The following is a 56,533-nucleotide window of genomic DNA, read 5'->3' on the forward strand; positions in this document are numbered from 1 at the left end:
CGAAATGCAGATGATGGCCATGCAGGACCCCCTCACCGGCCTCGCCAACCGCTCGGCCCTCCTGACTGCGCTGAAGTCCGCCCAGGACCACGACGGCAATGCCCGCAGCCAGCCCGTGATCCTCCTGCTTGATCTTGACGCCTTCAAATCCATCAACGACACCCTCGGCCACACCGCCGGCGATCAGGTACTGATCACCGTGGCGCAACGCATCCGTAGCTCCGTCCGGACCGGCGACGTGGTTGCCCGGTTGGGCGGGGATGAGTTCGCCATCGTTATGCCGGCCACGGGCCCGGACCAGGCCGTCGTCGTAGGCCAGCGCATCCTGGCAGCCATCAAGGAACCCATCGACCTGCCGGACCGGACGGTCCGCTGCGGGGCGAGCGTAGGACTCAGCGTCGGGGCGGCGGGGCGGCGGGCCGAGGACCTGCTGATGGAGGCCGATGTGGCCATGTACGCCTCTAAAGCCGAGGGCCAGAACCGGCTGCACGTGTTCGAACCGGGGCTCCTGCTCATCCGCAGGCTCCGCAGCCAACTGCTGGAGGACCTCCGGACCGCCATCAAGGGCGAAGGCCTGGTGCTGCATTACCAGCCCGTGGTTGAACTGGGCACCGGGCGCATTGAAGGGGTGGAAGCCCTGATCCGCTGGGACCACCCCAGCCGCGGCCGCATCATGCCCGACGAATTCATCCCGCTGGCAGAAGCTGCCGGGCTGATCTCCGAACTGGGCCTGTGGGTGCTCGGCACGGCCGTCAGTCAGCTACGCCGCTGGATTGATGCAGACCTGGTGGACAGCCGGTTTTCCGTCCGGATCAACATCTCCGCCACTGATCTGCAGAGCCTGCAGTTCATCGAGGACGTCCGCGCCGTGCTCAAGCAAACAGGTGTCCGTCCCGAGCAGGTTGTCCTGGAGCTGACGGAAGCGGCCATCGTCAGGGGCAACGAGCTGGACCGGTATTCCCTGGCCGGGCTGCGCGGACTGGGCGTCGGAATCGAGATCGACGACTTCGGTACCGGCTATTCCTCCATCAGCTACCTGCGCCGGCTCCCGGTGGACCGGGTGAAAGTGGACCGGTCCCTGATCGAGGGCCTGGGCACGGACCCCAGCCAGCCGGCATTGGTGGCCGCAGTCCTGCAGCTGGTGCGCGCCTGCGGCCTCGAAGCCGTGTGGGAAGGCGTGGAAACAGCGGAGCAGGCCCAGCACCTCAGGAACCTTGGATGCCTGAGCGCACAGGGCTATTTCTTCAGCAAACCCGTCCCGCCTGAACAGATTCCTGCTCTGCTGGCCGGGACTCATCCGAAAGTAATAAGAGGTTGATCGATTAAGGGCTGCGCTTTTGGATCATCCCGATATACGATCAAGTTGCGGTATCCGATTCTTCGAGGCCAGGAAGATCGGCATTAATCAGAAGTAACGCATTCCGAAGGCAACTGGAAATTTGAAAATAAAGGGGCCAAGGAACCATTACTTCGTCAACTGGGGGCGTTGCTAATGACGGTTCGGGTACAAGCTTGGGGAGTTATTGCTGCGGTTTTGGCGGATTCCGATCCTGCCGGGGCGGCAATACGTCAGCGCCTTAGCGACCGCTTGGGGGAAAACCCCGGCATGCCGGAGCGGGCCCTGCTGGAGTATCTTCTGGAGCGCCGGCAGCAGGACGGTGCAGCCGCCGACACTCCAGATATTGCCCGCTTCCCACAGCCTCCCAGCGCCATGCCGCCACAGCTGGCCGAGCGGCTGGACTCCCTGCGCAGCCTGTCGCGGATCAGCGCGCTGCTGGAAAACCAGATGCTGATGACCGCGTTCCAGCCGATCTACGGCCTCGAATCCAAGGGCGTTGTGGGTGTGGAGGCGCTGTCACGCTTTGTCAGTGACGATGGCGCAAGTGCGGAACTTTGGTTCGCGGAGGCGGCCGCCGTTGGCTTGGGCGCCAACCTGGAATTCTCGGCCCTCGCATCCGCTGCCGCCGCTGCCGCGAAACTGCCCATGCATCTCTATGTCTCCCTCAACATCTCCCCCACGTCATGCCTGGATCCCCGGCTGCCCGAATTGTTTGACCACATCGAACTGCCAATAGACCGCATTGTGCTCGAATTGACGGACGAAATTCCAGACGAGGGATACTCGTATTTCATTTCCGCCATTACGCCGCTCCGAGAACGCGGACTGCGTATTGCAATCGACGATTCGCACCCCAGCGCTGGCGCCTTGAGCCGGATGCTCCACCTTCGGCCTGACTTCATCAAGCTGGGCAGGAATGTGATCAGCGGTGTGGACACGGATTCCTCCCAGCACGCCCTGGCCGCGTGCCTGGTGGACTTTGCGGAGCAGATCGGGAGTGTTTTGGTGGCCGAAGGGGTTGAAACCACCGAGGAACTGAGGGTCCTCACGGAGTTGGGTATCAGCGCCGGCCAGGGTTACTTGCTGGGCAGGCCCTCAGTGCGGCCGAAGGACTGGGCGGCGTGGAATACGCCGCTCGACCCCGAGGGGCTGCGTCACCTCGCTGCCGCCGCCGATCACGGCACCCATGGTCCGGGCGGCTCCGATCTGCACTGAACGGCGCCCCTTCCCTGATCGACTCCACGGTATGACGGCGGGCTATTCGCTGTGGCCCTGGTCGCCGCTCATCTGATCCTCGGCGGGCGGCGTTTCGCCTGGAGGTACGCCGCCGCCCGGCTCAAGTCCGGTGATGTTTCCTTCTGCGGGGTCAGGATTGGCTGACGCTGCGGAGTCTTTTCCTGACGTATGAGGTTCTTTCCGCGACCGATCCGGTTCAGCCTGATCGGATCCAGGCTGATCAGGGTTCGCGGGATCGTTTTCCGGATGGTAGCTGCTCATTGCGACTGTTCCTTTCCGTGAACATCCGGGAATCCACCCGGGTTATCAATCAATTGTAAGCATGCTGATAATTCCGCCAAGGAATTGTTCCGGCAGGCTCCGAGCCAGTCAGCCGGTTCGTTAATAAGTGGAAGCAGAATCCACAGGGGCAGCCGGCGCTTTGACTACGGCCGCACTTGAGCAGTCCAGGGAAACCGGGTCAGCTCCCGGGCCACTCGCCGCGTTCCTGCAGGACCTGCTTGAGCAGATCCGCGCGGTCGCTCACGATTCCATCCACGCCCAGGTCAAGCAAGCGGTGCATCTCGGCCGGGTGGTTGATGGTCCATACATGGACCATCAGTCCTAGGGCGTGCGCCCGCCGGACATAGGCCGGCGTCACCACGCGGATCGCCCCGTACCGGACCGGAACCTGCAGCGCCTGGACATCCCTTAACGGTCCCCGCAGCACAAAACGCAGCCACGTGGCCGGAAGCACCGGGCCCAGCAGGACAACCAGCGCGTTCGTCACCATCCCTGCCGAGGACGCCACCGGACGGCTTAGCAGCTTCAGGACCGCCCGGCGTCGGCGGTCTGAAAAACTGGCCACGAGGACCCGGTCATGCGCGCCGTGCCGTTCGATGCCGGCGGCCAGGCTTTGGACGGAGTTCCAGTCTTTGACGTCCAGGTTCAGCCGGGCAGCCGGGAAGGCCGCCAGCAGTTCATCGAACAGCGCCACGGGTTCGCGCCCGCCGATCCGCGCGGAGGAAACCTCGGCGGCGGTCAGCTCGGAAATCCGGCCGCGGCTGTCAGTGACCCGGTCCAGGGTTTCGTCGTGGAAGAGCAGCAGCACGCCGTCGGAGGTGGTGTGCACATCCGTCTCGAGGTACTCATAGCCAAGTTCGACGGCGGCCCGGAACGCGGCCATCGAATTCTCCAGCCCGTCCCGGGAGAATCCGCGGTGGGCCATGGCGATGGGACGCGAGGGACGGGCAGCGCCGCCGGAGGCATCAAAAAACGGCTGAGTCACGTTTGTGAGCGTACCGGAGCCGGCGGGCTACACCTCCTGCGGCACAATCTCCACGCCGTCACTGCAGTGCAGCAGCGTGCGGCCATGCCCGTTGTCGAGGTCCACCCACACGGCAGTGTGGTCCCGGGTGATGGCGTCCACGAACCCGCCGGTTTCGTACCCGGGGCTGAGACGGACGCGCACGCGGTCGCCCTCTTTCAATGCCTTCCAGTGCGCCGCCGGCTCTGCCGGGGGCAGCGGCGCTTCGGCCGCGCGTTGGTTGCCGTTCCTTGCCATGACTTCCCCTTTAGCCGCGGATGTGTATCCACAGCCCACGGTAGGCGGCAAACGTGAACGGAAGGTGAGCGGAAGCTGTGAATTCCGGCTACGGGGAGGGGGTCAGGACAGCTCTACCCCCAGCGCCGCGAGCCTGGCCTCGAGAATCTGGGCCACGCCGTCGTCGTCAAAGTGGGGCGCCTGCTGCCCGGCGGCGCTGATGGCGTCCGGATGGCCGCTGGCCATGGCGTATCCATGGCCCGCCCAGCGCAACATCTCGACGTCGTTGGGCATATCGCCGAACGCCACGACGTCGGCCGCGTCAATGGACAGGGCTTTTGCGTATTCGGCCAGGGTGACGGCTTTGTTGACGCCGGGGAGGGACAGCTCCAGCATCGCCACGGTCGGTGCGGAGTGCGTGGCGGAGGCGAGATGGGCGACGGCGGGCCGCACGGCGGCCAGGAAGTCGTCTGCGGTGCCATCCCTGACAATCGCCAGGAACTTCACAACGGCGTCGTCCGGGGCGAGCGTTTCGGCCAGCGGCGCGGGGGTAAATTCGGCCAGCAGTTCGCTGGAACCGTTCTCGATGAAACCGGGCTCAAGATGGAACCCGGTCAGCGTTTCCGCGGCGAAGAGCGCGGCCGGGCGCAGCTCTTTGATGATCCGCCGCAGTTCCAGCACCGCGTCAATGCCCAGCGTCCGGGCGGACACCAGCCGGTCCGCTTCGAGGTCCCACACCACGGCGCCGTTGGAACAGATGACGGTGCCGGTGTGGCCTAGTTGCTCCTCCAGCGGGTGGAGCCAGCGCGGCGGGCGGCCGGTGACAAAAACGAGCTCGATACCGGCATCCAGGCAGGCGTGGAAGGCCCGGACGGTGCGGTCGCTGATCTTTCCGTCGTGCCCAAGAATAGTTCCGTCAATATCACTTGCTACCAGCCGCATCCTGCCAGTCTACGTGGGCATGGGGCATCCCGGGCCGTGCCGCTTCGTCGCGGGCGGCTGGCCCGTTGGAGTCGCCCCGCGACGTTTTTTTACGCGGCGCTACGTCCTGTTGAGCCTTCGCGTCGTTGTGTGAACGTCCGTGTCCGGCGCCTTTGTGGGGGGTGGGGGCCGTCCGTAATCTCATCATCAACATCTCCGCATTCGCATCGCCAACATCCGCAAGCAAAGGAAACACCGTGACCACTCCCCCGGATAACACTCCGCAAAACCAACCGGCGGCCACCCGCATCGTGGCCGGCCAGACTTCCGCTCCGAAACGTCCGCTCGGCCTGAAGATCGGCATCGTGGCCGGCATTCTGGCCCTGGTGGGCGGCGGCGTGGCCGTGGCATCGGCGGTCTCCGGCAACAACGCTGCCACCTCCGCGGCGTCTTCCGCCGCTCCTGCCGGCAACCCGGCGGCAGAGCTCAAGCTCGGCTATTTCGGCAACGTGACGCACGCACCGGCCTTGGTGGGTGTCAGCCAGGGCTACATCGCCAAGGAGCTGGGCGATACGAAGCTCAGCACGCAGGTCTTCAACGCCGGGCCCGCCGCGATCGAGGCCCTGAACGCCGGCGCCATCGACGCCACCTACATCGGCCCGAACCCGGCCATCAATTCGTTCGTAAAGAGCGGCGGGGAGTCCATCAACATCATCGCCGGTGCGGCCGCAGGTGGCGCGCAGCTGGTGGTCAAGCCGGAAATCAACTCCGCCGCGGACCTCAAGGGCAAGACCCTCGCCTCGCCGCAGCTAGGTGGCACGCAGGACGTGGCGCTCCGCGCCTGGCTCGCCACCCAGGGCTACAAAACCAATGTGGACGGCAGCGGCGACGTCGCTATCAACCCCACGGAAAACGCCCAGACGCTGAAACTTTTCCAGGACGGAAAGCTCGACGGCGCATGGCTGCCTGAGCCCTGGGCCTCCCGCCTGGTGCTGACCGCCGGTGCCAAGGTCCTCGTCGACGAAAAGGACCTCTGGGACGGCTCACTCTCCGGCAAGGCCGGCGAGTTCCCCACCACCATCCTGATCGTGAACAAGAAGTTCGCCGCTGAGCACCCGGACACCGTGAAGGCGCTGCTCAAGGGCCACGCCAAGTCCGTAGACTGGCTGAACAGTGCTGCTGCAGGCGAGAAAGCCAGCGTCATCAACGCTGCCCTCAAGGAAGCGGCCGGTGCCGAACTCAAAGCCGACGTGATCGAGCGGTCCCTGAAGAACATCGTGTTCACCGTGGATCCGCTCGCCGGAACCTACCCCAAGCTGCTCAAGGACGGGGTGGAAGCCGGCACCACCAAGCAGGCGGACATCAACGGCATCTTTGACCTGACGGCCCTCAACGAGGTCACCGGGCAGAAGACGTCGGCCGCGGGGCTTGGTAAGGAGTAGTTCCTACGGTTCGCGCTGCACCGCCACGTAACCCGCTCGTCCCTCCGGAACTGTCCTCAGTTACGGACGGGTGGGCGGGTTTTCGCGTCCTTGCCCTTTATTTGGGCTACCGACGTTCGGATACGCACCGCATCCCGCCAAAATGGCCAGCGCAGAGAGACAATAACGGTATGAGCTCAGAAGAACCGCTGCCACCCACCGTCGTACCGCCCGCCGCTGTACCGCCCACACCAGAGGCCCAGCCCACGGTTCAGCGCACCGAACCTGCGCCACCGCCTGCGCGAGAGACTCCTCCCTCCCGCGTCACACGGACTGCAGTCATTTGGAGTGCCGTGGCGGTCAGCCTCGTGGTGCTAGTGCTGCTGATCATCTTCTTTATCCAGAATCAGGACATGGTTGCTGTTAAGTTCCTCGGCTGGGAGGGCCGGCTTGCCCAGGGTGTGGCCTTCTTCATCGCAGCCGTCGGTGGTGGCATTCTCGTGGCGATTGCCGGCGGCGCGCGCATCCTTCAGCTCCGCCGCACAGAAAGACGGCGCCGCAAGGCCACCAATTCCTAGCAGGCGACCGCGGCCACGACCCACGGAAGCTATCAGTCAGACGAATAGCTGATATCAAGAAGTTCGTCTTCCTCGAATACCTAACCTCCTTCAGAGTAGTTCCAAGACCTGCAGCGCCCAGAAGCAGCCAGAACTCAGAAGGAATTCAACGTGGAAACTCCCCTCTCCCATCTCGCGCACCTCGAGATCAGCACCCCCGACGTCGAAGCATCCGCCCGTTTTTACGAGAAAAAGTTCGGCATGCGCATCGTCGACCGGGTGGATGGAAACGTCTACCTGCGCTGCTGGGGCGACTACTACCGCTACAGCCTGGTCATCACCGAAGGGCCGGAAGCATCCCTGGGCCGGATGGCGTGGCGCACCAACTCCCAGGCGGCCCTCGAAGCAGCGGCCCAGCGCGTCGAAGCAACCGGCGTCCAGGGCAACTGGACCGCCGGTGGCCACGGCTATGGCAAGGCTTACGAGTTCACCGGACCCTACGGGCACCACATGCGGCTGTTCTTCGATGTGGAGAAGTTCGTCGCCGAACCCGGTTTCGAATCCACCTACCCGGACCGTCCTGAGCGCCGCAGCAGCCACGCAGCCGCGCCCCGTTTCCTGGACCACGTCACCGTGGCATCCTCCGATGTCCGCGGCTTCGCCAAGTGGCACAACGAGGCCCTTGGCTTCCGCGTCATGGCATTCGTGGACCTGGACGAAGCACCCATCACCGTGTTCTCCGTGCTGACCACCAACGAAAAGTCACACGACCTCGGCGTTGTCCTGGACACCTCCAGCCGTGCCGGCCGGGTCAACCACATCGCCTTCTGGGTGGACGCCACCGAAGACCTGCTCCGCACCGCGGACGTCATGATGGAAAACGGCACCGCCATGGAATACGGCCCCTCCATTCACGGCGTGGGCGAGCAGAACTTCCTGTACTTCCGCGACCCGTCGGGCCTGCGCGTCGAGCTGAACTCCGGCGGCTACCGAAACTACGTCCCGGATTGGGAGGCCAACACCTGGAAGCCGTCCGAAGGTTCCAACAACTTCTACAAAAACGGCGCCATGCCGCACTCCATGACGGAATCCTTCCCGCCGGCCGAAGGCTTCACCGCCACGGAAGAAGGCGCATCCCCGGAGATGAAGGAAGCCCTCCTGAACCCGTACGCCAAGCAGGGACGGGGCTAAGACACCATGGCCGAAGCTACGTATTCCCTCATCCGGTTCCAGGAGCCTGGCGACAGCAAGGCCCGCGCCGGCCTGCTCGTGGGCGAGCGCGTGCTGCCGCTGGACGGGGACATCAACTCCCTGATCGAGCATTGGGACGCCACCGAAGGACAGCTGGACACGCTCGCCGCCTCCGCCGGCGAGGACACCGGCCTGGCGCTGGCCGACGTCGAGGTCCTCGCCCCGGTGGAACCGGTCCAGGTCCTGCAGACCGGTGCAAACTACCGCAAGCACGTGATCGACCTCGCCGCCGCGCACCGCGAACCGGGCCAGGACGAAGACGAAGTACGCGCGAAGACCGCCGCAATGATGGACAAGCGGGCAGGTCAGGGAACGCCGTACTTCTTCATCGGGCTGCCGACCGCAATCGCTTCCGCGACGGAGGATCTCACCCTGCCCTCCTACTCCAAGTCCCACGACTGGGAGCTGGAGCTTGCCGCGGTGATCGGGAGGACGACGTTCCGGGTCACCCCGGAGGAGGCACTGGAATATGTGTTCGGCTACACCATGGTCAACGACATCACCACGCGTGAGTACGTTTTCCGCAAGGACATGCCTGCCATCGGCTCGGACTGGTACCGCGCCAAGAACGCCCCTGGCTTCCTGCCTACCGGCCCGCTGCTGGTGCCGGCCAAGTTCTTCGGTGACCCGCAGGACGTGCAGGTGACGCTGAAGCTCAACGGCAAGGCTATGCAGGACGAATCCACGCAGGACATGATCTTCGGTGTGGCCAAACTCGTCAGCGAAGCCTCCCAGATTATGCCGCTGCGCCCGGGCGACCTGGTCCTGACCGGCAGCCCCGCCGGCAACGGCGCCCATTGGGGCCGGCTGCTGCAGGACGGCGACGTGATGGAAGGCACCATCACCGGCCTGGGCACCCAGCGGATCAACTGCAGGGACGAAGTTCAACCTGAAGGCAGCCAGCCGTGACCACCCAGGACACCGCTGCTGTAAAAAACACCGGCACCGGGGAGTCAGCCACCAATGATTCCCCGGTGATCCGGCGTACGGACCCGCTGGGCAGCATCACGGCCGCGGCCTCCAAGTACAACAACTGGGGCCGTTGGGGCGACGATGACGTTCTGGGAACCCTGAACTTCATCAACGCGGCCAAGCGCATCGAGGCGGCGTCACTCGTGAAGACCGGTGAGGCGTTCTCCCTGTCCCAGCCGTTCGACACCAACGGCCCACAAAAAGGGTGGCGCCGCCGCACCAACCCCGTCCACACCATGACGGACACCGGCGTGGACGCCGAACGCGGCAACCAGGGCTTCCCGCACGGTTTTGGCGGCGCTGACGACGTGATCGCCATGCCGCTGCAGTGCTCCACCCAGTGGGACGGCCTGGGGCACATCTTCGACCGCGGCAAGGCCTGGAACGGGCGGGCGGCAGGCGATGTAGTTACCTCAGAAGGCGATCTGGTGACCGGGATCGAGACCGCTGCCGCGAAGATCGTCACCCGCGGCGTCCTGCTCGACGTCGGCCGTGCGCTGGGACCGGAACTTGGCCGGGACGACGGCGAGCTGCCGGACGGGTTCGCGATTACCTCGGACCACCTTGAGCGGACCATTGAACTGCAGGGACCCAGCTCACGGGTGGGTCGCGGCGACATCGTGGTGATCCGCACCGGACAGCACACCCGGGTCCGCCGCGACGGCTGGGGCGATTACGCCGGCGGGTCAGCTCCCGGGCTGTCCTTCAGCACCGCGTCGTGGCTGCACACCTCAGAGATCGCCGGCATCGCGACGGATACGTGGGGTTTCGAGGTGCGCCCTAACGAGTTCGACGGCGCCTTCCAGCCCCTGCACCAGATAGCCATCCCCAACCTCGGGCTGTTCCTGGGCGAGATGTGGGACCCGGACGGTCTGGCGGAAGCGTGCGCAGCGGACGGCAGGTACGACTTCCTGCTCACCGCCGCGCCGTTGCCCATTACCGGCGCCGTCGGATCGCCCGTCAACCCGATCGCCGTCCGGTAGCCGCCGTCCGGTAAGCGCAGCGGCACCACATATACAACAGCATCACAACCAGTAGCAGTAACGCCGTCAATACAAAGGAGTCAGCGATGGCAGCAGTACAGAACGTCGGAATCGTCGGGGCGGGAGCCGCGGGACTGACCGCAGCCATCCTGCTGGCCGACGCCGGAATCCAGGTGGAAGTCCTGGAGAAGGCCGATGCCCCGCAGACCCTCGGATCAGGGATTACCCTGCAAGGAAACGCCCTGCGGATCTTCCGTCAGCTCGGCGTCTGGGAGCAGATCGAGGCGAAGGGCTACGGGTTCAGCACCCTCGGCCTGCGCGCCCCGGACCCCGCCGGCACTGTCATCGCCGTCCTGGAGGACATCCGGACCGGTGGCGAGGACCTCCCGGCCACCTTGGGCATGTACCGCCCGGACCTCACCGCGATCCTCCGCGAAAGGGCCGAACGGGCCGGAGCGCGGATCACCTACGGCAAAACGGTCACCGGGGTAAGGGACGACGGCGGGTCAGTTACCGTAAGCACCGCCGACGGCGACAACGTCCGTTACGACCTCCTGATCGGCGCCGACGGGCTGCACTCCGCCGTCCGCAAGGCCATCGGCATCAACATCGAACCCGTATCCACGGGCATGGGCATTTGGCGCGCCTTCGTGGAACGCCCAGAGGACGTGGTCCGCACGGACCTTACCTACGGCGGACCCTGCTTCATCGCCGGCTACTGCCCCACCGGCCCGGACACCATCTACGCCTACCTCGTGGAAAAGGCCCAGGAGCGCAAGCACGAGGACGGCCCCCGCATCATGGCCGAACTCGCCGCAGCCTACGGCGGCCCCTGGAACGAGATCCGCGCCAACTTGGACCAGAGCGCCCGCATCAACTACACCCGGTTCACCACCCACCTTGTGGACGGCCCGTGGAACCGCGGCCGCACGGTGATTATTGGCGACGCCGCCCACAGCTGCCCTCCCACGGTTGCCCAGGGTGCAGCCATGGCGCTGGAAGACGCAGCCGTGCTCGCCGAACTGCTCATCAGCGCCGACGACATCACGGAGACACTCTGGAAAGAGTTCACCGACCGCCGGCTGGACCGGGCCAAGGCAGTGGTCAACGCCTCCGTCCAGCTGGGCCAGTGGATGCTGGACGGCGTCCGCGACGCCGATGTGCCGGGCCTCATGTACTCCCTGTCCACCCTGGTGAAAGAGCCCGCATGAGCACCTACGCTGCCGAAGAACAAGGCCCCACCGTAGACGTCCACGCCCACATCCTGCTTCCGGCTTTGCAGCAGCTCGTGGCCGAAGCCGATCCCGAAGGCTTAGGCGCCCAACAGGCCCTGGAAGTACGGCGCAACGGACCGGAATCCATGGCTGCTTCCGGCAAGATGATCAAAGAGCGGTGGCCGCAGCTGACGGACCTGGACCGCCGGCTCGCGGACATGGATTCCCAGGGCGTGGACGTGCAGCTGGTGTCACCGTCGCCGTCGCACTTCTATTACTTCGCCGGCGGAGACCTGGCCCTGAAGGTGGCAAAGTCCGCGAACCAGGCCGTGCGTGAGTTCGTGGACCGCGCCCCAGGACGCCTCAACGGCCTGGGCCTGGTCCCGTTGCAGCACCCCGCCTTGATGGTGGAAGCCCTGGAGCACGCTGTGCTGGAGTGCGGATTGCTCGGCGTGGAAATCGGTTCGTTCGCCGCCACTCCCGCCGACCCGGAACGCAGCAGCGTTGAGCTCTCGGACCCGCGCCTGGATCCGTTCTGGAGCCGGGCCGAGGAACTGGGTGCGCTGGTCTTTCTGCACCCGTTCGGCTGCTCACTGGACGAGCGACTGGACCGCTTCTACCTCGCCAACACCGTCTCCCAGCCGGCGGAAAACGCGGTGGCGCTGTCCCACCTGATCTTCAGCGGCGTCCTCGACCGGTACCCGGCCCTGAAGGTGCTCGCCGCCCACGGCGGCGGGTACCTTCCCACCAGCCTTGGCCGCTCCGACCACGCGTGGCGGGTCCGGCCGGAGGCACACGGCTGTGCCCAGCCGCCGTCGTCCTATCTGAAGAAACTGTACTTCGATTCGCTGGTCCACAGCGCTGCTGAACTGCGGGCCCTCGTGGCCGCCGCAGGGCCGGAGCAGGTGCTGCTGGGTTCGGACTACCCGTTCGACATGGGCTCCGACCTTCCTGTGGACGAGGTCCAGGCTGCCGGGCTCTCTGCCGACGATGCGGCCCAGGTTTTGGGTGGCAATGCCGCTGCCCTGGGCATCACGCCTGCTTCAGTCCTCACCGCCCGCCCCACCGCGTAAGGAACACCATGGTCAAGATTGCACGCTGGAATCACGACGGCGGGACGCGGTCCGGCTTCGTGGACGGTGGAAGCTGCTACGCCCTGCCTGCAGGCCAGACCGTCCAGAACCTCCTGGACGTTGGACTTGAAGACACGCTGGAGCAAGCCCGGCAGACCATCGGCGCCGGCGCCGGTGTTCCACTGGTGGACGTGCAATTGCTTGCCCCGCTGGTGCCCGCCACTATCCGGGATTTTGTGGCGTTCGAGGAACACGTGGAAGGCGTGCGGAAGAGCATTGACGGCGTGGCCGGCGTAGTGCCCGAGTGGTACGAGGCCCCCACCTTCTACTTCACCAATCCGCACACGGTGACCGGCACCGGCAAGGTGATCGGGATTCCGGCGGGCTGTACGGACCTGGACTTCGAAACCGAGGTGGCCGCCGTCGTCGGACGCGTTCCCGGAGGCGACGGCCGCAACCTGACCGCCGCGGAGGCACATCAGCACATCTTCGGCTACACGATCCTCAACGACTGGTCCGCAAGGGACCTGCAGCGCCGCGAAATGAAGGTCAGCCTGGGCCCGTGCAAGGGCAAGGACTTCGCTAATACGTTGGGGCCCTGGATTGTCACCGCGGATGAGTTCGAGGACCGGCACGACGGCGAAGGATTCCTCCCGATCTCCATGGCAGTTGAGGTCAACGGCGAAGCCATCGGCCAGGACCTGCTGTCCAACATGGGCTGGCCGTTCGCCGAGCTGGTGGCCTACGCCTCGCAGGATTCAGTGGTGCGGCCCGGTGACGTCCTGGGCTCCGGTACCTGCGGGAGCGGTTGCCTCGCAGAACTGTGGGGACGCAACGGCTCCAAGACTCCCCCGCCCCTGAAGACCGGCGACGTTGTCCGCATGACGGTGGAAGGAATCGGGACCATCGAGAACACTGTGGGTGCCCGGCGTGAGGCCGTGACCCGCGTGCCAGCGCGTCCCCGTCCGCGGAACCGGGTTGCCTCAGTGGTTGTTTCGGGCGTCTAGGTGCTCTCCCTTCAGCTCGACGGCCGGACTGTGGTGGTCACCGGCGCCGGCCAGGGCCAGGGTGCCGCCGAGGCGCGCATGCTGGTGGAGGCCGGGGCGCGGGTGATTGCCACTGATCTGTCGGCGGAGGTGCCTGGCGGGCTGGCCGGCCTGTCATCGTCTGAGGCCGGCGCACTGGTGTATCGGCAGCTGGACGTGTCCGACGCCGCGGGCTGGACCGGCCTCGCTCAGTGGATTCAGACCCAGGGGTGGACGGTGGACGGTCTGGTAAACAATGCGGGAATCACCCAGCGCAGCCGGTTGCTGGACGTCTCCGTGGCCGACCTGCAAAAGGTCTATGAGGTAAACGTTGCCGGATCCCTGTTGGGGATCCAGGCCCTCGCGCCCATGATGGCTAGCGGTGCGTCCATTGTTAATGTGGGCTCCGTGGCGGGCCTGACCGCGCACTATCCGGTGGCGTACACGGCCAGCAAGTGGGCGCTGCGCGGGTTGTCCCAGGTGGCGGCCATGGAGCTGGGCCCTCGCGGGATCCGCGGGAACACCGTCCATCCGGGCTTCATCGAAACGCCCATGACGGTGAGCGCCAAGCCGGAGTTTCGGACGGCCACGCTGGCTGAGACCCCGCTGGGCCGCACGGGACGCGTGGAGGAGGTGGCCGGCGTCGTGCTCTTCCTCCTCAGCCCGCTGTCTTCTTTCGTGACCGGTACGGAGATCCCGGTTGACGGCGGCCAGTCCGGCCACGGCGGAGCCAAGTCGGTCTCCGACGCCCTCCGCTGACGCCCCCAACTCCCGCGCCCCCGTTACAACCCCCAACCCCCAAGTAGGTCGCAGTAGATGTCGTTATGAGCGCTCATAACGACATCTACTGCGACCTACTTGGGGATGTGATGGGCACCGGATGTGATAGTCACCGGATGCGAGGTGACGGGGAAGAGCTCGTGCAGCCGGGCACAGGACCGCTGGACCACGGAGCGCAGCCAGACGCTGGCTGGGTCCTCTGTCTGGGACGGGTGCCAGTACATCGCCTCCACCAGGGACGCTTCGAGGCCGTCCGAGAACTCCAACACCACAATGTCCGCGCCGCGCTGGGCCCGTGCGCCCAGCATCCGCGGCACCAGCGCCACGAGGTCTGTTCCCTCTACCAGCAGCGGCAGTGACAGGAAGCCAGCTACCACCGCCGCCACGCGGCGCTGCAGGCCCCGCGACTCGAAGAGCTTGTCTGCCGGGGTGCTGATTCCCTCACCGAAATAGCCGACGGCGTGGGGCACGGTGGCCAGGTCCGCCAACGTGAGCCGGGGGTGCTGCAGCAGGGGGTTTCCGGTAGCGGCCACGGCCACGAAGCTGTCGCGGAACAGCTGCTTGCTGGTGCCCTGCATCTGGTAGCCCGTCGGCCCCACGAGCAGGTCGATTTTCGAATAGTCGGCCATTTGCCCCTGGATCCCGGAACCGGCGGTGGGGACGAAGTCCACTGACACATTGGGGGCCTCGTCCCGCAGGATGCCGCGAAGCGGACCCACGATCAGGGCAGCCGCGTAGTCCGAAGCAGCGATGATGAACTCCCGCTCGCTGGTAGCGGCATCAAAACCGGACCGGACGCGCGTGGCCCGCTGGACGTGAAGCATGGCTTCATCAACCAGCGGGACCAGGGACTGCGCAAAGGGCGTGAGGTCATACGTGCGGCCGTTCCGGACCAGGAGTTCGTCGTCGAAATGCCGCCGCAGCCTGGCCATGGCCGCGCTGGTGGCCGGCTGGCTGAGCTGGAGCCTCTCCGCCGCCCGGGAGACATTCTTCAACTCCAGCAGGACCTGCAGGTGGGGCAGCAGGTTGAGGTCCAGGTTCTTCATACCCACAGGTTATCCGGGCAGGACATCGGCCGTTCTAATGGCTGACCGGCACCATGCGCGGACCGCGGACCAGGACGGCGACAAATGCCACCGCACACGCCATTCCGAGTGCACCCAGGGCCAAGCCGAGGCTGCCCAGTCCCGCCGCAGCCGCCCCAAGGACGATGGGGGTAAGGAACTGGCCGATGAACAACGTGCCGGTCCAGATGCCTGTGCCCCGGCCGCGCTGCTGGAATTCAAGGCCGTTCACCGCCCATGTCAGCAGGGTGGGCAGCAGCACACCGGTTCCGGCGCTGGCAATTACTGCGCCCGCGATGGCCAGCGGAACGTTGCCCGCAACAGAGACCAGGAAGAGACCGACGGCGGCCAGCCCGAAGGCGATTGCCAGCAGGTTCCGCGTGCCCAGCTTCGCCAGGAAGCGAAAGGAGATGGCACCTGCCGCGGTGGCGAGGGACGCGATGGCCGCAGCAAGTCCGATAAGCGCTGCGTCCCCAACGCCCAGCCCGGTGATGACGTAAGGCAGGTGGACGATGAGCGCATAGAAAACGATCCCGCCGAACAGCGTCACCGCGGCGGGGGCACCGATCTGCCGCCATGGCACCGGGGTTCGGACCGCCGTCGTGCGCTGGCTCTTTGCCGGCTCCCAAAGCTTGAAGATCATGGGAATAACGATCACCGCGCTGACCGCATAGAGCCAGAACGGCGTCCGCCAACTGATGCCGCCCAATGCACCGCCGAGGGCAAAGAACGCGGTGGCTGCGAGCGCACTGACCATGGTCTGAAGTCCCAGATACTTGTTGCGCCGCTCGCCGGCGTAATAGTCGGTGATGAGGGTGGTGCAGCAGGTCATGATGGCCGCTTCCGCTATTCCCACGCCCACCCGGGACAAAGCGATGGACTCAAGAGTGTTCAGCCACAGCGGCGCGGTCCCGAACGCGGCGTACACCAGCATGGCGAAGACCAGCAGCTGCTTGCGGCCCACCCTGTCGGCCACATAGCCCGCCAGCGGTGAGAAAAGTGCCACAAACAGCGCCGGCAGCGTGAGCGTAAGCGGCACCAGGATGGCAACGCCGGGCGTGTCCGCGAACGCCTGGTTCAGGGTGGGCAGAACGGGTGCCAAAAGCACAGCCCCCAGTACCGGCATGCAGCTACCGGCAACCAGGAGTGCTGCCTGCAGCCGTCCTGGTTGCCGCGTCCCCGCAGAGCCCGGTGCCTCTTCTGTGGCCTGAGTGCCCCTGAGCTGAATATTCTCCATTGAATTCCTTAGCCTCGTGATGGTCACGGAGGGATCAGCGCGGTTCAGGCGCCGAAAGTGACTTCTCCTCACTGTGACGACGGTTCGACCATCGGGGAATCATGGATTTGGAATAGCTGGTATCCACGGAACCGATGGCAGCAGACTGAGGCGGGCGGCTCCTGTCAGGATGCCCCGGCAGGTCAGGAGCCGAGCTCCTCCGCAACCTTCCGAGCGCCTCGGACCGCGATAGCCACGCTCATCAGCGTGGGATTCATGGCCGTCGCCGTCGGGATGAGCGCATTTCCGCCCACCACAAGGTTGTCGTATCCCCATACGCGCGACCACGGATCCGCCACCGAGGCGCCGTCATCGGCCTCCCCCAGGCGCATGGTGCCCTGGTAGTGCAGGCTGGAGCCGTTTGGCATCAGGCGGGGCTCGGCGACGAAGACGCCGAGGGCCTTCCCGGCACGACGGAGCCGCTCCGTGGCCTGGGCGATCTCCACGTCTTCCTTCTCGGTGAGCGCGTACTCAATGGTCATGTTCGGGAATCCCCGGTAGTCCGTCTCGTTGTCGTCAAAGGTGACGGCATCCTCGTAGCGGGGGTGCTTGCGCATCCCGTAGCCCATGTTGACGTAGCCCCAACGGTTCTCGGAGTAAGGACTTCCCTGCTCCATCGGGAACGGCGTGGTTTCCGTGTACATCACCTGGACGGAGAAAGGGTGCTCCGGCTCGGAGAACGGGATGCGGTTCACGGCAGCGACGGGGTCGGCCGGGTTCTGTGCACGCCGGGCCAGTTCGGCCTTGAGGTCCTCTTCGGTGGCGTACCGCCCCATTTTCTCCCCATCGAGGGCCACTGTGGAGATGACCACGGGATGCTCCGTCAGGTAGTGACCGAGGGCCTTGGGCCTAACGCCGGAGGCCCAGAGGAGCTGCGGCGAGCGGAAAGCATCGGCAGCCACCACCACAATGTCCGCTGCCACAAATGACGTCTCCCCGGTGCGGAGGTCCTCGACGGTGACGCCGGTAACCCGGCGCCCGTCCAGTTCCACGCGCCGGACCAGGGTGAGGTCCCGGAGTTCGAACCGCTTCGAGAGCGGGCTGTCCTTGTCGATCAGCGGGCCGAGGACGACGTCGGCACCCGCCCACCGGACGGAACCGTCAGGCTGCGGATCGCCGGCGACCGGAAGGGTACCAACCCCATAGCCGTCCGGGAGTTCAGCGCCGAACTCTTCATCGAGCAGGGACCTGACGGCTCCACCGACGGCGGAATCGGCGAACGCGGCGCTGTGGACGTGGAGCAGCTCCTTTGCGCTCTCAATGAGTCCAGCCCACTCGTTGTCCGCGATGAAGGGAAGTTTCTCGCTGAAGGCGGGCGACGGCGTCGCGCACGTCCAGTGCGCACCCTGGCCACCGACGTTGGTGGCGGCAGCCGCTGCGGGGAAGGTTGGGGCGTGGGCGGAGCCTGCTCCGCCGAAGTCGAGCAGGTGCGTGCCCTGGCGTGCAGTGAACATGCCCTCCGTGATTGTCCCGGCGGGAATTCCCAGGGATTCACGGTAGGCGCCAGCCTGCGGTCCTTGCGACATTTCCCGCGCGCGGGCTTTCTGGTCAGGGTCGGGAATGTTCCGGACGCTTTCGCCGGGAATCTCCGTCAGTTGGGGTCCTGCTTCGAACATCACCACCCGGGCTGAAGGGACTCGCTCCAGGAGCACTCGCGCATAAGTGGAACCGATGGGACCGCTGCCGACAATGGCAATGGTGGGGTTGGACATAATGTCTCCTTCGAAAAAGTCAGGCCGGGAGGGTTTCGGAAGTTGTTTGCGGAGCGGGAACCGGTTCGTCGGAGAGCCGGCCGTGCGGAAGCAAGACCGCCGCGACAATTCCCACGGCATAGGTGACCGCGAGGGCGATGAAGATCGGTGTGAAGACTGCGCCATAGATGTGAGCGACTGTGGCCTGGAGAGCGGGGGCGGCCGCGTGGACCAGTTGCGGGGTCAGTGTGGAGGCGTCAATGCCCGACGGCAACAGCGCTGCGACGCCGAAGCCGATCACCCCGCCGATGATTGCCGTCGCCACTGTTGATCCAACTTGCCGCACCAGGTTGATGGTTGCCGTCATAGTGCCGGTCTGGCTGGCCGGGACAGCGCCCTGGACCACTGCGACGATCAGGCTCATGAACGCCCCGGTGCCCATGCCAACCACGCCCATCACAATCATGGGCACCCACAGCGGCAGCCCGAGGGGCAGCACGGCCATGACAAATAGCCCTGCCGCTCCTAGCGAGGTTCCCAGGATCGGGAAGATGCGGTAGCGCCCTGTTCGGCTGGCCAGCCATCCTGTGAGCAGGTTGCTGATCAGCATGCCGAAAACTGTGGCGATGGGGACAAACCCGGACACGGTGGCGGAGGTTTGGTAGGCCATTTGAAAGTATGTGGGAAGGTACGCAGTAATGGAGAAGAGCCCGACGCCGATGATCGCCGACAGCGCGGTACCTGCGGCAATGGTGCGGTTGGCAAAGAAGTGGAGCGGCACGATGGGCTCGAGAGCGCGGCGCTCGACAAAAAAGAAGACAACAAAGCCCACCATGCTGACCCCGAGCACCGCAGCGGTGACAAGGCCGGCGCTGCGTTCGGCAGCCCACGTCACGGCGAGTACGAGGGCCACCAGTGCGGTGGTGAAAACAGCCGCCCCGGCAACATCAAAGTGACGAGGCCTGGGGCCTGGCTCCAGGTGGGGAACAGCGACCAACGCGAGGCCCAGGGCTACTGCGCCCACCGGGATGTTGATCCAGAAGACCCATTGCCAGCCCCAATAGTCTGTAATGGCGCCACCAAGCACGGGGCCAACGAGGATCGCGATGGGGAAGGCCGCGCCAATAAGGGCCATGTAGCCGGGCCGTTCCCGCTGGGTGGTGACCCGGGCAATAATGGTCTGGGACATCAGCTGCAGGCCTGCGGAGCTCATCCCCTGCAGGACGCGTGCGGCGATGAGCCAGGCCATGTCCTGGGCGAAACCGCAGGCCAAGGAAGCGGCCAGGAACACAACCAGTGAACTGAGGAAGATCCGGCGCGCTCCCAGCACATCACCCAGTTTGCCGAGCACGGGCAACAGGACCGTGCTGGCCAGGGTGTAGCCCACAACAACCCAGCTCATCAATGTCAGCGCATCCAGCTCACCGGCGATGGTGGCCAGCGATGTGGACACCACCGTGTGGTCCAGGGCCCCGAGGAAGGAGACCGAGAGCAGGGAAATAACAAGGAGACGGAGTCTCAAAGGTGAAAGTGGCATAGTGATCTACCCGAACGATCGGGCCGTCGACGCGACGTGTTGTGCCTCCGCCGCACCATCACGACGGAGAACGGGTCCGAAAGAAACCCCGGCGCCACTTCCCATCATAACCCACTTTAGTCTAAAAGCAACAAAAGAATGCCTGGATTGGACATTCCGTCCGGCAGTGCCGCCTATGCGCGGAACAGGTCCCGAGTGAGGACCAGGTCCTCGAGCAGCTCCTCCAGGTCGGCAACAGGCTCGCCCGAGGCACAGGCCTCGAGCGCCCGGCGCAGCGCGAGGCGGGACGATGATTCATAGCGCTCCGGAGCCCTCAACGTTCCGTCCTCGGTGGATGTCTCCAGACGCATCAGTCCGGCAGGTTGGTCCACCGTTACTTCCGTCCTCACCTCGCCGAGGGCGATCACCTGGAGCAGGCCACCGGCGCGTAGGCCCGCGGCCGTCGTCGTCGTCGCCGCAAGGGTGGTGGGGATCGACCCGCCGGCAGAGCCCCCCGAGTCCAGGAGTGCGATCCTGCTGTGCGCCGTGGCAGTGCCGGACCGAAGCGTCAACGGCCCCTGAACCAGGGACCGCGCCCAGCCGAGGCCGTCACAGATGGCGGCGGCAAGGGCCTCTGCGGGGGCAGAGCACTCCACCGTGATTATCCGGGCCGGACTGCTCCGCCTTGCGCGGACCGCATCAGCGACAACATCGGGGCGGAGGCGGGGGCGGTCAACAATGACAGGGATGCCACTTTGCCACGGGTCGGATTCACGCGCCTCCGGCGGGAGCACGCACGGGTCCGCGATCACGACCGCCAAAGCTCCCCCGGCCCGGGCCGCCAGCATGCCCTGCCACCAATCACCGGACCCAGGCACCACCACCACCGCGCCGCTAAGGTCCTCGGTCAGTGCGGCACTGAGAGGCAGCTCGGCAACAGCAGCCACGTAGGAAGGCAGCGCAGTGAAGACGCCGCACCCAAGATCAACCGCGCTCACTGCAGCGCTCCTTCACGTACTTTCTCAGCGGCAGCATCGGCGAGGTCAATGGCATACTGCGAGTCCGCAAGCAGTTCGTCATACTCCACCGGCCCGGCACCCTCAAGGAGCGACGCCAGCAGGCGCCATTCCGCCACATAGCCGTCTTCCGGATCCCGCGCATACTCGGTCCACTGCCCATCCGCGCGTCGAACGCGGGTGCCGGCGCTTCCGGCGTGGACAAAGGCGGGAGGGAAGTTCACCTCGATGCGGTCGTGGGCTGTGACAATGCTCATCCGCCACAGGGCATCGGGCCCTTCCGGAAGCATAGTGAGCGCCAACTGGACCAGGACGCCGCTCGACCGGTAGCCCACCAGGTAGCCGATGGGCGGAGCGACCCGCGCATAAACCACTTCGTCAATGCCCGGCGCTATGTCCCTAACGGCGGGAAGATCATGAATTGCGAGGCCCGTCAGCAGCTGCCGCAGAACCTCGGCCTCCACTGCGCGATCATCCAAGTCAGGACGTCCCCGGCGCGCTGCCTGGAATGGACCGCCCTCTGCGACCAGCCGGTGGTACCTGTCATTTGGCGGGAGGGCCAGCGTCACGGAGATTGTCTGCACCCGGCCCTCAAGGGCAACAAGATGATGCTTGGCGCGCCCCCATGCCGCGTCGAACAAGTGATTTGTGCCCACCAGGAGCAGGGTACCTGCGGCCCGGCACGCAGCAATGACATCTTCAGCTTCTTCCTTGCTGGCGGCCAGCGGCTTCTCGCAGAAGATGGCCCGCTTGCCCGCGGCCACTGCTGCCAGGATTTGGCGGCCATGTTCAGCGGGCGGACTGCAAATTGCCACCACGTCCACGTCCGCGTCTGCGAGCATCTCCGCCTCCCCCTCCGACCAGCGGGCACCAAGTTGCCCGGCCAGAACCCGGGCACGCCCGCTTCCGGCATCGGCAATGTGCACCACGCTGAACAGCTCCGCCAGCCGCCCCAGCACCGGAAGATGAAGAGCCGCGACCCCCGGCCCGGCTCCAAGAACCCCTACGTTCCAAGGCATCGTTACCCTCCTTCTTATGTCTCTATTATTCATAAGTGAGGTCGGTTCTGGCTATAGTCGCGCCCTGCAGCACTTTAGTCTGCCCCAATGTGTGAGAATTGTGAGCATGACGACAGACTCCACACTCCGCTTTGGAGCCCAAACGGATGAAGTGACGAGCCTTTTGCGGATCGTCAACCTGGTGCGAACGGGCGAAGCAACAACCCGCCCGGAAATCGGCAAGGTCACCGGCTTGGGCAGGGGCGTGGTCAGTCAACGCGTGGATCAGGCCATTCAGATTGGCTTCCTCGGGGACGGCGAATTCGGCGCCTCTTCCGGCGGCCGCGCGCCACGGACCCTGCGCTTCCGGGCGGAGCAGGGACGGATCGTGATATGTGCCCTCGGAGCGGCTCACATGAGGGTCGGCATAACTGCGCTCGACGGCGACATCCTGGAACACACGCACCGCCCCTGGGATATCGCGCAGGGTCCGGAGAAGACCATCGATGCGGTCATGTCCCTGATCGATGCTCTGCTGAAGAAGGACTCCAAAATACCCGTGTGGGGTGTAGTAGTGGGGCTTCCCGGCCCGGTGGACTTCGCTACGGGGCAGCCCGTGGCGCCACCGATCATGCCGGGGTGGAACGGTTACGACGTCCGCACCCCCTTTGAAGAACGCTTCAATGCACCGGTATGGGTGGACAACGATTCCAACCTCCTTGCCCTCGGGGAACGTGCCCGGCGGCGCGACTCACTGGCGGACCTCATCTACTGCAAAATCGGCTCGGGCATCGGAGCCGGCCTGCTGTCCAAGGGCAGGATCCACCGGGGTGCAAACGGGGCCGCCGGCGACATCGGCCATGTCCGCGTCTCCGACTCGGATGAACAGTGCCGTTGCGGCAAGATTGGCTGCCTGGAAGCGGTTGCCGGCGGCTGGGCACTGGTCCGGGACGCAGAAGAGGCTATCAAGGAAGGGGTCAATACCTCCCTTGCCCCGCTGGCGAAGAAGGGGGCGCTAACCCTTGAGGAGATCACCCTCGCAGCCCAGGCCGGGGACTCCCTGGCCATCACTCTCGTCCAAAAGTCGGCCCGCGTGGCCGGCGAAACTATTTCAGCCCTCGTGAACATGTTCAACCCCGGAGTCATTGTCATTGGCGGCGCCATGGGCTCTGCCGGCGAGGTGTTCCTGGCCGAGGTGCGCCAACGCGTCTACGAATTGTCGCTGCCGCTCGCTACCCGGGACCTCACCATCACACTTTCCGTTAACGATGAGCGTGAACCCTTGCGCGGCGGCGCCGAACTGGCCCGCGAACAGCTGTTCGACGTCACCTTCCCCCGCTGGTTCGCGGAGGGCCGGCCGTCACCGGAACGGGCAACTGTTCCGGCATAGGGTCACCGCGGGCGCAGGCGCTACCTGCGCCCGCTCAGACCGCATCGCATCCGTCAGGCCACGTCTCGGGACACGCTGGGCAGCGGCACCCGGTCTGGATCCAGCCTGGCCTCCAAGTGGAACGGCAGTACCAGCGGCGAGCCGGGGCCCGCCTGCAGGTAGGGCACCAGCAACTGGAAGTCGACAGCGACGGTGTGCACACCGGCGCCAAGTGTGCGCCGGCCGGCCAGGACCAGCCTGTCCTGCACGAACCACCAGCCGGCCTCCTTCCCAAGTGAATCTGCCGGCACCTCGCGGTTCCCCAGCACCGCTGCGAACTCCCCTGGTTCCAGCGGGACCCCGTCCACCTCAACTGCCAGGCCAGCCAGGCTGGACAGGGGCATCGAGCGGATCCAGGGAAGGCCCACGCGAAGCTCAAACCCCCACGGCGTGGCCGACAGCGCATCTTCGCGCAAAGCTGTTTCCAACATGGCTTCCATCCTTTATCCTAAAAGTGACATAAGTTTGTCATTAACACGCATAAATGGGAAGGCGCCAAATGGCCCCCGAAATTCCTGACAGCTGGACCCTTTGCGCCAGCTCGTTCAACTGGACTCCAGAGATCACCTCTGCCCGCCGAACTGCCCACGACATTGTCACCGGCATAGCGGACTCCGTCACGAAAACAATCGAGCTGGAACCCGGGCTGCTATGGCGGTCCTTCCCCGCTCCGCAGGACACCGAGGTGGACGCCCTGCGCGACGAGCTGGCAGCCAAAGGCGGACGAGTCAGCATCGTGGGCGCAAGCCTCGACGACTTCACGTCCCCAACCGGCCGGCGTTCGCTGCAGGAACGCCTGGACTTCCTGGTCCCCCAACTCCATGCCGCGCAACGCGTGGGAGCCAGCGGCGTCCGTTTGCCAATCGGCCAGGCGGGCACGGAACTGCTCGCACTGCTGCAGCCGCTGCTGCACGAACTCGACTTAGTGCTGTTTGAAGAGATCCAGGGGCAGCAGAATCCGCGCAACCCTGCCGTGACACCGGCCCTGGATGCGATAGCAGGGCTTGCGGATGATCACGTGCGCGTGCTCGTGGACATCAGCATGCTGATGCCAGCCCTTCCTGTCAGCTACCTCGAAGAGCTGCGGCGGGGAGGCATTTCCGCCGACCTTCTGGAGCGCCTGGAGAATGACTGGCGGGACCCCGCCACCCACGACGCCGTCACCGCCCTGCTCCGGGCAAGGAATGTTCCGCCGCGCATCCACACCCTCTTTATGAACCTGGTCATCCGCTTCGGCCGCAGCGACGCCACAGACCTGCAGGGCATCCTCCCCCTTGTGGGCGCTTTCCACCTGAAGTTCTGGGACCTGGACGACGACGGCCGCCGGGTTTCCCAGCCTCTGCATGACCTTGGCAGCCTGCTCGGCAGGAACGGCTTCACCGGCACGCTGACCAGCGAGTGGGGAGGCCACGAATGGCTGCAGGACGACCCCACCGATATAACGCGGCGGCATCTGGCGCTGGCGGAGTCCGCCCTGGCGGCCCAAGGGGTCGGTGGTTGAGCCCGTCGATACCAAGCAGTCGGTGGTTGAGCCCGTCCAAACCCGGCGTCGACAAGCTCAATCACCGACTGAAGGAACACGAAAGGCCGGCCCCGCGGGCCGGCCTTTCTGTTACTTGCTGCTCCGGGCGGTACTACTTCGTGCTGAAAGCAGCGTCGAAGGCCGCCGCGGAGGGTTCATAGCTGGAGAGCCGGCGCACGAACGCAAGCGCCTCGGGCGCGCCATCCAGCCGGTCCATGCCCGCGTCCTCCCACTCCACGGACAGCGGACCGCGGTAATCGATCGCATTGAGCATGCGGAATGCATCCTCCCAAGGCACGTCGCCATGCCCGGTGGAGATGAAGTCCCAGCCGCGCCGCGGATCCGCCCAGGGCAGATGGGACGACAGGCGGCCGTTCCGGCCGTTGACGAGGCGCTTCTTCGTGTCCTTGCAGTGCACGTGGTAGATGCGGTCCTTGAAGTCCCACAGGAACCCCACCGGATCGATGTCCTGCCACACCATGTGGCTCGGGTCCCAGTTCAGCCCAAAGGCCTCCCGGTGCCCGATCGCCTCGAGGGTGCGCTGCGTTGTCCAGTAGTCATAGGCGATCTCGGACGGATGCACCTCATGGGCGAACCGGACCCCGACCTCGTCAAAGACGTCCAGGATGGGGTTCCACCGGTCCGCAAAGTCCTGGTAGCCGGCGTCGATCATCTTCTCGGTGGCCGGCGGGAACATCGCTACGTACTTCCAGATGGACGATCCCGTAAATCCGGTGACCGTCTTCACGCCGAGCCTGGCGGCGAGCCGCGCGGTGTTCTTCAACTCCTCTGCTGCGCGACGGCGGACCCCTTCAGGATCGCCGTCGCCCCACACGACGTCCGGCAGGATGCCGCGGTGCCGTTCGTCGATGGGGTCGTCACAGACGGCCTGGCCTTTGAGATGGTTGGCGATGGTCCATACCTTGAGGCCATGGTGTTCAAGAATGTCCAGCTTGCCCTGCACATAGGCGTCGTCATCCCACCGCCAGGGGTCCAGGTGGTCACCCCAGCAGGCGATCTCCAGCCCGTCGTAGCCCCACTCGCCGGCGAGCCGGGCCACCTCCTCAAACGGCAGGTCGGCCCATTGGCCGGTAAACAAGGTAATTGGTCGTGCCACGTACTTCCCCTCTCTACAAGGCCCGCACAGGAACGTCGACGGCGACGCGTGTCCAGGCGGAATCATTCTCGGAGCTGCGCTCGACGGCGTCGAGCACCCGCTGCACCCTTAGCCCGTCAGCGAACGTGGGATGCGGATCAGTGCCGGCCACGATGCCTTCCACGAGGTCTTTGACCTGGTGGGAGAAGCCGTGCTCATACCCGAGCATGTGGCCCGCCGGCCACCACGCCGAAACGTAGGGATGCTCCGCTTCGGTGACCAGGATCTTCCGAAAGCCCTGGCGGTCCGCGGGTACCGTGCGGTCGTAGAACTGGATGCTGTTAAGGTCCTCAAGATCGAAGGCCAGCGCGCCCTTGTCGCCGGAGACCTCGATCTCCAGCGCGTTCTTCCGGCCTGTGGCGAAGCGGGAGGCCTCGAACGACGCCAACGCCCCGGACTCGAAGCGGCCGGTGAAGATGGCGATGTCGTCCACCGTCACCTGGCCTTTGCCAACACCGGCAGTGCCGGACAGCCCCGTCTTGGAAAGTCCGGAACCGGAGTCGAGCAGCGGCCGCTCCTTCACGATAGTTTCAATGACGCCTGATACCTTCTCCAGGTTCAGCCCGGTCACGAACTGGGCCAGGTCAATGGCATGGGCACCGATGTCCCCCAGCGCACCGGAACCGGCGTGCTCCTTCTGCAGCCGCCAGGCCAGCGGCATCTCCGGGTCAACCAGCCAGTCCTGCCGGTAGGTAGCGCGCACGTGATGGATCCTGCCCACGGCCCCCTCGGCGATGAGGTTGCGGAGGAATGTGACGGCGGGAACGCGGCGGTACGTGAATCCCACCATCGCCCGGATGCCCCGGGCCGCCGCGCGCTCGGCCGCCGCGGCCATCGCTTCGGCCTCCGCCGCCGTGTTGGCCAGCGGCTTTTCGCACAAAACGTGCTTCCCGGCCTCAAGTGCGGCGATCGCAATCTCCGTGTGGGAGTCACCGGGGGTGACGATGTCGACGACGTCGATATCGTCCCGGGCGATCACCTCGCGCCAGTCTGTGGCTGATTCCGCCCAGCCCCACTTCTTCGCCGCCGCTGCGGTGGCGGACGCGTCGCGGCCCACAACAACTGCCATTTCCGGCTCGGCCGGCAGGTCGAACACCCGGGGGGCCGTCCGCCAACCCTGGGAGTGGGCGGCACCCATAAACCCGTGGCCGATCATGGCCACGCGCAGGGTTGTCATGCGAGCACTACCTTGCGCTCCACCGCCACGCGGTTGCCCACGTAACGCTGGGGCGCGATCTGCATGTAGAGCAGGCGGAGCGTGAGGATAACCTCGACGTCGATCTCTTCACCGGCGTCGGGGACGCGGTCCAGGGGGATGATGATCTCCGGCTTATCAGCCACGAACCACAGGGTTTCCCACTGCTCGGGAAGTTCGGCAATGGAGTAGGACTTTCCCTGCAGTTCAAAACGGAGGGACTCCTTGGGGACCTCATCTCCGTTGACGGATGCAACGACGTCGTCAACAGCAGACAGCCAGAGGCTGCGGTACCAGGGCAGTTGCACTGACACGGCGATGCCCTCGGGGTGCCTGCGGACGTCGGCGTCCTGGAACAGGGAATTGTGAGTTGCCATGGCTTTTCCTTACTTAACAGTCTCGACCAGGGTCGGGTGGGGAACGTTTGTTTCTGAATCGACGGCGTCTTCGATGGCCCGCCGCATGAGCGTGTGCTGCTTCTTGACGAGGTCGATCGGATCGGATTCGCCGAGGTCGGCGAAGGCGTGTCCCTCCCATTCGCTGGAAAGGTAGCCCTGGTAGCCGCCCTTGACGAACTGCCGCACAATGCGGGGAATGTCCATCGCCGGCTCGTTGCCGTTTTCGTCGATGTCGTAGAACTTTGCGTGGACGTGGAAGATCTGGGGCATGATGTCCAGCCATTCCTCCGGCGGAACCAGCCCGTGCATGTTGAAGGCCAGCCGGGTGAACGGGCCCAGGCGCGCGGGGTCGAAGTTGTTCGCGTTGAGGTAGTCCTCGAATTCCTGGTTGCGTTCCTGCATCGGCAGCGGCTTGCGCCAGATGTCCTGCATAACGGCAAAGTGCTCTTCAGGCAGCCCCATCTGCGTCAGCGTGCGGAACAGCGTCGGGGAAAGGCTGTGCATGGTGGAGCTGAAGTCTGCCGTGAAACCGAGCCGCTCGCTGCCCAGTTCCGCGTACATTTCGCGGATCTGCAGGATCTTGGGATCGTTCGGGCCCTGCGGTGCATGGATCTCGTAGCCGAGCTTCTGGTCATACTTCTCGGCCAGGGGAAGCAGCCGGCGGAGCAGTTCCTTACCTGCGGAGCGGATCACCACGCGGTGGAAACCGAGCTTATTGGCGGTGCGCAGCTGCGCGGCGAAGAAGTCGTACTCCTCATCCGGCGTCATGTCCCGGTCCTTGCGGCGGCCCATGTCCAGGTTGGTGCCCACTGCGCTGGGGGTGAGTCCGTAACGGTCCATGCTGTCGCGCCACAGGCGGATGAAATCGTCGTCAACGTCGGGGTAGGTTCGCAGCATTTGGGCGATGTTGAACTCGACGCCGGGACCGAGGCCTTCATCGGCAACGGCCTTGATCAGGGTCTCCGGGGTGTAGATTCCGGCGGCGAACTCGGAAGTGAGCGAATAGAGGGTGATGCCGAGCTCGATGCCCGAGCCTGCGATGCCTTCTGACATGTCTTGTTCCTTACTATTTCAGCCGCGGACGGGCTGGGCGAGGTGACTGTTGAGGATGCGGCGCGCTTCGGCGGCGTCAGTGATCATAACCGAACGTGCGTTGGTTGCAGCGGAACGCTGGACGGCCTGCTCACCGCGGATGATGTCGAACGGGTCCTGCCAGTTGTTCCAGTGCCAGCCTTCGTATTCGCTGGAGATGGCACCGGAGTAGCCGTTCTCCACGAGTTGCCGGACCAGGTCCCGGACCGGCACTGAGGGCTCTTCGCCGTTCTCATCGATGCCGAAGAACTTGCCGTGTACGTGGCGCACCCAGGGCATGATCTCCAGCCAGGTGTCTATGGGAGCAGGCCCGAAAAGCCCGGTCCCGTTGATGCCGAAGTCAATGCCCAGGTCCGGCCTGCCGTTGCGGGCAGCCAGGCCAATGAAGGCACCGAAGCGCTCACCGTGGACCTTTTGCGTGTTCGGCGGCCCTTCGGCGTAGAAACCGTTCCACAGGTCAACCACCCGGCGGAGCAGTTCCTCCGAAGCGCCGCGCCGGCGGTAGGCCTCCAGCAGGGAGGGTGCGAAGCCGGTGACGGTGGCACCCCAGTCTGCGGTGAAGCCAAGCAGGGGAGAATCCAGTTTCTCGTAGCGGTCACGCAGCGCGAGGACACGCTCGTGCGCGCCGTGCTGGTCGGCGTGGACTTCGAGGGCCAGGGTCACACCGTACTTCTCAGCCACGGGCAGCAGGCTTTCCATGGCGTCCGGAGTCAGCGAAATCTGCACCCGGGCGATGGGGAAGCCGAGCCTGGCAGCTACCTCGATCTGCTTGCGCATGTATTCCACCAGCTCGTCATGGTTCATGAGCCGGTCACGGCGGATCCCCGTGTCAACGTTGACTGCCAGCGACGTGGGAACCAGGTCAACCTCGGCCACCAGATCGTGGAACTGCCCCACGAAGGTGTCATCGATCCGGTCCGGAAAGCCCCGCAGGCTGGAGAACCCGATAAGTTCAAGCCCCGGGCCGAAGCCTTCGGCCGCCACTTTGCGGATCAGGCCTTCGAGGTCGTACTGCCGGGCGTGGGAGACCCGGGTGAAGCTGTAAAGGGTGACGCCCTGGATCGGCGTGCCGAGGCTGGTCATCGCTGTGCCACCTTCATGGTCTTGGTGTCGTGCTCTTCGATATGCAGCACGCCGTGGTCGGTGATGATGTACGGAATGTAGAGCTTCAGGTCCACCCGGACCTCGTGTTCGGCATGGGGGTCCGGAACGGGAAGTTCGCCCGAAAGGACTGCTGAGTCCAGCGGGAACCACCATTCGCCGGTTTCGTCGACGAGTTCCTCAAAGTTGAATGTGCGGTTGTTCATGGTCCAGCGCAGTGAGCCCTCCGGGGCGGCAACGCCGTCCACTGTCAGCGCGGCTCCTGCAATGCACGAGCCCGGCAGGGCCCGGTACCAGGGGATGCGGACTTCGACGGCGGTGCGGCCGTCCTGGGTGGTAAGTGTTCCGTGCTCGATTATGCGGTCGGCGATCATCGAGACCTCCTTGTCTGCGGCATGCCTTGCCTGTTATTGAGCAAATGCCTGTGCCTGGGTGAAAGGGCGGGCAATTGCCGCTTCTTCATTATTTAGACAGTCTATTGTCTGATTCGGACATAAGTAAAGAGCTGGTGAGTTCTTCCGCAATCCTGTGTGCCCCGCGCACTGCGAGCGCCACCGCCGTCAGCGTGGGGTTGCAGGCGGTGGCGGTGGGGATGACGCCGTTGCCGGCCACGAAGAGGCCGGGGACCTCCCAGACCTGGCTGTCCGGAGAACAGACACTCTCGCCGTCGTCCGTCGCGCCCATGCGCGTTGTGCCCTGGTAGTGGAGCGAGGATCCCGGCGGGAGAACAAAGGGGTGCTCGTCGAGCGGTTCACCCACAGCCTTGCCCAGCCGGACAATCTCCTGCTTGGCGCGCTCCAACACGTCATGGTCCCGCTGCGTGAGGCGGTAGTGGATGCGCATGGCGGGCATCCCGTACGAGTCACGGGCAGCGTCGTCGAACGCCACCCGGTCCTCCCGCTGGAGATCCTTCGCGCAGAACAGGCCCAGCCCCACGATCGACCCCGGAACAATGGGGTCATCCTCGGCCAGCGGAACCGGTGACGCATCCAGCTGCATGATCTGGCCATGGAACGGCGCGTCGTCAGTGTAGGGAACCCACGCCACGCCGCTTTGCTCGCTGAGCGCGCCCTCCCCGGCCCGCGGCGCATGCTCGGCCTTGACGTCGCGCAGCCTGCTCGCGAAGACCACCTGGGCCTGGTCGTTGAGGTAACGGCCCAGGGCGGCGGGCCTGATGCCGGAGGCCCACAGCAGCTGCGGAGTGCGCAGGGCGTCGGCGCCCACCACGACGTAACGGGCTGCCACCCTATGGATCTCACCGCCGCGCCGGTCCTGGACTTCGATGCCGGCGGCAGTACCGTCCTCCACCAGCACGCGGGTCACCAGCGACTCATCAAAGAGTTCAAACTTCGGGTTCTCCCGGGTCAGGTCCCCCATCACGACGTCGGAACCCGACCACACGAGGCTGCCGTCCTCCCGCCGGTGTACAGCAAGCGGCATGGGCTGGACACGCAAGCCAGGTTCGCGTCCCTCATCCACCGCCGCCGCAAGGCGTCCGCGGACGAGTTCAGAAAACGGGGCACCGTCAAAGGCGTGAGTAGTGACGCCCAGGAGGCGGTCGGCGTCTTCGAGCAGCTGCTCCAGGTCGGGCAGGAACTCGATGCGTTCCTTGCCGCCCGGGCGCGGGCAGGCCGCGGTCCAGTGGGCGGCCATGCCGCCCACGTTGCTGGACATGGCTGCTACGGGCATCCCGTCCTCGCCGGGGAACGCCGAGCCGTCCGGCAACAGGTACGTTCCGGGCCTGGCCCTTCGCTCTCCGCTCTTGACGGCGCCGGGTGAGTTAACCGTCTCGGCGCCTGCCCCCGGTCCTTCCGATGCGCGCTGGGCAAGGCTCCGGCGCTCGGGATCCTCGATGTTCTTGACGTGGGCACCGGGAGGATTGCTGACCGTGGGCCCTACCTCGAACATGGCGATGGTGGCACCAGGCGCTTCCTCGCTGAGGATCCGCGCGTACGCCGAGGCCGTGGGTCCGCTGCCAACGATGACGACGTCGACGTCGACGGGGTACCTGTTTGGGCTCATCGCGCCACCAGTTCCTGGATCCACTGGACAGACTTGGCCGAGTCGATGGTGGGGTAATACTCGAGGCCGATCGGGCCGGCGTAGCCGCTGTTCTGCAGGTCTGCGAGCCGCGCGTGCCAGTCAATGGATCCCGAGCCGGGTTCACCGCGTCCCGGCGCATCAGCGATCTGAACGTACTTGATGAGGTCGCCGGCGTTGGCGAGCTCGGCGGCCACGTCCTCGCCCTCGACGGTGGAGTGGTAAAGGTCGTAGAGGACGCCGAAGTTGGGCGAGTTGACGCCTTTGGCCACGTAAACGGCCTCTGACGTCCGGTCGAGGAGCGCCCCGGGGTGGTCCACCCTGATATTCACCGGCTCCAGGACCAGCGTGATGCCGGAACCCTCAATGTGTGCGACGCCGCGGGTGAAGATCTCGATCAGTTCGTCCAGCTGGTCCTGGCGTTTGCGGCCGCCGAATCCGGTGCCGCTGCCCACGACGAGCCGGGGGCAGCCGAGCTGCTGCGCTACCTCGACGCCGGCGTCGAGTCCCGTGTAGAAGGGCGCGTGGTCCTTCGGCGGGATCATGAACTGCATGCGCGGTTCCGCAAGCTGGGACGTGAGCTGGACTCCGGTTTCCTCGAGTGCGTCCTTGAGAGCGGGGATGTCCTTGCCGGTGGGGCCCCACATTTCGACGGCGTCGAAGCCGGCCGCTGCTGCAGCACGAACGCGGTCCGCGGCACTTTCGCCGGCTTCGGCGAAGAGAAGGTCAATGTTGGGTGAAAGCTGGAACATGAGTGTCTCCTGGAAGGTAGAGGGGGGGGAAAACATCGGGTGGAAGGCTTTGCGCGCCCGTTTTTGGGTGTGCGGGACCGCCACACAGCACTTGGGTGCTGCGTGCTGGTCAACCGTTGCGGGTCAGCCCTTTAGGCCGCCGGAGAAGCCCTGGATGAAGCGCTTCTGCGCGAACAGGAACAGCGCCAGGATGGGAATCATGGACACGATCACGATCGCAAAGATCGAATTCCACTCCGAAACCAGTGAACCGATGTAGTAGTACATGGCCACCGGCAGCGTCTGGTTGGCCGAGCCGCCCAGGAAGATCAGCGAGGTGAAGAAGTCGTTCCACACGATTAGTCCGGCGAAGATGGTGACCGTTCCGGTGGCGGGAGCCATCATGGGCAGCACCACCTTGGCAAAAATCTGGGACCGGCTGGCCCCGTCAATGGTTGCGGCTTCCTCGTAATCTGTGCCGAGTCCCCGGAAAAAATTGGCGTAGAGGAAGATCGACAGCGGCAGGAGCATGCCGGTGTAGAGGACGATCAGGCCCCACGCGGACCCTGTGAGTCCCATGGCCCGCGCACCCATATAGAGGGGCACGGCGCCGAGCTGGCCGGGGAGGATGATGGCAATCAGGAAGAGGTAATACGCACCCTTGCTCCAGCGGCGGGTGCTGCGGGAGATGACATATCCAGTGATTGAACCGAGCGCGATCAGTCCGACGATGCTTCCCGCGGTAATGATGATGCTGTTCACAAGGCCCAGGACAACATTGGAGTTGCCTGTGGCCGTCAGGACAGCCACGAAGTTGCTGAAGTCCGGGCTCTTCGGCGGCGCCAGGGGCGACGTCGTGTACATCTCGCTGTCCGGCTTCAGGGCTGTGGTCACCAGAAAGTAGAACGGCGTCAGGAAGATCAGCGCCAGGGCCCAGAGGCCAACTTCGCGGAGCAGGGTGAGTTTTGTGTAGCGGAACATGGTTAGTCCTCTGGGTTCGATCGCGTCAGTCGCTGCTGGATTACGGCGAAGAACAGGATGATGGCGGCAAGTACCAGGGCCAGGGCGGCACCGCCGCCAAAGTTTCCGAGCGCAAATGCCTGTTTGTAGACCTGGGTGGCCAGCGTTTCGGTTGCGCCGGCGGGTCCCCCGTTGGTCAGGGCCATGATGGGATCGAAGACCCGGAGCCCCTGGACTATTCCCAGGGTGGTGGCAATGGCGATGGCGGGGCGGATGGCCGGCAACGTGACGTGCCGGAAGCGCTGCCACAGGTTCGCACCGTCGATGGCGGCCGCCTCCTCGACTTCCACCGGGACACCGGCGAGTCCCGCCATGAAGATCACCATGGCAAAGCCGGTGGACCCCCAGACAAGGACTACCAGGACTGTCCAGACGGCCCACTGGGGATCGGCGAGCCATGGTTTGGCCAGATCGCCGGCGCCTATTGAAGTGAGGAAGACGTTGATGGGGCCGTCGAAGTCGAAGATGTACTTCCAGACGTAGGCCGTGGCCAGCGGACTGAGCACTACGGGCATAAAGAAGAGGGTCCGGAGGACGTATCGCGTCTTCAGCATCCGGTTGAGGCCGAGGGCGATGATGAGCCCGCCGACGTTGCCGAGCAAGACCGAACCAAAGGCCAGGAACAGTGTGTTTGTCAGGGCGCCGAGCTTGGTGGGGTCCTTGAAGATGGCTTCGAAGTTCTGCCAGCCCACAATCTTGAACGAGCCGATGCCTGTCCAGTTGGTGAAGGCGAAGAAGCCGCCGATACCGGTTGCCACGTAGTGGATGGCGATGACCAGGACAATCCCGGGCAGCGCCCACCACCAATGTCCCAACTGCAGGCCTGCGCTCCGGGGACGGGGGGTTCCGCCCGTCCCCGGAGCACGCCCGCCACGCAGGGGTGCTTTTGCTGCTTCGCTTTTCGGTTGCATCGTCGCAGTCATGGTAATCCTTGCTTGTCCCTTTGAGTCGTTGGAACTGTGGTGGTCTGAAGCTGTTACTGTCCCCAGGCCGTATCCATGGCCTGGAGTACCTGATCGGCAGTCTTCTGTCCGGTGATCAGGCCCTGGACGCCGGTGGCGAGGGCGTCGTACACGGCGGAGTTGGGCCACTGGCTGTTCGGCAGCGGGCCGTACTTGCCGTCCTTGATGAGATCGCCGACGTTCTTGTAGGCACTTGCGTTGAAGTCGTAGCTGTCAAGGCCTGTGACCGGCAGGGCGCCATCGATTTCTGCGAAGGCCTTGGTCTGCTCAGGCTCGGCCGCCCAGTCGAGGAACGCCTTGGCGGCATCCTTGTTCTTGGATGCTGCGTTGATGGAGAATGCATAGTTCGCACTGGCGTAGACGAAACCTTCGGAGCTCTTCTCTGCCGGGAGCGCCCGCACATTGAAGTCCGAGTCGGCGGCTGCAGTCTTCAGCTGCTTCCAGCTGGGGCCGGGGATAAAGCCGGCAACCGAGGTTCCGCCGGCAAGGCCCTTGGTGATGGCGTCGAACCCGGCACCTGCAGCGCCCTTCTGGAAGCAGCCCGCGTCATTGAGCTTGGTGACTGCCTCCAGCGAGGCTTTCCAGCCGTCCGAGCCAGCGAATGTGGTCTCCTTGGCGGCACGCTTTTCGTTCCACTTCGGGTCTTCCGCGTAGACGCGGGACGCTGCCAGGGACATCGCCATCAGCCCGGTATTCGGAGCCGCGGAGCCGGCCAGGGCGATGAACGATTTGCCGGATGACGCGAGCGTCTTGCACTGGTCTTCAAGGGCAGCAAAATCTGACGGGAAAGCAGAAATTCCGGCTGCTTTGGCAGCTGTTTCATTTGCAACCAGACCAACTACGGTGATTTCCGGCGCCTGGCCGTAGACCTTTCCGTCTGTTCCGAAGAGAGCCTCGCTGCCCTGGGGAACCAGTTTCTTGGCGGCGTCATCCAGTGGCTCAAGGAAGCCGGCCTGAACGAGCGGCAGGATGCTGCGTCCCTGGCCCGAACCAGGCGTGGTAACCACGACGTCGGAGGCGTTACCGGCCTGCAACTGCGTCCGCAGGGTCTGGTCATAGGAGTCATTAGGCTGCGGGTTGAACGTGATCTTCACGTTCGACTTCGCCGCCATGTACTTCTCGGCCAATACCTGGAAGGGGCTCTCAATGGTGTTGGAGGTAGCGAACGACAGGGAAAATTCCTGGGCGCCTCCTGCGGGCGAGCTGCTGCTGGCGGGGGCCGAGCAGCCGGTGAGGACGAGGGCTGCGATGGTGGGGACGGCGAGGGTGCCGACCTTTAGAGCCGAATAGCGACGGTGCTGTGTCATGTCCAGCCTTTCTGACTTCATTGTCGAAGAATTCCGGGAGCCGTGACCCCGGTCACTCATCAGTATGCAGGAGATGTGCAGAAAAAGCACATAAGTCTTGCCGATGATAGACATAAGTTTCACGGGGGTCGCAGTGACCTGCTTGCATAGAAGAGCATGATATGAATCATCGAAAGTATCGATGCCACTGATACACTGAGGTGACTTAGCTCACCGTCGAAAGAATGCCCGCCGTGACGAACCACGTCCTGCTCTCCCGGCTTGACCTGAACCTGCTGATCTCCCTTGATGCCCTCATCACGGAGCGGAGCGTCACCAGGGCGGCAGAGCGGCTTCATCTGAGCCAGCCGGCGCTCAGCGCCTCGCTTGCGCGGCTCCGGTCCCACTTCGGGGACCCCATCCTCGCCCGCCGCGGAAATGCGTACGAACTGACGCCCTTCGCCCTGCGGCTGGCAGAGCACACCACCACTGCACTTGAGGCCGCGCGGCGCGTCTTTGAGAGCCAGGCAACGTGGGAGCCCGCCGAGTCCGAACGGGAATTCTCCATCTACGGCTCCGATTACGGCTTCACCACTATTGGCCGGGTTGCCTCCGAGCTTGCGGCCGAGCGCGCGCCGGGAGTCCGGTTTCGCTTTATGCTCCACAATCCGATGGTGGTGGAGGACGCCGCCAACCGCCTTCGTTCCGTGGACGGCATGGTCATTCCGCATGGCTTCCTTAGCGGGCTCCCCTACCTGGACCTGTGGAGGGACGGATGGGTGGCCGTGGTCTCCTCGTCCAATGACGCCGTCGGCGAGCGCATCACCATGGAGAACATCGCCGAACTTCCCTGGGTGATGACGTATCAGACGCGCTCAGCCTCAACGTCGGCGGAACGCCAGATTATGCAACTGGGCGTAGAACCGCGGGTGGATGTGGTGGTTGAAAGTTTCCAGTCTCTGCCGCACTTTGTGGTGGGGACCAACCGGATCGCGCTCATCCAGGCGGCGCTGGTCCCGTTCGCGCTGCGGGTCGACGGTGTGCGGATCCTGCCGCTGCCCTTCGATGCCACACCGCTGGTTAATGCCCTGTGGTGGCACCCCGTGCATAACCGGGACTCCGAGCACGAGTGGATGCGGGGCCTTTTCAAGGAGGCAGGGGACATCGTGGCAGCCGCCACGGCGCAGGAAACCACTTAAATGCCTCGATGCCCGCCCATAACCGGACAGGCATCGAGGGAAATCCGCTTTGTAGGGTCAGGCCGAGGTCAACGCCGTCCGCATGCTCGTGCGGATGAGGTCGTGCTGCTTCCGGACCAGCAGCAGCGGGTCCACCTCGCCGAGTTCGGCGAAGGCATGCCCCTCCCACTCGCTGGACCAGTAGCCACGGTAGCCGCCTTCGACGAAAACGCGGACCAGCTCCGGATAGTCAATGGCGGGCTCGTTTCCCTGCTCGTCGATGTCGTAGAACTTCGCGTGCACATGCATGATCTGGGGCATGATGTCAGCCCATTCCTTCGGACTGACATGTCCGTGCATGTTGAAGGCCAGGTGTGCGAAGGACCCCAGGCGGGCTGGATCAAAGTCCCGTCCGCGGAGATAGCCGATGAACTCCTCCTGCCGCTCCCGCATCGGGGCATCGGTGGCCCAGGTGGCCTGCAGCGTCTGGACGGCTTCGTCGTCCAGCCCGGCACGGCGGACCGCGCGCAGGAGCGTTGGGGACATGCTGTGCATGGTTGAGGAGAAGTCAGCCACGAACCCCAGCAACGGTGAATCAAGCTCCGCGTAAACGTCGCGGACCTTCATGATCTCCGGGGAGTTGGGCCCCAGCGGCGCATGGATCTCATAGGCCAGCTTGAGCTCCAGGTTCTCGGCCAGGGGCAGGAGCCGGCGCAGCAGTTCGGGTTTGGCGCTCTGGATACGGACCAGCGGGAACCCGAGCTTCTTGGCGCCGTGAAACAGCGTCTCGGTGAACTCGTACTCCTCGTCAGAAGTCATGTCGCGGTCCCGGCGCCGGCCCATGTCAAGGTTCGCGCCAAACGAGCTTGCGGTGAAACCGTGCTTGTCGAAGGCCGCGTGCCATGAGCGCGCGAAGTCGTCTGTCACGGTCGGATAGGTGGGCAGGACCTGGGAGGCCACGATTTCAATGCCGGGACCGATGCCCAGTTCGGCGACGCGGTTCAGCAGGCCATCGAAGTCGTACCAGCCTGCCCGGAACTCGGCACTCGCTGAATAAAGGGTGAGCCCGAGCGAGAAGGGATCCTCTTCCGCTTTCGGCGGGGCCGGCGTGACCGCCGTCGTCAGCTCCGGTGCCGCCGCTGCCCTGCCTGTGGCGGTCAAGTCCAGTGTCTGGTTCACGAAATTCGGGACATACATGCCGGGACCGCCGTCCTGGCCGGGGGCAATCTGCATGTAGGGCAGGCGCAGCTCCCCGATCAGCTGGATCCGGAGCTTGTCACCCTGGGAGACAGGGTTGTGTCGCCTGGCAATGAGCAGCGGGTGTTCCTGGAGGTACCAGAGGGTTTCGCTTTGCGCGGGCAGGTCAGCGAGCGCATAGCGGACGCCCCCCAGTTCCAGCGACAAGTCCTCGGCGGGGATGTCCTGGCCGTCGACGGTGAGTCGCAGGCTGGAAACCGAGGAGAGCCAAAGGCTCCGGTACCACGGAAGAGTCAGGGCAAGCGCGAGGCCCTCGGGGTGGGGGCGCAGGCTTGCATCGTCAAGAAGTCCGTTGGGCATTGTTGTTCTCTTCGCTAGGGGTGGGATGGGTCAGGAAAGTTCGCCGGTGATCCGACGGATGAGTGCGTGCTGGCGCCGCACCTGCTCGAGGGCCCGCCAGGGAGTGCGTTCGCCTTCATATTCGCTGGACAGGTAGCCGGTGTAGCCGGACTCCTTGAATGCCTTAAGCACGGGCAACCAGGGAATTTGCTGGTCTTCCAGTTGCTCGTTGATGTCATGGAATTTCGCCTGGATGAACACAACGTACTGGGCAATGTCCGCGAAGTCGGCCGGGTGGACGCCGATGCCGTCCAGGAAGGCGGGCCGGGTCTCACGGGTCTCCCCTTCGCGCAGCGGGATGGGCCGGTCTTGGAAGATTCCGGTGTCGATGAGGAGGCCAAAGTTCTTGGTCCCGGTCCGCTCGATCAGGCCGATGTAGTCCTCGACAACGGGGTGCTTGATGGGCGTAGGCGAGTGTATCTCCGGGCAGATGATGATGCCCAGCTCATGCGCCAGGTCAAGGGAGCGTTCCGCCGATTCGGTCCAGATCGGGTCGGGGACCAGGTCGCTGGACACAACGCCGATCTTGGGGCGAACGAACCCAAAGCCGAGCCGGTGCGCAAGTTTCAGGTCCCGCTGCAGTGCCTCCGTGCCTTCGGCAACCGTCATGGTCCGTCCCGGGTGCAGCCGGGTGTCGATCCAGGAACCGTAGTTGGTGGGCTCGAGCGAGTACTTCTCCAGCAGCCCAAACCAGTTGTCGATCCACGCCAAAGAGGGATCCGGATAGCCAGGGATGTGCCCCTCGCCAAGTATCTCGACGCCGGTAGCACCCACGTCTGCGACGGCGGCCAGCGCCGACTCCAGGTCCATGACCGTGCCGTAGTCACCCATGAAGCTGTACAGGGAAACGCCGTAGCGGAAGGAGCCTTCGCCGCCTTCGGGCCCGAGCGTCACTGCACGGCTGGTGCGGTGCACGGTGGGCTGGTGCTCCACCGGAATATAGGACATCCGCAGGCGCAGTTCGATGGAGAGCTCATGCACGCCCTGCGGCAGTCCGCCCTCGAGCGGAACGGTAACCACCGCCGCTTCCTCCAAAGGCCACCGGACGCCGCTGCTGTCCCACAGCTGCTGCAGCGTATAGACCTGCCCGCCGAAGGTCCACAACGGAACGCCCGGTCCGACGTTGACGATGTTGCCGACACGGACGGCAATACCGTCGATGAGGGACGCGGCCATGCCCCGGTATGAAGGCATCCGGACGCGGAACTGGAAGCCGGTTACCCGCCCGCCTTCTGTGACATTGCGGAATCCGACTGACTGGATCAGGTCTCTTTCGAGAAGCATCATCGCTCACTCTCTATAGGCGCGAAATCAAGCCTAACAGCATTATGTCGATTTCATACTTAAGTTTGTTATGATTCTGCCTAACTTTCTCCTGCAACCTCGGTCAGTTCCGCCCTCAAAACGGCGCCAACGTAGCCGTAGATGAGGCAGCACCCGACTACTCCGCCGGAGATCGGGATTCCTTTTCGGCCCGGCCAACCGGGTCGATAATGACCATATGGTTCGCTTCACCGCCACTGTTCAGCTGCGCGGTTCCAATCCATTCGTGGACGTCCCGACGACAGCGGTGGCTGAGCTGCTGCCGCTTGCGGAGCATGGCCGGATCCGGGTGACTGGCACGCTCAGAGGTACGGAGTTCAACGCCACGGTGATGCCGGCCAGGTCCGGACGGCACGTCCTGTACCTTTCCGGGGGCCTCCGGACAGCAACGCGCGTGCGCATCGGAGAAACGGTCACAGTGGATGTCCATGCGCTCCACACCAACGAGGTCATCCCGCCCGGAGATTTATCGGCCGCCCTTGACGCGGCCGTGGGAGCGTCGGACAACTGGGGGCGGCTGCCCGTTTCGCAGCGGCGGGAGCTCATTCGCTTCCTCGAGGACGCCCGGACGCTGTCGACGCGGGCGCGCCGCATGGAGCAGATTTTGGCCCAGGTGCTGGGCGGGACCATAACGCCGCCGGGCCTGCGGACCGGCCGCGCCTTGTGGACATGCCCCTCCTGCGGGCGGCAGTTTGTCACACGGAACATGAACCATTCCTGCTCACAGCACACCCTCGACGAGCCGTTCCGCGACAGGCCGGAAAGCATCCACCGGCTGTTCGAGCTGGTTCGCCGTACCGTGGAGGCGATCGGCCCGGTAACGCTGGTCCCCTACCGGGACCGCGTCGCCTTTATGGTTCGGGTCAGGTTCGCTGCCGGCAAACCTGCGAACAAGTGGCTCGATGTGGAGTTCTGGCTTACGCGCCGGGTTGAGTCGCCCAGATTCCGGCGGGTCGAAACACTGTCTCCGTACACGCATCTCTACACGGTACGGGTGACCAAGCCCTCCGACGTCGACGGCGAACTGGCCGCCTGGCTCCGCGAGGCCTACGCGGTGGGCCGCCAGGAGCATCTGCGCTCATCGATTGCTCCGTAGACGCCCTTTGGGCCCCTCAAAACGGCGCTTACAGGGCAATCGATGAGGGAAACCCGCTTACTCCGCCGGAACCTCGTTCAGTTCGGCACGGGTGGGCGGGTTGGCGCCCGGGCGGGAAACAGTGACCGCCGCCGCGCGGGCTGCGTGGGCCAGGAGTTCGGCCAGGCCCTCGGCCGGAAGCCCGCGCAGGTCCTTCCGGTTCTGCGCACCGTCCAGGCCCCGGTCCACGATCCCGGAGAGCAGTGCGGCCATAAAAGAATCACCGGCGCCCACAGTGTCAGCCACCTCCACGCGAGGCGCGTCAATCGCAGTTTCACCGGCGGCCGTGATGCCCCACGGCCCGGCCGCGCCGCGCGTGACCACCACCATGGCCGGCCCCTCGGAGCCGCCCAACGACAGCCAGCGGCGCGCCGATTCAAGCACGTCCACACCCGGGTACAGCCACTCCAGGTCCTCATCCGAGGCCTTGACCACGTCCGCGAGGGTGACAAACTTCTCCGCCTGCGTCCGCGCATAATCCACGTCGGTGATGATGCTGGGCCGGCAGTTGGGATCGAAGCTGATCGTGGCGGCGGGGTGGGCATGTTCGACGGCGGCGAGCACCGCTGCGGCGCCCGGCGCCAGCATGGTGGCGATGGAGCCGGTGTGCAGCAGGGTGGTTCCCTGCAGCATAAAGGAGAGACGGTCCGCCAAGCCGGGAAGCTCCCAGGCGAGGTCGAACGCGTAGGTGGCGGCGCCGTCGTCGTCAATCACCGCGGTGGCCACGCTGGTAGGCAGCTCGTCCGGGCCCAGCGGCAGCATCACGGAGCTGGAGCGCAGGTGTGCCGCCACCGAATCGCCGTAGGCGTCGCGGCCGTAGCGGCCGATGAACTGCACGGCATGGTCCAGGCGGGCCAAGCCCACCGCGACGTTAAGTGGGCTGCCGCCCACGTGGGCTTCGATTCCGGAGGCGCGCTGGACAACGTCAACAAGGCCCTCGCCTATTACTGTGAGCATGGTCATACTCTGCCAGAGATGCGGGCCGCCCACGCAGTGCATTACGCGTCGCCTACCATGGAGATATGACATCCCACGTCTTCCAGCCAATGGCGGCTGCCACGCCCGACGTCGAACACGTGCTTGCGGTCCGGGGCGCCGGCGGCTACCGGCAATACAGGATCCCCGCCCTCGCCGTCTCGCGGGACGGCACACTGTTGGCCGCCTATGACGGCCGCCCCAACCTCGATGACCTGCCCAACCCGATCGACCTCCTGCTCCGGCGCAGCACGGACAACGGCCGGACCTGGGGCGGGCAACAGGTAGTAAGGACGGGCGGCGGCCTCCATGGCTACGGCGATCCGAGCCTGCTGGTGGACGTTGAGACCGGCCGGATCTTGATGTTCCACGCCGCGGGAACGCACGCCGGATTCTTCGAAGCGGCGGCAGGGCTCGAGCCCGACGACGATGTGCAGCACTGCGATCTCAGCTACTCGGACGACGACGGCCTGACCTGGCAGCACCGCAGGATCACCGCCCAGCTCAAGCTCCGCCCGCCTGTCCGCCCCGACGAGCCGGACATCACCGGAATCTTCGCCGCGGCGGGGCAGGGCATTCAGATCCACAGCGGCGCGCACCGCGGCCGGCTGGTACAGCAGTTTGTGGTCCTGGCCGGCGGCGAGATCATGGCCGCCTCCGCGTACAGCGACGATCACGGCAGCACCTGGACGCTCGGGGAACTCGTCGGCGCCCGGACGCACGGCCACGCCCCCAACGAAAACAAGGTCGTAGCCCTCCACGACGGCCGGCTCCTGCTGCACAGCCGCGGCACACCGCGCCGCCTAGCCGCAATATCGGACGACGGCGGGGCCACCTGGAGTGCCCTGCGCCCCGTCGAGGACCTCCCGGACCCGGGCGACAACGGCTCGCTGGTCCGCTTCGACGGCCTGCCGTCCCTGACTTCTTTCGCCGACGAGGCCACGGAAAGGTGGTTCCTGGCCACCAACAACCAGGACACGGCATTGCGGCGGAACACGGTGATCAGCCTGTCCACCGATAACGGGCGCAGCTGGCCCGCGAAGCTGGTCCTATGCCCGGGCAGCTCGGCCTATTCGACGGCAACCCGGCTCCCCGACGGCAATATCGGCGTTCTCTACGAGCGCCAGGGTTACCGGGAAATCGTGTTCGCCTCGGTGCCTGCGGAACAGCTTCTTGATCGGCTGTCCACGGAGGGCGAGGCGCCTCCAGCCTCCGCCGACGACGCCGGGCCGGGGCCCTATGGCGATGCCGGACTGGTCTTCGGCATGGAACTGCGATCCATCACGCCCGGCCGCCCGCCAGTCTGGCAGAACGCCGGCGAGTTCCATGTGTTGCAGTCCGGCGGTGAGGACTGGGGCGTGCACACCTGGAAGGAAATCGGCCAGGGCTACTCCGCAGAAGCGGCGCAGGTCATCGGCACCCGGGAGGCACAGGACCTGAACTACGGCCCGATCATTCCCGGCTACAAGGCCGGGGACATCCTGGCCTTCACGGGCCGGGCGCGCAATGACGGCTCCCTGCCAGTAACCGCGGTCCGGTTGTCCGGCCCCGGCTCGGATGCCTTCCCGGCCGCAGACCTCGGCCCCGGGCAGGAAGCCCTGTATTTCACCCCGACTTACACAGTCACGGAGGCCGATGTGGCGCGCGGCTATGCCGAGGTGGCCTACGAGGTTGCCTTCGAAGCGACCGGCGAGCGCGGCGCCACTGCCGGGCGTCGTCGTCGTGCGTTCAGGTTTGACACCGCCTCCGGTGACGTCAGCGAGCCTGAGTGAGAGGGCGTTCACCGAAAACGCGCAGGATCTGAGAGAGCGTCCGGCCTAGACGCGCCAAAAGTGAGAGAGCGTTACAGGACTGGCGCTTGACGTGACCCTGTGATGACGCTTACAGTCGACATACGAGCTCGGACGTCCTACATCCGATAAACCTTCTGGAATGGCGAGGCCCTCATGAACAACATCACCAAGAACCTGCCGCTGGTCAATGACGCCAGCCGCCGGAACTTCCTCAAGCTGACCGGGGCCATGGGCGCCGCTGCAGCATTCACCGCCTCCGTTGCCGCGTGCGGCAGCCCGGCAGCTACCACCACCGGCGGCTCGGCAAGCGCCGCGGCAGTCAACAAGGACCTCACCATCGAAGCGGGCATCTCCTACGCCCTCTCCACCGGCTTCGATCCGCTGAGCTCCTCAGGCGCCACGCCGATGGCCGCCAACCTCCACATCTTCGAAGGCCTCATCGAGCTGCACCCGGCCACCCGCGTGCCGTACAACGCGCTGGCTGCCTCGGACCCCAAGAAGGTCAACGACACCACCTACCAGGTGACCATCCGCGAGGGCGCCAAGTTCCACGACGGCACCCCGGTCACCACCGAAGATGTGGCCTTCTCCTTCACCCGCGTGATGGACCCGGCGAACAAGTCCCTCTTCTCGCAGTTCATCCCGTTCATCCAGGACGTCAAGCCGCTGGACGCCAAGACGGTTGAGTTCACCCTCAAGTACGCTTTCCCCGGCTTCGGCCCCCGCATCTCCGTGGTCAAGGTTGTCCCCAAGGCCTTGGCCACGGACCTCAAGGCCTTCGACGCCAAGCCCGTCGGCACCGGCCCCTACAAGCTCATCTCCGCCGCGAAGGACGACAAGATCGTCTTCGAAGCGTTCGCAGACTACAACGGCCCCAAGCCGGCACTGGCCAAGGGCATGACCTGGCTCCTGCTCTCCGACGCCGCAGCCCGCGTCACCGCCGTCCAGTCCGGCCGTGTCCAGGCCATCGAGGATGTCCCCTACCTGGACATCGACGGCCTGAAGTCCAAGGTCAAGGTTGAATCCGTCCAGTCCTTCGGCATGATGTTCCTGATGTTCAACTGCAACAAGGCCCCGTTCAACAACAAGCTGGTCCGCCAGGCGCTGCACTACGGCCTGGACAAGGACGCCATCATCAAGAAGGCCCTGTTCGGCAACGCCAAGCCCGCCAGCTCCTACTTCCAGAAAGGCCACCCGGACTACGTCAAGGCCAAGAACGTCTACGGCTACGACGCCAAGAAGGCTGAAGACCTCCTGAAGCAGGCCGGCGTCACGAGCCTCGAATTCGAGCTGCTCACCACGGACACCGCCTGGGTCAAGGACGTTGCCCCGCTGATCCTCGAGTCCTGGAACAAGATCCCCGGCGTCAAGGTCTCGGTCAAGAGCATCCAGTCAGGCGCCCTGTACACGGACCGTGTCGGCGCCGGCGACTACTCAGTGGTCGCAGCCCCCGGCGACCCCTCCGTCTTCGGCAACGACGCGGACCTGCTCCTGAGCTGGTTCTACTCGGGCGCCACCTGGATGGAAAAGCGCGCCTACTGGACCGCGCCGGAACGCGCCAAACTGCAGGAACTGATGAACAAGGGCTCACAGGCTGCCGCCGCAGACGCCAAGAAGATCACCGGCGAAATCGTGGACCTCGTCTCTGAGGAGCTCCCGCTCTACCCGATCTTCCACCGCCAGTTGCCCTCCGCCTGGGACGACAAGAAGCTCAACGGCTTCAAGCCGCTGCCCACCACCGGCATGTCGTTCATCGACGTCGGACGCACCTCCTAAAAAGGGCTTGCGTTGCGAAGCCTGCTCTGCGCCCCTCATCCCCCCGGGAGCACGCAGAGCGGGCCTCGCACCATTTTGAACTGCAGCACCCAAACACACCGGAGAACAAATTGGTCACGATATTGCGTCTGCTAGGCCGCAGACTCGCAGCACTGCCATTGATGATCCTGGGCATCACCCTGCTCGTCTTCCTTGTCCTGCAGGCCGCTCCCGGCGACCAGGCAAGCTCCGCCCTCGGCGACGGCGCCAGCGAAGAAGCGAAGCAGCAGTACCGCCAGGAGAACGGCCTGAACGATCCGCTGGTCATCCAGTACTTCGGCTTCCTCGGCAAGCTGCTGCAGCTGGACCTCGGCGTCACCACCCCGCCGGCGAAGTCGGTGGCCTCCATGATCGGCTCCGCGTTCCCGCTGACGCTGCAGCTGACCTTCCTGGGCGTGCTGATCGCCATCGTCCTGTCCCTGACCTTCGGCATCCTCGGCGCCCTCTACCGGGACAAATGGCAGGACCAGCTGGTCCGCGTTTTCTCGATCGCCGCGATCGCCACGCCGTCGTTCTGGCTCGGCATCCTCCTGATCCAGTGGTTCGCGCTCGGCGCCAGCCCCCTGTTCCCCTCCGGGGGAATCGCGACGCCGGAATCCGGCTTCGGCGGCTGGCTCAACTCCATGGCCCTCCCGGCCCTGGCCCTCGGCATCCCGGTGTCCGCGTCACTGATCCGCGTGGTCCGCACCTCGATGGTGGAGGAGCTGGACCGCGACTACGTCCGCACCGCCATCGGCAACGGCGTCCCCTACCGCGAAGTGGTGTCCAGGAACGTCCTGCGCAACGCACTGGTGACTCCGGTGACCGTGCTGGGACTGCGCGTGGGCTACCTGCTCGGCGGCGCCGTCGTGATTGAAATGATCTTCGCCCTGCCCGGCATGGGCCAGCTGATCCTCAACGGCATCACTAACCTGGACGTCAACCTGGTCCAGGGCGTGGTGCTCACCATCTCGGTCACCTTCGTTCTGGTGAACATCGTGGTGGACCTCCTGTACCTGCTCATCAACCCCCGAATCAGGACGGTATAGCTCATGCGTAGCAAGCTTGCTGAACGGCTGAGTGCCCCGGGCCTCCGTTTCAGGGCGCTGCCTTGGGGCTCCCGCATCGCCCTCCTCTTCCTCATCGTGATCGTCCTCTCCGCCGTGTTCGCGCCGGTCATTGCGCCGCACGATCCGCTGGAGACCTTCATCCCCGCCACCCCGCCAGGCGCCGAGCACTTCTTCGGCACCGACCGGCTGGGCCGCGACATCTTCTCCCGCCTGCTCTTCGGCGCCCAGTCCTCGCTGATGATCGGCCTCGGCGCCGTCATCCTGGCCATCCTGGCGGGCGCCCTGCTGGGCTCCTTCGCCGCGACGTCCAGCAAGGCCGTCAACGAACTGATCATGCGCCTCATGGACATCCTCATGGCGTTCCCCGGCATCGCCCTGGCCGCAGTGCTGCTGGCCGCGTTCGGCAACTCTGTTCCCACCATCATCATCGCGATCGCCATCATCTACACACCGCAGCTGGCCCGCGTGGTCCGCGCCAACGTGCTCTCCCAGTACGGCGAAGACTACGTCCGTGCCGAGCGTGTGATCGGCGCAGGCCGCTTCTACATCCTGCTCAAGCACATCGTCCGCAACACCGCCGCCCCCGTGCTGGTGTTCGCCACGGTCATGGTGGCCGACGCCATCATCCTCGAAGCCTCACTGTCCTTCCTCGGTGCCGGCGTCCAGGACCCCGCGCCGTCGTGGGGCAACGTGATCTCCTACGGCCGCAACCTGGTCCTGTCCGGCGGCTGGTGGGCCACCACCTTCGCCGGTGTGACCATCCTGCTCACCGTTCTGTCCCTGAACATCCTCGCCGAGGGCCTCACCGATGCCATGGTGAACCCGAAACTGCGCAAGGCACCTGTAGTAAAGGACGACGACGGTTCGGCAGCTGCTGTTGCCGGCGCTTCGGTGGGTGCCGGCGTCGACACCCAGATCGGCACCTCCGTGGCCCAGCCATCGGTGGTGGAAACGCACGAGCTCGACGGCGTGCGCGCCGCTTTCGGTGATGTCCTCACCGAGGAGCACTACAACGAGGCAGCCATCCTCACCGATCCGAAGCTGGCCGCGGCGAACCCGCACCTGCTGCTGGACAAGGAACTGGAACTGCTCTCCGCCATCGAGGCCCAGCGCACCGACCGCCTTCCCCAGGTACCGGCCGGCGCCCGCAACGTACTGGAGGTCAGGAACCTGTCCATCCGCTTCCCGGGCCGCTTCGGCGACACCGCCATTGTGGATAACGTCTCCTTCACGGTCCGCGAAGGCGAAACCATGGGCCTGGTGGGCGAATCCGGCTGCGGCAAGTCCATCACGTCACTCGCGGTCATGGGCCTGCTGCCCAAGACAGCGCAGGTCACCGGTTCCATCAAGTTCGACGGTAAGGAACTGCTGGATCCGGCCACCAGCCACAGCAGCATCAAGGCCTACGAGGGCCTGCGCGGCGAGCAGATCGCCATGGTCTACCAGGACGCCCTGAGCTCCCTGAACCCGTCCATGAAGATCAAGGACCAGATGGAGCAGCTGACCAGGCGCGGCGGCCGCAAGACCCCCACCGAGCTGCTGGAACTGGTCAAGCTCGATCCCGTCCGGACGCTCGCCAGCTACCCGCACGAGCTCTCCGGCGGCCAGCGCCAGCGCGTACTGATCGCCATGGCCCTGTCCCGTTCGCCGAAGATCGTGGTTGCCGATGAGCCCACCACCGCCCTGGACGTCACGGTCCAGAAACAGGTAGTGGACCTGCTCAACGAACTGCGCGAACAGCTCGGTTTCGCCATGGTCTTCGTCAGCCACGACCTCGCCCTGGTGGCCTCCCTGGCCCACCGCATCACGGTGATGTACGCCGGCCAGGTGGTGGAATCCGCGCAGGCTTCGGAGCTGCTGCAGAACCCCAAGCACGAGTACACCCGCGGCCTGCTCGGCGCTGTCCTCTCCATCGAGGCCGACGCCGTCCGCCTGCACCAGATCCCCGGCACCGTCCCGTCCCCGCGCGACTTCGCCCCGGGAGACCGCTTCGCCCCGCGTTCCCTGCGGTCCGACGCCGACCCCGACCAGCAGCTGGTCCTGACATCAGTCGGAGCTGCCAACGGCGGATCCGCCGCGGGCGACAACACTGACCACTACTGGGCGAGCCACCTGAAGGAGGATGCAAAGTGAGCGTTTCAACCGGCAAACCGGTCATCGAGCTCAAGGACGTCAAGGTCCACCACCACGCACGTGGCGGCGGTCTCTTCCGCCCCAACATCGTCAAAGCGGTCGACGGCGTCGACTTCAGCATCAGCCGCGGCGAAACCGTGGGCATCGTGGGTGAGTCCGGCTGCGGCAAGTCCACCCTCGCGTCCGTGCTCGTGGGACTGCAGACGCCGACGTCGGGCGAGGTCCGGTTCCACGGCAAGCCCGCCATCAAGCGCAATGCGCAGATGCGCAAGGAATTCGGCCGCTCTGTGTCCGTGGTCTTCCAGGACCCGGCCACGGCGCTGAACCCGCGCATGACCGTCCAGGACATCCTCACCGACCCGTTGCAGATCCACGGCATCGGCACCGCAGCCACGCGTGCGGCCAAGGTCAAGGAACTGCTGGTCCTGGTTGGCCTGCCGCAGTCCGCGGCCGAGGTCACGCCGTCGCAGGTTTCCGGTGGCCAGCGCCAGCGTGTGGCGATCGCCCGCGCCCTGGCCCTGGACCCGGACATCATCGTGGCGGACGAGCCGACGTCCGCCCTGGACGTTTCCGTCCGCGCCCAGGTGCTGAACCTGCTCTCGGACCTGAAAACCCAGTTGAACCTCGGCATGGTGTTCATCTCGCATGACATCCAGACCGTCCGCTACGTCTCGGACCGCATCTGCGTTATGTACTTCGGCAAGATCGTCGAGCAGGGCACCGCCAGCCAGGTCTTCGACAGCCCCACCAACGACTACACCAAGAAGCTCCTGGGCGCTGCCCCGAGCCTGCTCCACATCTAGCTTTCCCCCAAGAAGTTTCGTCTAACCACCAATATTTGGAGAACACTGTGACTACTGTCGCGTCCCGCTTCCAGGGCGTCATCCCGCCCGTCGTAACCCCCCGCACCGCCGAAGGCGCCATCGACGTGCCGTCGCTGGAAAACGTCACCAAGCACCTGCTCGACGGCGGCGTCAGCGGCCTGTTTGTGCTGGGTTCCTCCGGCGAGGTCACCCACATGACCAACACCGAGCGCGATCTCGTTGTGCAGACCGTGGCAGGCGTGAACGCCGGCCAGGTGCCGGTGATCGTGGGCGCCGTAGAGCAGACCACCAACCGCGTCATTGAAGAAGCCAAACGCGTCATCGCACTGGGTGCCGACTCGATCGTGGCCACCAGCCTGTACTACGCCATCTCCAACGCCCAGGAGAACAACACACATTTCCGCTCCATCGCCGCCGCCGTCGACGTTCCCGTCTTCGCCTACGACGTGCCGGTGCGCACCCACTTCAAGCTGCCCACCGACCTTCTGGTCGAGCTGGGCCGCGATGGCGTCATAGCCGGCGTGAAGGACTCCTCCGGCGACGACGTCTCCTTCCGACAGCTGCTCATCGCAGCCAAGGACATCCCCAACTTCGACATCTTCACCGGCCACGAAGTGGTTGTGGACGGCGCCCTCCTGGGCGGCGCGCAGGGTGTTGTTCCGGGCCTGGGCAACGTTGACCCGGCCGGCTACAAGCGCCTCTACGACGCCGCCGTTGCCGGCGACTGGGCCGGCGCTGCTGCCGAGCAGGACCGCCTGGCCGACGTCTTCGAAATCGTCTACACCCCCAAGGCCGGCCGCATGTCCGGCAACGCCGCGGGCCTGGGCGCCTTCAAGACCGCCCTGCAGCTCATGGGCGTCATCAAGACCAACGTCATGAGCGCCCCCATGCTCTCCCTGGACGAGGACGAGACCAAGGCAATCCGCGTCATCCTGGAACGCAACGGCCTAGTGTAGTCTTCGCGGCCGGCGGCCGCCTGCATAACCACACCGGTGATTGAGCCTGTCGAAATCCCTGTTAGGAAGAGAATGATGTACGCGATCGGTGTTGACCTTGGGGGTACTAAGACTGCTGCCGGGGTTGTTTCCGCGGACGGGGAGGTTTTGTTTTCGGAGACCATACCTACGCTGAACCGGGACGGTGGCGGCGCGATCCTGGACGCTACGGCGGCGCTGGTTTCTTCACTCATCTCGCGGGCTCAGGCAGAGGGCCTGGATGTGGTGGGCGTCGGGGTTGGTTCTGCCGGGGTCATTGACGCCGCTCACGGGGTGGTGGTGTCCGCTACCGATGCCGTCCTTGGGTGGGCCGGGACCAAGCTGACCGCAGGGTTGGCCGTCCGGCTTGGCCTGGCGCCGGAGGCTGTGCAGGCAGTGAACGATGTCCACGCGCACGCCCTGGGCGAGTCGTGGACGGGTTCCGCCGCAGGAACCGCAAGTTCGCTCCTGGTGGCCTTCGGCACCGGCGTCGGCGGCAGTTTTGTGCTGGCCGGGCACCCGGTCCTGGGTCACCGCTACGCGGGCGGACACGTTGGCCACTTCGCCTCCCCGTACGCATTCCACGCGGGCCAGCCGGTACCGTGCGTCTGCGGCGGCGCCGGGCACGTTGAGGCCATCGCTTCCGGGCCCGCCATCCGCGAGGCGTACGTGCGTCTGGGCGGCAACCAGCCGGTGCTGGACGCCCGCGGTGTTTTTGCCCTCGCCAGCGCCAGCGATGCCATCGCCATCAAGGCTGTGGGCATGGGCGCTGCCGCGGCCGGCCAGGCAGTGGGCGGACTCGCCAACATCCTGGACCCCGAAGTGGTGGTGGTTTCCGGCGGGCTCTCCGACGCCGGCGCCCCATGGTGGAGCCCCATGGAACGCGCCCTGCGCGCCGAACTCCTGCCGGCGCTGCTCGGCCTTCCCGTCCTGCCCGCTAAACTCGGCAACGCAGCAGCAATGGTGGGCGCCGCGCGCCTGGTACTAACCGCTTCGTCCTGACACCGTCGTCCAAAACACTACGCCTGACTACTTCGCTCCACCCCCGATCTTCAGCCAGCTCCGCCAATCTTCCAGAGGAACCGACAGTGATTCTGACCCCCGAAGCCCTCGAAGCCCTGCGCGGACAACTCATCGTGTCCTGCCAGGCGTATCCGGGAGAGCCCCTGCGGGACCCGCGCACCACGGCGCAGTTTGCCGCTTCGGCAGTGATCGGCGGCGCCGCTGCTGTCCGCGTCCAGGGGCTCGCCGATGTCCAGTTCACGCGTGCAGCCGTGGAGGTTCCGGTGATCGGGCTCTGGAAGGACGGGCACGACGGCGTCTTCATCACTCCCACGCTCCGTCACGCTTTGGCGGTGGCCAATGCGGGCGCCCATGTTGTGGCCATCGACGGTACGCGCCGGGCACGTCCGGATGGCCTGACTCTGGCCCAGACGACGGCGGGCATCCACCAAGATTCCCACGCGCTGGTCATGGCGGACTGCGGCTCTTTCGGCGACGCTGCCGCGGCTGTCGAGGCCGGAGCCGACCTGATCGGCACCACGCTGTCCGGCTACTCCGGCGAGCGCCCCAAGACGCAAGGCCCCGACCTGGAACTGCTGGAGCAGATCGCCGCCGCCGGCTTCGGCGTGCCGCTTATCGCCGAAGGCCGCCTCCACTCCCCCGCCCAGGCCCGGCAATGCCTCGACGCCGGCGCGTTCGCCGTCGTCGTCGGTACCGCGATCACGCACCCGGCCACCATCACCGGCTGGTTCGCCGAGGCCCTGAAGTGAACCCGCCGCCGGAACAAACACAGCCGGAACGAGCACAGCCGGAACGAACACAACCCACTCCCGCTGAGCCCGGGAACTACCTGCTGGCCGGCACGGTCCTGACCGACGGTTCGGTCCAGGATGACGCCGTGGTTGCCGTCGCGCACGGCCGCATCGCGTATGTGGGGCCCCGCGCTGGCCTGGCTGAGGCGGCGCTCACCGGCCTTGAAGAACTCGAACTGCCGCCGGGAAGCATGATTCTGCCCGGCCTCGTGGACCTGCACTGCCATGGGGCCGTGGGCGGCGACTTCCCCAGCGGCGACAACGAGGCTGCCAGGACCGCCGTGGACTTCCTGCACCGCAGCGGCAGCACCACGCTGCTGGCAAGCATGGTCACGGCATCCCGCGATGACCTGATGCGCGGCCTGGCAACCCTGCGGCAGCTCGCCGACGAAGGACTCATTGCGGGCATCCACTCGGAGGGGCCGTTCCTGTCCCACGCGCGCTGCGGCGCCCAGGATCCGCGGTTCCTGCGCGAGCCGGACCTCAACCTCCTGGGCGAGCTGCTGGCCGCGGCCGGCGGCCACCTGCGGACCATGACGTACGCGCCCGAACTGCCCGGCGCCGACGCCGTGGTGCGTACGCTCGCCGAACACGGCGTCACGCCGTCGTTGGGCCACACTGACGCGGACGCGCGGACGACGGCGGCCTCCCTCGCCGAGGCGGCGGAGCTGCTGGCGGCCTCCGGCCTGGGTACCGTATCGCGCCCCACCGTCACCCACCTCTTTAACGGCATGCCGCCGCTGCACCACCGCAGCCCCGGACCCGTCGCCGCGTGCCTGCGGCTGGCCGGGGCCGGCACGATTGCCGTGGAACTCATCGCCGACGGCGCGCACCTGGACCCCGAAACGGTCCGGATGGTCTTCGACCTCGTGGGGGCGCAAAATGTGGTGCTGGTGACCGACTCCATGGCTGCCACCGGGCTACCGGACGGCGACTACGAACTTGGCCCCGCCGCCGTCTCTGTCAGCGGTGCCGTGGCGCGGCTCAGCAACGGCACGCTCGCCGGCGGGACGGCCACACTTCTGGACGTTGTGCGGCGAACCATAGGCACCGGAGTGGAGCCGGCCGCAGCTGTTTTGTCAGCCACCGCAGTTCCGGCAGCCATCATCGGCCAGGAGCAGGAAATCGGAAGCCTCCGCGCGGGCCTGCGGGCCGACGTCGTTGTGGTGGACCGGAACTTCCGCCTGGTCATGGTCCTGCGCGAGGGCCGCACCCTGGGGCGTCCCGCCGTCGGAGTTTAGCGCGGGCTCTGGGCTGCCCTGAAAGGCCGCCGCCCAGCTCTGGCGCGCACGCGTGCAGGGGCGGACAATGGGAGCACCTTGCAGTGACTGTTTGGAACCTTCATGCGCCGTTCCACTGGCTGGCTAAAACACCACAGGCTTTTGGCATTCTTTGTCCTGACCTACGCGATTTCCTGGGCATCGTGGCCCGCCTACGCGTCAGGGCTGATTCCGCGCATGGAATTCCTGCCGGTAGGGCCGCTGGCTGCGGCAATCATCGTCATCGCCCTGGCCGAAGGCCGCCCTGGCTTCCGCGACTGGGGCCGGCGACTCATCCGGTGGCGCGTTGGGTGGGTCTGGTACGCCGTCGCGCTTCTCCTCCCCGCCGTCCTTGTCCTCGTCACGGGGCTCATCACCATGGCATTCGGGGCCCCCGCTCCGGGCCTCGCGCAGCTGACGTGGAGCGGGCTGCTGACCGTCTTCGCCGTCCGGCTGGTCAATCCGATGGACGGACCACTGGGCGAAGAACCCGGGTTCCGCGGCTACGCCCTCCCGCTGCTTCAGGCGTCCCGTCCCCCGCTGCTGTCCGCAGCCATTCTCGGCGTCCTGGTGGCCCTGTGGCACCTGCCGCTGGTCCTCTTTGGCGGGCTAAGCATGATCGGCCTCCCGACGACGTTCGCCATCACCTTCCTCTACGTGTGGCTTTTCAACCGCACAGGCGGCAGCGTCCTGCTGACGCTCCTGTTCCACAACAGCCAGGGCACCTTCACGATGGGTTCCTTTGGCTTCACCGGCGCCGACGCCGGGCGCGCGGAGCTGATCTACTTCGTGGTCGTCGTTCTCGCGGTTCTGGCCACTCTGGCGCTGGACCACCGGGCCTGGCGCAAGGCACCCCGCCCGGCCACCGCCGTCGGGCGTTTCTCTCTCAGGAGGAAGTAATGACCTCACCGCTAGTTAAAGCTGCCGGCCCGATCGCCCTGGTGTCCGGCGTCGTCTTCGCTGCTGTGGACGTGGCCCGGCTGCTCACGGCCGACCGGAGTCTTGAGCGCATCGAGATGATGAGGCAGACGCCCTTCATTGTCGCCAACGCGCTGTACTGGGTGGTGTTCATCGGGCTTGTCCTCGCCCTGGTGTCTGTCTACTTCAGGCTCGGTGGCCGGGCGCGAGGACTGGGAGCACTGGGATTCTGCTTCGCCCTCGTGGGCACCCTGGACATGGCCGGCAACATGTGGTTTGACGGCTTCGCCGGGCCCTGGATCGCCGATGCCGCCCCCGGCGCGATCCTTGCCGGCGGGTCTGGAATGCTGGTGATCGGCGGGTTCTCCAGCTACGTGCTCTTCGCCGTCGGTTGGATAATCTTTGGCATCGCCGGGTGGCGTTCACACATGTTTCCCGCGTGGATTGGCCTGCTGTTCGTTGTCGCAGGGCTCCTTGGCTACAACGCCGGGCTGCCGCCCTACGGGATCCCCATCGGCCTGGTCATGGCAACGCTGGGATGGTGGATCATCCGCACAGGGGCACCGGCGACGGCTCCCGGCGGCGCGGCAATATCTGGAGAGTCTGCGGGTCCTCAAGCCACCTAGCCCGGAAGCTGGGCCGCCATGCTTCTGTCCGACGCGGTCCTGCCGCATCGCGCTAGACTTTTGATCATGACCGGTGCCCCTGCCCGTCTTCTGGCTTGGCTCGTCGCCCTGACGATGCTCCTCGCGGGCTGCACTCCCGCGGTCGACATCGACGACGCCGCCACGGATCGATCGTTCGCGACCTCCTCCGCCCGGCCAGCCGCAGACGCCGTCACCCCTGCCCCGCGCTGGGCTCCGACCCCCCTGCCGACTCCGACCCCGGCGCCGGTGCCGGTGCCGGTGCCAACGGCAACCCCGGTCGCCCAGGCGTTCGCCCTCAACCTCTATCAGGAGGGGGACTTCGTGCCGCAGTACACCTTTGACTGGTGTGTTGCGGCGAGCATCCAGATGGCGCACAACCTCATCGACGTCACCGGTGGCGGCACGTGGGCCGATCGCGCTCAGCAGGGCGACCTGTGGGAGATGGCCAGGGCACACTCGTCCAACTCGTTCAACGGCGCCAACCCGTTCGGTTGGGCGGAAGTGCTGACTGAAGCGGGGATGGGGCCATACGCCGTCGTCAGCATCGCCAACTACGAGGACGCCCTGCAAACCGCGGCGCGAGCCATCGCCGACACAGACCGGCCGGTCGGGCTGGTCATGTGGAGTGGTCGCCACGCCTGGGTGATGAGCGGGTTCGAGTCGCTCGGCGATCCCGGCCAGTTCCAAGAGTTCTCTGTCACCGGCGTCCATGTCCAGGATCCGCTCTACCCGCACGGCAGCGGGCAGTGGGGTCCGTCGCCCGCCCCCAACAGCCTGCTCACGCCCGAGCAGCTGGCGACGCAGTTCGTGGTCCGCGAGCCGCGTCGCTGGAGCAGCGACCTGCCGGCCGGCTATCTGCTGGTGCTGCCGCAGGCCGCGGCCTGATCAGGCCTATGTGCCCTTCGGGCCGTCTGGGGCGACAAGCTCATTCCTCAACATTGGTACAGAGCTGCCGTAGCCGCAGCAGCGTCCCGCATAACGGCTTGCGCCTCTGCCGGCGTTGTCACACGCAGGTGGGCGCCGAATTGCAGCAATTGACGCACGGCCGCCACTTCGTCGTAGACCACGGTGATCTCAACCCGGCCAGCGTCCAGCGGTTTGCTGATGGTGAGGCGTGAGCCCAAGATGCGGCGTGCGAGGTCGAGCCTATCGGCGGCAAGCGTTGCAACGACGGTGATGCCGTTGCGTTTCTCGACGGATGCGCTGAGATGCCGGCTCACACCGGCCAGCGACTCCCCTTGGCGCAGGGATCGGCCTGCTGGCAAGACCTCCCAGCCCTGGATTCTTTCCAGCGAATATAACCTCGGGCTCCC

Annotated in this window: 53 protein-coding genes (2 of these 53 cut by a window edge); 27 read left to right on the forward strand and 26 right to left on the reverse strand. The window is 65.5% G+C overall.

What is annotated here, in order from left to right; translation table 11 throughout:
- Both ACZY1F_RS15495 and ACZY1F_RS15500 read left to right on the forward strand, forming a co-directional pair.
- Positions 1–1,318, forward strand: the 3' portion of a protein-coding gene (locus ACZY1F_RS15495) for a putative bifunctional diguanylate cyclase/phosphodiesterase (RefSeq protein WP_463942790.1). Its footprint begins 221 nt before the window's first position; the window shows 1,318 of its 1,539 coding nt (coding positions 222–1,539); the start codon falls outside the window, past its left edge; the stop codon is at positions 1,316–1,318.
- Between the two features lie 288 nt (positions 1,319–1,606).
- Complete coding sequence (locus ACZY1F_RS15500) at positions 1,607–2,554, forward strand: EAL domain-containing protein (RefSeq protein WP_463942792.1); 948 nt, start codon at positions 1,607–1,609, stop codon at positions 2,552–2,554.
- 42 nt (positions 2,555–2,596) lie between these two features.
- Here ACZY1F_RS15500 and ACZY1F_RS15505 read toward each other — a convergent pair whose 3' ends face one another.
- The 4 genes from ACZY1F_RS15505 to ACZY1F_RS15520 all read right to left on the reverse strand — a co-directional run bounded on the left by ACZY1F_RS15505 (position 2,597) and on the right by ACZY1F_RS15520 (position 5,039).
- Positions 2,597–2,836, reverse strand: a complete 240-nt coding sequence (locus tag ACZY1F_RS15505; RefSeq protein ID WP_463942794.1) for a DUF6480 family protein — start codon at positions 2,834–2,836, stop codon at positions 2,597–2,599.
- 199 nt (positions 2,837–3,035) lie between these two features.
- Complete coding sequence (locus ACZY1F_RS15510) at positions 3,036–3,842, reverse strand: glycerophosphodiester phosphodiesterase family protein (protein WP_463942796.1); 807 nt, start codon at positions 3,840–3,842, stop codon at positions 3,036–3,038.
- Between the two features lie 27 nt (positions 3,843–3,869).
- Complete coding sequence (locus ACZY1F_RS15515) at positions 3,870–4,118, reverse strand: hypothetical protein (protein WP_463942798.1); 249 nt, start codon at positions 4,116–4,118, stop codon at positions 3,870–3,872.
- 102 nt (positions 4,119–4,220) lie between these two features.
- Complete coding sequence (locus ACZY1F_RS15520; protein ID WP_463942800.1) at positions 4,221–5,039, reverse strand: HAD family hydrolase; 819 nt, start codon at positions 5,037–5,039, stop codon at positions 4,221–4,223.
- 236 nt (positions 5,040–5,275) lie between these two features.
- On the opposite strand from ACZY1F_RS15520, the gene ACZY1F_RS15525 reads away from it, so the two are divergent.
- From ACZY1F_RS15525 to ACZY1F_RS15565, 9 genes are all read left to right on the forward strand, one after another.
- Positions 5,276–6,460: an ABC transporter substrate-binding protein gene (locus ACZY1F_RS15525; RefSeq protein ID WP_463942802.1), complete on the forward strand. Its 1,185-nt coding sequence runs from the start codon at positions 5,276–5,278 to the stop codon at positions 6,458–6,460.
- Positions 6,461–6,630: 170 nt separating this feature from the next.
- Positions 6,631–7,017, forward strand: coding sequence for a LapA family protein (locus tag ACZY1F_RS15530; protein WP_463942804.1), 387 nt, complete (start codon positions 6,631–6,633; stop codon positions 7,015–7,017).
- A gap of 150 nt (positions 7,018–7,167) precedes the next feature.
- Positions 7,168–8,187: a VOC family protein gene (locus ACZY1F_RS15535; RefSeq protein ID WP_463942806.1), complete on the forward strand. Its 1,020-nt coding sequence runs from the start codon at positions 7,168–7,170 to the stop codon at positions 8,185–8,187.
- Positions 8,188–8,193: 6 nt separating this feature from the next.
- The gene (locus ACZY1F_RS15540; RefSeq protein WP_463942808.1) at positions 8,194–9,156 is read left to right on the forward strand and encodes a fumarylacetoacetate hydrolase family protein; all 963 of its coding nucleotides are present in this window, start codon (positions 8,194–8,196) and stop codon (positions 9,154–9,156) included.
- Positions 9,153–10,202, forward strand: coding sequence for a cyclase family protein (locus tag ACZY1F_RS15545; protein WP_463942809.1), 1,050 nt, complete (start codon positions 9,153–9,155; stop codon positions 10,200–10,202). The genes ACZY1F_RS15540 and ACZY1F_RS15545 overlap by 4 nt, the downstream gene beginning before the upstream one ends.
- Before the next feature lie 86 nt (positions 10,203–10,288).
- Positions 10,289–11,413 (forward strand): FAD-dependent monooxygenase, encoded by a 1,125-nt coding sequence (locus ACZY1F_RS15550; protein WP_463942810.1) that lies wholly within the window; start codon positions 10,289–10,291, stop codon positions 11,411–11,413.
- Positions 11,410–12,489, forward strand: a complete 1,080-nt coding sequence (locus ACZY1F_RS15555) for an amidohydrolase family protein (RefSeq protein ID WP_463942812.1) — start codon at positions 11,410–11,412, stop codon at positions 12,487–12,489. The genes ACZY1F_RS15550 and ACZY1F_RS15555 overlap by 4 nt, the downstream gene beginning before the upstream one ends.
- 8 nt (positions 12,490–12,497) lie before the next feature.
- On the forward strand, positions 12,498–13,496 hold the full coding sequence (locus tag ACZY1F_RS15560; protein ID WP_463942814.1) for a fumarylacetoacetate hydrolase family protein: 999 nt from the start codon (positions 12,498–12,500) through the stop codon (positions 13,494–13,496).
- Entirely contained in the window at positions 13,497–14,273 is a 777-nt protein-coding gene (locus ACZY1F_RS15565; RefSeq protein WP_463942816.1) for an SDR family NAD(P)-dependent oxidoreductase, read from the forward strand.
- Between the two features lie 95 nt (positions 14,274–14,368).
- Here the strand turns inward: ACZY1F_RS15565 and ACZY1F_RS15570 are convergent, their stop codons facing one another.
- The 6 genes from ACZY1F_RS15570 to ACZY1F_RS15595 all read right to left on the reverse strand — a co-directional run bounded on the left by ACZY1F_RS15570 (position 14,369) and on the right by ACZY1F_RS15595 (position 21,876).
- Entirely contained in the window at positions 14,369–15,340 is a 972-nt protein-coding gene (locus ACZY1F_RS15570) for a LysR family transcriptional regulator (protein WP_463942818.1), read from the reverse strand.
- 34 nt (positions 15,341–15,374) lie between these two features.
- The gene (locus ACZY1F_RS15575) at positions 15,375–16,595 is read right to left on the reverse strand and encodes an MFS transporter (RefSeq protein ID WP_463942820.1); all 1,221 of its coding nucleotides are present in this window, start codon (positions 16,593–16,595) and stop codon (positions 15,375–15,377) included.
- A 182-nt stretch (positions 16,596–16,777) separates the two neighbouring features.
- On the reverse strand, positions 16,778–18,346 hold the full coding sequence (locus ACZY1F_RS15580; RefSeq protein WP_463942822.1) for a GMC oxidoreductase: 1,569 nt from the start codon (positions 18,344–18,346) through the stop codon (positions 16,778–16,780).
- 19 nt (positions 18,347–18,365) lie between these two features.
- On the reverse strand, positions 18,366–19,862 hold the full coding sequence (locus tag ACZY1F_RS15585) for an MFS transporter (protein ID WP_463942824.1): 1,497 nt from the start codon (positions 19,860–19,862) through the stop codon (positions 18,366–18,368).
- 173 nt (positions 19,863–20,035) lie between these two features.
- The gene (locus ACZY1F_RS15590) at positions 20,036–20,839 is read right to left on the reverse strand and encodes a hypothetical protein (protein ID WP_463942825.1); all 804 of its coding nucleotides are present in this window, start codon (positions 20,837–20,839) and stop codon (positions 20,036–20,038) included.
- Positions 20,836–21,876, reverse strand: a complete 1,041-nt coding sequence (locus ACZY1F_RS15595; protein WP_463942826.1) for a Gfo/Idh/MocA family protein — start codon at positions 21,874–21,876, stop codon at positions 20,836–20,838. Before ACZY1F_RS15595 ends, ACZY1F_RS15590 begins: the two co-directional genes overlap by 4 nt.
- 106 nt (positions 21,877–21,982) lie before the next feature.
- Between ACZY1F_RS15595 and ACZY1F_RS15600 the strand changes: the two genes are divergently transcribed.
- Entirely contained in the window at positions 21,983–23,245 is a 1,263-nt protein-coding gene (locus ACZY1F_RS15600; RefSeq protein WP_463942828.1) for an ROK family protein, read from the forward strand.
- Positions 23,246–23,298: 53 nt separating this feature from the next.
- Here the strand turns inward: ACZY1F_RS15600 and ACZY1F_RS15605 are convergent, their stop codons facing one another.
- Positions 23,299–23,715, reverse strand: coding sequence for a C-glycoside deglycosidase beta subunit domain-containing protein (locus ACZY1F_RS15605; RefSeq protein WP_463942830.1), 417 nt, complete (start codon positions 23,713–23,715; stop codon positions 23,299–23,301).
- Positions 23,716–23,783: 68 nt separating this feature from the next.
- On the opposite strand from ACZY1F_RS15605, the gene ACZY1F_RS15610 reads away from it, so the two are divergent.
- The gene (locus ACZY1F_RS15610; protein ID WP_463942832.1) at positions 23,784–24,785 is read left to right on the forward strand and encodes a restriction endonuclease subunit R; all 1,002 of its coding nucleotides are present in this window, start codon (positions 23,784–23,786) and stop codon (positions 24,783–24,785) included.
- Between the two features lie 133 nt (positions 24,786–24,918).
- Here ACZY1F_RS15610 and ACZY1F_RS15615 read toward each other — a convergent pair whose 3' ends face one another.
- The 11 genes from ACZY1F_RS15615 to ACZY1F_RS15665 all read right to left on the reverse strand — a co-directional run bounded on the left by ACZY1F_RS15615 (position 24,919) and on the right by ACZY1F_RS15665 (position 35,808).
- Positions 24,919–25,923: a sugar phosphate isomerase/epimerase family protein gene (locus ACZY1F_RS15615; RefSeq protein ID WP_463942834.1), complete on the reverse strand. Its 1,005-nt coding sequence runs from the start codon at positions 25,921–25,923 to the stop codon at positions 24,919–24,921.
- 13 nt (positions 25,924–25,936) lie between these two features.
- Positions 25,937–27,139 carry a Gfo/Idh/MocA family protein gene (locus tag ACZY1F_RS15620; protein ID WP_463942836.1) on the reverse strand — a complete coding sequence of 401 codons (1,203 nt, stop codon included), beginning with the start codon at positions 27,137–27,139 and terminating at the stop codon, positions 25,937–25,939.
- On the reverse strand, positions 27,136–27,534 hold the full coding sequence (locus ACZY1F_RS15625) for a C-glycoside deglycosidase beta subunit domain-containing protein (RefSeq protein ID WP_309813824.1): 399 nt from the start codon (positions 27,532–27,534) through the stop codon (positions 27,136–27,138). The genes ACZY1F_RS15620 and ACZY1F_RS15625 overlap by 4 nt, the downstream gene beginning before the upstream one ends.
- Before the next feature lie 9 nt (positions 27,535–27,543).
- Positions 27,544–28,608 carry a sugar phosphate isomerase/epimerase family protein gene (locus tag ACZY1F_RS15630; protein WP_463942838.1) on the reverse strand — a complete coding sequence of 355 codons (1,065 nt, stop codon included), beginning with the start codon at positions 28,606–28,608 and terminating at the stop codon, positions 27,544–27,546.
- An 18-nt stretch (positions 28,609–28,626) separates the two neighbouring features.
- The gene (locus ACZY1F_RS15635; RefSeq protein ID WP_463942840.1) at positions 28,627–29,730 is read right to left on the reverse strand and encodes a sugar phosphate isomerase/epimerase family protein; all 1,104 of its coding nucleotides are present in this window, start codon (positions 29,728–29,730) and stop codon (positions 28,627–28,629) included.
- Positions 29,727–30,122, reverse strand: coding sequence for a C-glycoside deglycosidase beta subunit domain-containing protein (locus ACZY1F_RS15640; RefSeq protein ID WP_463942841.1), 396 nt, complete (start codon positions 30,120–30,122; stop codon positions 29,727–29,729). The genes ACZY1F_RS15635 and ACZY1F_RS15640 overlap by 4 nt, the downstream gene beginning before the upstream one ends.
- A gap of 88 nt (positions 30,123–30,210) precedes the next feature.
- Positions 30,211–31,770, reverse strand: coding sequence for a c-glycoside 3-oxidase CarA (gene carA, locus ACZY1F_RS15645; RefSeq protein WP_463942843.1), 1,560 nt, complete (start codon positions 31,768–31,770; stop codon positions 30,211–30,213).
- Positions 31,767–32,540, reverse strand: coding sequence for a TIM barrel protein (locus tag ACZY1F_RS15650; protein ID WP_463942845.1), 774 nt, complete (start codon positions 32,538–32,540; stop codon positions 31,767–31,769). Before ACZY1F_RS15650 ends, carA begins: the two co-directional genes overlap by 4 nt.
- Before the next feature lie 123 nt (positions 32,541–32,663).
- Positions 32,664–33,500: a carbohydrate ABC transporter permease gene (locus ACZY1F_RS15655; protein WP_463942847.1), complete on the reverse strand. Its 837-nt coding sequence runs from the start codon at positions 33,498–33,500 to the stop codon at positions 32,664–32,666.
- Positions 33,501–33,502: 2 nt separating this feature from the next.
- Positions 33,503–34,462: a carbohydrate ABC transporter permease gene (locus tag ACZY1F_RS15660; protein WP_463942848.1), complete on the reverse strand. Its 960-nt coding sequence runs from the start codon at positions 34,460–34,462 to the stop codon at positions 33,503–33,505.
- Positions 34,463–34,515: 53 nt separating this feature from the next.
- Complete coding sequence (locus ACZY1F_RS15665) at positions 34,516–35,808, reverse strand: ABC transporter substrate-binding protein (RefSeq protein WP_463942849.1); 1,293 nt, start codon at positions 35,806–35,808, stop codon at positions 34,516–34,518.
- A gap of 233 nt (positions 35,809–36,041) precedes the next feature.
- On the opposite strand from ACZY1F_RS15665, the gene ACZY1F_RS15670 reads away from it, so the two are divergent.
- A complete protein-coding gene (locus ACZY1F_RS15670) occupies positions 36,042–36,986 on the forward strand; it encodes a LysR family transcriptional regulator (protein ID WP_463942850.1) in 945 nt (314 codons plus the stop codon).
- A 57-nt stretch (positions 36,987–37,043) separates the two neighbouring features.
- Here ACZY1F_RS15670 and ACZY1F_RS15675 read toward each other — a convergent pair whose 3' ends face one another.
- Positions 37,044–38,522, reverse strand: a complete 1,479-nt coding sequence (locus ACZY1F_RS15675) for a C-glycoside deglycosidase beta subunit domain-containing protein (protein ID WP_463942852.1) — start codon at positions 38,520–38,522, stop codon at positions 37,044–37,046.
- 30 nt (positions 38,523–38,552) lie between these two features.
- Complete coding sequence (locus ACZY1F_RS15680; protein WP_463942984.1) at positions 38,553–39,845, reverse strand: C-glycoside deglycosidase beta subunit domain-containing protein; 1,293 nt, start codon at positions 39,843–39,845, stop codon at positions 38,553–38,555.
- Between the two features lie 217 nt (positions 39,846–40,062).
- Between ACZY1F_RS15680 and ACZY1F_RS15685 the strand changes: the two genes are divergently transcribed.
- Positions 40,063–40,980 carry a DUF1905 domain-containing protein gene (locus ACZY1F_RS15685; RefSeq protein ID WP_463942854.1) on the forward strand — a complete coding sequence of 306 codons (918 nt, stop codon included), beginning with the start codon at positions 40,063–40,065 and terminating at the stop codon, positions 40,978–40,980.
- Positions 40,981–41,037: 57 nt separating this feature from the next.
- On the opposite strand, the gene ACZY1F_RS15690 is transcribed toward ACZY1F_RS15685, so the two are convergent.
- Complete coding sequence (locus tag ACZY1F_RS15690) at positions 41,038–41,976, reverse strand: PfkB family carbohydrate kinase (protein ID WP_463942855.1); 939 nt, start codon at positions 41,974–41,976, stop codon at positions 41,038–41,040.
- 65 nt (positions 41,977–42,041) lie between these two features.
- On the opposite strand from ACZY1F_RS15690, the gene ACZY1F_RS15695 reads away from it, so the two are divergent.
- The 12 genes from ACZY1F_RS15695 to ACZY1F_RS15750 all read left to right on the forward strand — a co-directional run bounded on the left by ACZY1F_RS15695 (position 42,042) and on the right by ACZY1F_RS15750 (position 56,105).
- Positions 42,042–43,766, forward strand: a complete 1,725-nt coding sequence (locus ACZY1F_RS15695) for a sialidase family protein (RefSeq protein ID WP_463942857.1) — start codon at positions 42,042–42,044, stop codon at positions 43,764–43,766.
- A 174-nt stretch (positions 43,767–43,940) separates the two neighbouring features.
- Positions 43,941–45,563, forward strand: a complete 1,623-nt coding sequence (locus tag ACZY1F_RS15700; protein ID WP_463942859.1) for an ABC transporter substrate-binding protein — start codon at positions 43,941–43,943, stop codon at positions 45,561–45,563.
- A gap of 110 nt (positions 45,564–45,673) precedes the next feature.
- Positions 45,674–46,630 carry an ABC transporter permease gene (locus ACZY1F_RS15705; protein ID WP_463942861.1) on the forward strand — a complete coding sequence of 319 codons (957 nt, stop codon included), beginning with the start codon at positions 45,674–45,676 and terminating at the stop codon, positions 46,628–46,630.
- A 3-nt stretch (positions 46,631–46,633) separates the two neighbouring features.
- Entirely contained in the window at positions 46,634–48,784 is a 2,151-nt protein-coding gene (locus ACZY1F_RS15710; RefSeq protein WP_463942862.1) for a dipeptide/oligopeptide/nickel ABC transporter permease/ATP-binding protein, read from the forward strand.
- Complete coding sequence (locus ACZY1F_RS15715) at positions 48,781–49,587, forward strand: ATP-binding cassette domain-containing protein (protein ID WP_463942864.1); 807 nt, start codon at positions 48,781–48,783, stop codon at positions 49,585–49,587. The genes ACZY1F_RS15710 and ACZY1F_RS15715 overlap by 4 nt, the downstream gene beginning before the upstream one ends.
- Before the next feature lie 47 nt (positions 49,588–49,634).
- Positions 49,635–50,564: a dihydrodipicolinate synthase family protein gene (locus tag ACZY1F_RS15720; RefSeq protein ID WP_463942866.1), complete on the forward strand. Its 930-nt coding sequence runs from the start codon at positions 49,635–49,637 to the stop codon at positions 50,562–50,564.
- 72 nt (positions 50,565–50,636) lie between these two features.
- The gene (locus tag ACZY1F_RS15725; RefSeq protein ID WP_463942868.1) at positions 50,637–51,584 is read left to right on the forward strand and encodes an ROK family protein; all 948 of its coding nucleotides are present in this window, start codon (positions 50,637–50,639) and stop codon (positions 51,582–51,584) included.
- Positions 51,585–51,670: 86 nt separating this feature from the next.
- Positions 51,671–52,354, forward strand: a complete 684-nt coding sequence (locus ACZY1F_RS15730; RefSeq protein WP_463942870.1) for an N-acetylmannosamine-6-phosphate 2-epimerase — start codon at positions 51,671–51,673, stop codon at positions 52,352–52,354.
- A complete protein-coding gene (gene nagA, locus ACZY1F_RS15735; RefSeq protein ID WP_463942872.1) occupies positions 52,351–53,637 on the forward strand; it encodes an N-acetylglucosamine-6-phosphate deacetylase in 1,287 nt (428 codons plus the stop codon). The genes ACZY1F_RS15730 and nagA overlap by 4 nt, the downstream gene beginning before the upstream one ends.
- Positions 53,638–53,739: 102 nt before the next feature.
- Positions 53,740–54,555 carry a CPBP family intramembrane glutamic endopeptidase gene (locus tag ACZY1F_RS15740; protein WP_463942874.1) on the forward strand — a complete coding sequence of 272 codons (816 nt, stop codon included), beginning with the start codon at positions 53,740–53,742 and terminating at the stop codon, positions 54,553–54,555.
- Positions 54,555–55,199 carry a hypothetical protein gene (locus tag ACZY1F_RS15745; RefSeq protein ID WP_463942876.1) on the forward strand — a complete coding sequence of 215 codons (645 nt, stop codon included), beginning with the start codon at positions 54,555–54,557 and terminating at the stop codon, positions 55,197–55,199. Before ACZY1F_RS15740 ends, ACZY1F_RS15745 begins: the two co-directional genes overlap by 1 nt.
- A gap of 66 nt (positions 55,200–55,265) precedes the next feature.
- The gene (locus ACZY1F_RS15750) at positions 55,266–56,105 is read left to right on the forward strand and encodes a hypothetical protein (protein ID WP_463942878.1); all 840 of its coding nucleotides are present in this window, start codon (positions 55,266–55,268) and stop codon (positions 56,103–56,105) included.
- A 47-nt stretch (positions 56,106–56,152) separates the two neighbouring features.
- Here the strand turns inward: ACZY1F_RS15750 and ACZY1F_RS15755 are convergent, their stop codons facing one another.
- Positions 56,153–56,533: the 3' end of a helix-turn-helix transcriptional regulator gene (locus tag ACZY1F_RS15755; protein WP_463942880.1), read on the reverse strand. The gene runs 570 nt beyond the window's last position; 381 of the gene's 951 nt are visible here — the last part of the coding sequence; its start codon lies off the right edge, out of view; its stop codon occupies positions 56,153–56,155.

The sequence above is a fragment of the Pseudarthrobacter xylosi genome (genome assembly GCF_055412765.1).

Excerpts from the sequence above, each read along its gene's own strand:
- ACZY1F_RS15550 (WP_463942810.1), top strand. The coding sequence starts at position 10,289 with ATGGCAGCAGTACAGAACGTCGGAATCGTCGGGGCGGGAGCCGCGGGA.
- ACZY1F_RS15700 (WP_463942859.1), top strand. The coding sequence starts at position 43,941 with ATGAACAACATCACCAAGAACCTGCCGCTGGTCAATGACGCCAGCCGC.
- ACZY1F_RS15530 (WP_463942804.1), top strand. The coding sequence starts at position 6,631 with ATGAGCTCAGAAGAACCGCTGCCACCCACCGTCGTACCGCCCGCCGCT.
- ACZY1F_RS15555 (WP_463942812.1), top strand. The coding sequence starts at position 11,410 with ATGAGCACCTACGCTGCCGAAGAACAAGGCCCCACCGTAGACGTCCAC.
- ACZY1F_RS15620 (WP_463942836.1), bottom strand. The coding sequence starts at position 27,139 with ATGACAACCCTGCGCGTGGCCATGATCGGCCACGGGTTTATGGGTGCC.
- ACZY1F_RS15505 (WP_463942794.1), bottom strand. The coding sequence starts at position 2,836 with ATGAGCAGCTACCATCCGGAAAACGATCCCGCGAACCCTGATCAGCCT.
- ACZY1F_RS15745 (WP_463942876.1), top strand. The coding sequence starts at position 54,555 with ATGACCTCACCGCTAGTTAAAGCTGCCGGCCCGATCGCCCTGGTGTCC.
- ACZY1F_RS15585 (WP_463942824.1), bottom strand. The coding sequence starts at position 19,862 with ATGCCACTTTCACCTTTGAGACTCCGTCTCCTTGTTATTTCCCTGCTC.
- ACZY1F_RS15655 (WP_463942847.1), bottom strand. The coding sequence starts at position 33,500 with ATGTTCCGCTACACAAAACTCACCCTGCTCCGCGAAGTTGGCCTCTGG.
- ACZY1F_RS15630 (WP_463942838.1), bottom strand. The coding sequence starts at position 28,608 with ATGTCAGAAGGCATCGCAGGCTCGGGCATCGAGCTCGGCATCACCCTC.
- ACZY1F_RS15595 (WP_463942826.1), bottom strand. The coding sequence starts at position 21,876 with ATGCCTTGGAACGTAGGGGTTCTTGGAGCCGGGCCGGGGGTCGCGGCT.
- ACZY1F_RS15695 (WP_463942857.1), top strand. The coding sequence starts at position 42,042 with ATGACATCCCACGTCTTCCAGCCAATGGCGGCTGCCACGCCCGACGTC.
- ACZY1F_RS15610 (WP_463942832.1), top strand. The coding sequence starts at position 23,784 with ATGGCCCCCGAAATTCCTGACAGCTGGACCCTTTGCGCCAGCTCGTTC.
- ACZY1F_RS15680 (WP_463942984.1), bottom strand. The coding sequence starts at position 39,845 with ATGCTTCTCGAAAGAGACCTGATCCAGTCAGTCGGATTCCGCAATGTC.
- ACZY1F_RS15515 (WP_463942798.1), bottom strand. The coding sequence starts at position 4,118 with ATGGCAAGGAACGGCAACCAACGCGCGGCCGAAGCGCCGCTGCCCCCG.
- ACZY1F_RS15740 (WP_463942874.1), top strand. The coding sequence starts at position 53,740 with ATGCGCCGTTCCACTGGCTGGCTAAAACACCACAGGCTTTTGGCATTC.
- ACZY1F_RS15540 (WP_463942808.1), top strand. The coding sequence starts at position 8,194 with ATGGCCGAAGCTACGTATTCCCTCATCCGGTTCCAGGAGCCTGGCGAC.
- ACZY1F_RS15560 (WP_463942814.1), top strand. The coding sequence starts at position 12,498 with ATGGTCAAGATTGCACGCTGGAATCACGACGGCGGGACGCGGTCCGGC.
- ACZY1F_RS15710 (WP_463942862.1), top strand. The coding sequence starts at position 46,634 with ATGCGTAGCAAGCTTGCTGAACGGCTGAGTGCCCCGGGCCTCCGTTTC.
- ACZY1F_RS15570 (WP_463942818.1), bottom strand. The coding sequence starts at position 15,340 with ATGAAGAACCTGGACCTCAACCTGCTGCCCCACCTGCAGGTCCTGCTG.
- ACZY1F_RS15635 (WP_463942840.1), bottom strand. The coding sequence starts at position 29,730 with ATGACCAGCCTCGGCACGCCGATCCAGGGCGTCACCCTTTACAGCTTC.
- ACZY1F_RS15640 (WP_463942841.1), bottom strand. The coding sequence starts at position 30,122 with ATGATCGCCGACCGCATAATCGAGCACGGAACACTTACCACCCAGGAC.
- ACZY1F_RS15750 (WP_463942878.1), top strand. The coding sequence starts at position 55,266 with ATGACCGGTGCCCCTGCCCGTCTTCTGGCTTGGCTCGTCGCCCTGACG.
- ACZY1F_RS15725 (WP_463942868.1), top strand. The coding sequence starts at position 50,637 with ATGATGTACGCGATCGGTGTTGACCTTGGGGGTACTAAGACTGCTGCC.
- ACZY1F_RS15605 (WP_463942830.1), bottom strand. The coding sequence starts at position 23,715 with ATGTTGGAAACAGCTTTGCGCGAAGATGCGCTGTCGGCCACGCCGTGG.
- ACZY1F_RS15675 (WP_463942852.1), bottom strand. The coding sequence starts at position 38,522 with ATGCCCAACGGACTTCTTGACGATGCAAGCCTGCGCCCCCACCCCGAG.
- ACZY1F_RS15500 (WP_463942792.1), top strand. The coding sequence starts at position 1,607 with ATGCCGGAGCGGGCCCTGCTGGAGTATCTTCTGGAGCGCCGGCAGCAG.
- ACZY1F_RS15580 (WP_463942822.1), bottom strand. The coding sequence starts at position 18,346 with ATGTCCAACCCCACCATTGCCATTGTCGGCAGCGGTCCCATCGGTTCC.
- ACZY1F_RS15625 (WP_309813824.1), bottom strand. The coding sequence starts at position 27,534 with ATGGCAACTCACAATTCCCTGTTCCAGGACGCCGACGTCCGCAGGCAC.
- ACZY1F_RS15685 (WP_463942854.1), top strand. The coding sequence starts at position 40,063 with ATGGTTCGCTTCACCGCCACTGTTCAGCTGCGCGGTTCCAATCCATTC.
- ACZY1F_RS15690 (WP_463942855.1), bottom strand. The coding sequence starts at position 41,976 with ATGCTCACAGTAATAGGCGAGGGCCTTGTTGACGTTGTCCAGCGCGCC.
- ACZY1F_RS15520 (WP_463942800.1), bottom strand. The coding sequence starts at position 5,039 with ATGCGGCTGGTAGCAAGTGATATTGACGGAACTATTCTTGGGCACGAC.
- ACZY1F_RS15650 (WP_463942845.1), bottom strand. The coding sequence starts at position 32,540 with ATGTTCCAGCTTTCACCCAACATTGACCTTCTCTTCGCCGAAGCCGGC.
- ACZY1F_RS15600 (WP_463942828.1), top strand. The coding sequence starts at position 21,983 with ATGACGACAGACTCCACACTCCGCTTTGGAGCCCAAACGGATGAAGTG.
- carA (WP_463942843.1), bottom strand. The coding sequence starts at position 31,770 with ATGAGCCCAAACAGGTACCCCGTCGACGTCGACGTCGTCATCGTTGGC.
- ACZY1F_RS15665 (WP_463942849.1), bottom strand. The coding sequence starts at position 35,808 with ATGACACAGCACCGTCGCTATTCGGCTCTAAAGGTCGGCACCCTCGCC.
- ACZY1F_RS15660 (WP_463942848.1), bottom strand. The coding sequence starts at position 34,462 with ATGACTGCGACGATGCAACCGAAAAGCGAAGCAGCAAAAGCACCCCTG.
- ACZY1F_RS15575 (WP_463942820.1), bottom strand. The coding sequence starts at position 16,595 with ATGGAGAATATTCAGCTCAGGGGCACTCAGGCCACAGAAGAGGCACCG.